58 protein-coding genes and 2 tRNA genes (1 of these 60 running past the window's edge) are annotated in these 55,500 nt (G+C 53.0%); 33 read left to right on the top strand and 27 right to left on the bottom strand.

All coding sequences use genetic code 11. The annotated features are described in order from the left end of the window. From Q399_RS0120195 to rlmC, 4 genes are all read left to right on the top strand, one after another. Window positions 1-76: transfer RNA gene (locus Q399_RS0120195), tRNA-Lys, on the top strand. Window positions 77-170: 94 nt separating this feature from the next. Further along, window positions 171-1,229: a quinolinate synthase NadA gene (gene nadA / locus Q399_RS0120200; RefSeq protein WP_031571784.1), complete on the top strand. Its 1,059-nt coding sequence runs from the start codon at window positions 171-173 to the stop codon at window positions 1,227-1,229. Between the two features lie 118 nt (window positions 1,230-1,347). After that, window positions 1,348-1,437 (top strand) — tRNA-Ser (locus Q399_RS0120205). A gap of 156 nt (window positions 1,438-1,593) precedes the next feature. Beyond that, window positions 1,594-2,712: a 23S rRNA (uracil(747)-C(5))-methyltransferase RlmC gene (rlmC, locus tag Q399_RS0120210; RefSeq protein ID WP_245612947.1), complete on the top strand. Its 1,119-nt coding sequence runs from the start codon at window positions 1,594-1,596 to the stop codon at window positions 2,710-2,712. Window positions 2,713-2,718: 6 nt separating this feature from the next. On the opposite strand, the gene Q399_RS0120215 is transcribed toward rlmC, so the two are convergent. Beyond that, a complete protein-coding gene (locus Q399_RS0120215; RefSeq protein WP_051686202.1) occupies window positions 2,719-3,240 on the bottom strand; it encodes a histidine phosphatase family protein in 522 nt (173 codons plus the stop codon). A 94-nt stretch (window positions 3,241-3,334) separates the two neighbouring features. Between Q399_RS0120215 and Q399_RS0120220 the strand changes: the two genes are divergently transcribed. The 6 genes from Q399_RS0120220 to Q399_RS0120245 all read left to right on the top strand — a co-directional run bounded on the left by Q399_RS0120220 (window position 3,335) and on the right by Q399_RS0120245 (window position 7,754). Then, the gene (locus Q399_RS0120220) at window positions 3,335-4,033 is read left to right on the top strand and encodes an energy transducer TonB (protein WP_051686203.1); all 699 of its coding nucleotides are present in this window, start codon (window positions 3,335-3,337) and stop codon (window positions 4,031-4,033) included. 64 nt (window positions 4,034-4,097) lie between these two features. Then, the gene (locus Q399_RS0120225) at window positions 4,098-4,688 is read left to right on the top strand and encodes a sigma-70 family RNA polymerase sigma factor (RefSeq protein WP_051686204.1); all 591 of its coding nucleotides are present in this window, start codon (window positions 4,098-4,100) and stop codon (window positions 4,686-4,688) included. Continuing rightward, window positions 4,675-5,364: a hypothetical protein gene (locus Q399_RS0120230; protein WP_031571795.1), complete on the top strand. Its 690-nt coding sequence runs from the start codon at window positions 4,675-4,677 to the stop codon at window positions 5,362-5,364. The genes Q399_RS0120225 and Q399_RS0120230 overlap by 14 nt, the downstream gene beginning before the upstream one ends. A gap of 78 nt (window positions 5,365-5,442) precedes the next feature. Then, a complete protein-coding gene (locus Q399_RS0120235; protein WP_245612948.1) occupies window positions 5,443-5,985 on the top strand; it encodes a M48 metallopeptidase family protein in 543 nt (180 codons plus the stop codon). After that, complete coding sequence (locus Q399_RS0120240) at window positions 5,972-6,430, top strand: gamma-glutamylcyclotransferase family protein (protein WP_031571800.1); 459 nt, start codon at window positions 5,972-5,974, stop codon at window positions 6,428-6,430. The genes Q399_RS0120235 and Q399_RS0120240 overlap by 14 nt, the downstream gene beginning before the upstream one ends. Before the next feature lie 70 nt (window positions 6,431-6,500). Next, complete coding sequence (locus Q399_RS0120245) at window positions 6,501-7,754, top strand: serine hydrolase domain-containing protein (protein WP_051686205.1); 1,254 nt, start codon at window positions 6,501-6,503, stop codon at window positions 7,752-7,754. A 79-nt stretch (window positions 7,755-7,833) separates the two neighbouring features. Here Q399_RS0120245 and rlmA read toward each other — a convergent pair whose 3' ends face one another. The 5 genes from rlmA to Q399_RS0120270 all read right to left on the bottom strand — a co-directional run bounded on the left by rlmA (window position 7,834) and on the right by Q399_RS0120270 (window position 11,581). Beyond that, on the bottom strand, window positions 7,834-8,634 hold the full coding sequence (gene rlmA / locus Q399_RS0120250; protein ID WP_031571804.1) for a 23S rRNA (guanine(745)-N(1))-methyltransferase: 801 nt from the start codon (window positions 8,632-8,634) through the stop codon (window positions 7,834-7,836). Between the two features lie 61 nt (window positions 8,635-8,695). Then, window positions 8,696-9,181, bottom strand: coding sequence for an SRPBCC family protein (locus Q399_RS0120255; protein ID WP_031571806.1), 486 nt, complete (start codon window positions 9,179-9,181; stop codon window positions 8,696-8,698). A gap of 124 nt (window positions 9,182-9,305) precedes the next feature. Continuing rightward, window positions 9,306-9,698 carry a VOC family protein gene (locus tag Q399_RS0120260; protein WP_031571807.1) on the bottom strand — a complete coding sequence of 131 codons (393 nt, stop codon included), beginning with the start codon at window positions 9,696-9,698 and terminating at the stop codon, window positions 9,306-9,308. Between the two features lie 21 nt (window positions 9,699-9,719). Next, window positions 9,720-10,355 (bottom strand): response regulator, encoded by a 636-nt coding sequence (locus Q399_RS0120265; RefSeq protein ID WP_031571810.1) that lies wholly within the window; start codon window positions 10,353-10,355, stop codon window positions 9,720-9,722. Continuing rightward, window positions 10,352-11,581 carry a sensor histidine kinase gene (locus tag Q399_RS0120270; protein ID WP_031571812.1) on the bottom strand — a complete coding sequence of 410 codons (1,230 nt, stop codon included), beginning with the start codon at window positions 11,579-11,581 and terminating at the stop codon, window positions 10,352-10,354. The genes Q399_RS0120265 and Q399_RS0120270 overlap by 4 nt, the downstream gene beginning before the upstream one ends. Before the next feature lie 172 nt (window positions 11,582-11,753). Between Q399_RS0120270 and Q399_RS0120275 the strand changes: the two genes are divergently transcribed. From Q399_RS0120275 to Q399_RS21790, 4 genes are all read left to right on the top strand, one after another. Beyond that, on the top strand, window positions 11,754-12,503 hold the full coding sequence (locus tag Q399_RS0120275) for a hypothetical protein (protein WP_031571814.1): 750 nt from the start codon (window positions 11,754-11,756) through the stop codon (window positions 12,501-12,503). Window positions 12,504-12,540: 37 nt separating this feature from the next. Further along, entirely contained in the window at window positions 12,541-12,867 is a 327-nt protein-coding gene (locus tag Q399_RS0120280; RefSeq protein ID WP_031571816.1) for a DUF440 family protein, read from the top strand. Between the two features lie 16 nt (window positions 12,868-12,883). Further along, complete coding sequence (locus Q399_RS21785; RefSeq protein ID WP_051686206.1) at window positions 12,884-13,525, top strand: HutD/Ves family protein; 642 nt, start codon at window positions 12,884-12,886, stop codon at window positions 13,523-13,525. Between the two features lie 192 nt (window positions 13,526-13,717). Continuing rightward, window positions 13,718-14,866 carry a dienelactone hydrolase family protein gene (locus Q399_RS21790; RefSeq protein WP_169739334.1) on the top strand — a complete coding sequence of 383 codons (1,149 nt, stop codon included), beginning with the start codon at window positions 13,718-13,720 and terminating at the stop codon, window positions 14,864-14,866. On the opposite strand, the gene Q399_RS0120295 is transcribed toward Q399_RS21790, so the two are convergent. Continuing rightward, the gene (locus Q399_RS0120295; RefSeq protein WP_031571823.1) at window positions 14,836-15,636 is read right to left on the bottom strand and encodes a S1/P1 nuclease; all 801 of its coding nucleotides are present in this window, start codon (window positions 15,634-15,636) and stop codon (window positions 14,836-14,838) included. The two genes, Q399_RS21790 and Q399_RS0120295, sit on opposite strands and share 31 nt — an antisense overlap. Further along, window positions 15,636-16,472, bottom strand: a complete 837-nt coding sequence (locus Q399_RS0120300) for a 23S rRNA (adenine(2030)-N(6))-methyltransferase RlmJ (RefSeq protein WP_031571825.1) — start codon at window positions 16,470-16,472, stop codon at window positions 15,636-15,638. The genes Q399_RS0120295 and Q399_RS0120300 overlap by 1 nt, the downstream gene beginning before the upstream one ends. A gap of 140 nt (window positions 16,473-16,612) precedes the next feature. Here Q399_RS0120300 and Q399_RS21270 point away from each other — a divergent pair, with 140 nt between their 5' ends. Next, window positions 16,613-17,569, top strand: a complete 957-nt coding sequence (locus Q399_RS21270) for a tRNA/rRNA methyltransferase (protein ID WP_051686208.1) — start codon at window positions 16,613-16,615, stop codon at window positions 17,567-17,569. A 107-nt stretch (window positions 17,570-17,676) separates the two neighbouring features. After that, entirely contained in the window at window positions 17,677-18,204 is a 528-nt protein-coding gene (locus Q399_RS0120310) for a GAF domain-containing protein (protein WP_031571830.1), read from the top strand. Between the two features lie 59 nt (window positions 18,205-18,263). On the opposite strand, the gene Q399_RS0120315 is transcribed toward Q399_RS0120310, so the two are convergent. The 3 genes from Q399_RS0120315 to Q399_RS0120325 form a co-directional block, all read right to left on the bottom strand. After that, on the bottom strand, window positions 18,264-19,031 hold the full coding sequence (locus tag Q399_RS0120315) for a DUF4097 family beta strand repeat-containing protein (protein WP_031571832.1): 768 nt from the start codon (window positions 19,029-19,031) through the stop codon (window positions 18,264-18,266). Window positions 19,032-19,250: 219 nt separating this feature from the next. Further along, window positions 19,251-19,883, bottom strand: coding sequence for a lytic transglycosylase domain-containing protein (locus tag Q399_RS0120320; protein WP_051686209.1), 633 nt, complete (start codon window positions 19,881-19,883; stop codon window positions 19,251-19,253). A 5-nt stretch (window positions 19,884-19,888) separates the two neighbouring features. After that, on the bottom strand, window positions 19,889-20,458 hold the full coding sequence (locus tag Q399_RS0120325; RefSeq protein ID WP_031571835.1) for a YkvA family protein: 570 nt from the start codon (window positions 20,456-20,458) through the stop codon (window positions 19,889-19,891). 180 nt (window positions 20,459-20,638) lie between these two features. Between Q399_RS0120325 and Q399_RS0120330 the strand changes: the two genes are divergently transcribed. Continuing rightward, window positions 20,639-21,313, top strand: coding sequence for a M24 family metallopeptidase (locus tag Q399_RS0120330; protein ID WP_031571836.1), 675 nt, complete (start codon window positions 20,639-20,641; stop codon window positions 21,311-21,313). Here Q399_RS0120330 and Q399_RS0120335 read toward each other — a convergent pair. Beyond that, window positions 21,310-22,872, bottom strand: a complete 1,563-nt coding sequence (locus Q399_RS0120335) for a response regulator (protein WP_031571837.1) — start codon at window positions 22,870-22,872, stop codon at window positions 21,310-21,312. The two genes, Q399_RS0120330 and Q399_RS0120335, sit on opposite strands and share 4 nt — an antisense overlap. Before the next feature lie 365 nt (window positions 22,873-23,237). Here Q399_RS0120335 and ahpC point away from each other — a divergent pair, with 365 nt between their 5' ends. Together ahpC and ahpF are read left to right on the top strand one after the other, a co-directional pair. After that, window positions 23,238-23,801, top strand: coding sequence for an alkyl hydroperoxide reductase subunit C (ahpC, locus tag Q399_RS0120345; RefSeq protein ID WP_031571838.1), 564 nt, complete (start codon window positions 23,238-23,240; stop codon window positions 23,799-23,801). A 235-nt stretch (window positions 23,802-24,036) separates the two neighbouring features. Next, entirely contained in the window at window positions 24,037-25,581 is a 1,545-nt protein-coding gene (ahpF, locus tag Q399_RS0120355) for an alkyl hydroperoxide reductase subunit F (protein ID WP_031571840.1), read from the top strand. A 329-nt stretch (window positions 25,582-25,910) separates the two neighbouring features. On the opposite strand, the gene Q399_RS0120360 is transcribed toward ahpF, so the two are convergent. Continuing rightward, entirely contained in the window at window positions 25,911-26,975 is a 1,065-nt protein-coding gene (locus Q399_RS0120360; RefSeq protein WP_084164566.1) for an MBL fold metallo-hydrolase, read from the bottom strand. A 159-nt stretch (window positions 26,976-27,134) separates the two neighbouring features. Here Q399_RS0120360 and Q399_RS0120365 point away from each other — a divergent pair, with 159 nt between their 5' ends. Further along, the gene (locus Q399_RS0120365; RefSeq protein ID WP_031571858.1) at window positions 27,135-27,740 is read left to right on the top strand and encodes a TetR/AcrR family transcriptional regulator; all 606 of its coding nucleotides are present in this window, start codon (window positions 27,135-27,137) and stop codon (window positions 27,738-27,740) included. Between the two features lie 9 nt (window positions 27,741-27,749). Here Q399_RS0120365 and Q399_RS0120370 read toward each other — a convergent pair whose 3' ends face one another. The 11 genes from Q399_RS0120370 to hisG form a co-directional block, all read right to left on the bottom strand. Then, window positions 27,750-29,657, bottom strand: coding sequence for a hypothetical protein (locus Q399_RS0120370; RefSeq protein WP_031571860.1), 1,908 nt, complete (start codon window positions 29,655-29,657; stop codon window positions 27,750-27,752). Continuing rightward, window positions 29,650-31,347: a hypothetical protein gene (locus tag Q399_RS0120375; protein WP_157836362.1), complete on the bottom strand. Its 1,698-nt coding sequence runs from the start codon at window positions 31,345-31,347 to the stop codon at window positions 29,650-29,652. The genes Q399_RS0120370 and Q399_RS0120375 overlap by 8 nt, the downstream gene beginning before the upstream one ends. A gap of 231 nt (window positions 31,348-31,578) precedes the next feature. Next, on the bottom strand, window positions 31,579-32,193 hold the full coding sequence (locus Q399_RS0120380; protein WP_031571862.1) for a PH domain-containing protein: 615 nt from the start codon (window positions 32,191-32,193) through the stop codon (window positions 31,579-31,581). 198 nt (window positions 32,194-32,391) lie between these two features. Beyond that, window positions 32,392-33,036 (bottom strand): bifunctional phosphoribosyl-AMP cyclohydrolase/phosphoribosyl-ATP diphosphatase HisIE, encoded by a 645-nt coding sequence (hisIE, locus tag Q399_RS0120385; RefSeq protein ID WP_051686210.1) that lies wholly within the window; start codon window positions 33,034-33,036, stop codon window positions 32,392-32,394. Continuing rightward, window positions 33,033-33,806, bottom strand: a complete 774-nt coding sequence (gene hisF / locus Q399_RS0120390) for an imidazole glycerol phosphate synthase subunit HisF (protein WP_031571868.1) — start codon at window positions 33,804-33,806, stop codon at window positions 33,033-33,035. The genes hisIE and hisF overlap by 4 nt, the downstream gene beginning before the upstream one ends. After that, a complete protein-coding gene (locus tag Q399_RS0120395) occupies window positions 33,788-34,540 on the bottom strand; it encodes a 1-(5-phosphoribosyl)-5-[(5-phosphoribosylamino)methylideneamino] imidazole-4-carboxamide isomerase (protein ID WP_031571869.1) in 753 nt (250 codons plus the stop codon). Before Q399_RS0120395 ends, hisF begins: the two co-directional genes overlap by 19 nt. Before the next feature lie 14 nt (window positions 34,541-34,554). Next, entirely contained in the window at window positions 34,555-35,193 is a 639-nt protein-coding gene (hisH, locus tag Q399_RS0120400) for an imidazole glycerol phosphate synthase subunit HisH (RefSeq protein ID WP_031571874.1), read from the bottom strand. Window position 35,194: 1 nt separating this feature from the next. After that, window positions 35,195-36,265 (bottom strand): bifunctional histidinol-phosphatase/imidazoleglycerol-phosphate dehydratase HisB, encoded by a 1,071-nt coding sequence (gene hisB, locus Q399_RS0120405; protein ID WP_031571875.1) that lies wholly within the window; start codon window positions 36,263-36,265, stop codon window positions 35,195-35,197. Next, complete coding sequence (hisC, locus tag Q399_RS0120410; protein ID WP_031571877.1) at window positions 36,265-37,368, bottom strand: histidinol-phosphate transaminase; 1,104 nt, start codon at window positions 37,366-37,368, stop codon at window positions 36,265-36,267. Before hisC ends, hisB begins: the two co-directional genes overlap by 1 nt. Further along, entirely contained in the window at window positions 37,365-38,732 is a 1,368-nt protein-coding gene (gene hisD, locus Q399_RS0120415) for a histidinol dehydrogenase (RefSeq protein ID WP_211253417.1), read from the bottom strand. The genes hisC and hisD overlap by 4 nt, the downstream gene beginning before the upstream one ends. Window positions 38,733-38,735: 3 nt before the next feature. After that, window positions 38,736-39,644: an ATP phosphoribosyltransferase gene (gene hisG / locus Q399_RS0120420; protein ID WP_031571879.1), complete on the bottom strand. Its 909-nt coding sequence runs from the start codon at window positions 39,642-39,644 to the stop codon at window positions 38,736-38,738. Window positions 39,645-40,168: 524 nt separating this feature from the next. Here hisG and Q399_RS0120425 point away from each other — a divergent pair. The 7 genes from Q399_RS0120425 to Q399_RS0120460 all read left to right on the top strand — a co-directional run bounded on the left by Q399_RS0120425 (window position 40,169) and on the right by Q399_RS0120460 (window position 45,738). After that, entirely contained in the window at window positions 40,169-40,480 is a 312-nt protein-coding gene (locus tag Q399_RS0120425; protein ID WP_031571880.1) for a hypothetical protein, read from the top strand. A gap of 151 nt (window positions 40,481-40,631) precedes the next feature. After that, entirely contained in the window at window positions 40,632-42,578 is a 1,947-nt protein-coding gene (locus Q399_RS0120430) for a DNA repair helicase YoaA (RefSeq protein WP_031571881.1), read from the top strand. Window positions 42,579-42,590: 12 nt separating this feature from the next. After that, entirely contained in the window at window positions 42,591-43,286 is a 696-nt protein-coding gene (tsaB, locus tag Q399_RS0120435; protein ID WP_031571882.1) for a tRNA (adenosine(37)-N6)-threonylcarbamoyltransferase complex dimerization subunit type 1 TsaB, read from the top strand. A 171-nt stretch (window positions 43,287-43,457) separates the two neighbouring features. Further along, a complete protein-coding gene (locus tag Q399_RS21275) occupies window positions 43,458-43,784 on the top strand; it encodes a hypothetical protein (RefSeq protein WP_157836363.1) in 327 nt (108 codons plus the stop codon). Between the two features lie 112 nt (window positions 43,785-43,896). Continuing rightward, entirely contained in the window at window positions 43,897-44,679 is a 783-nt protein-coding gene (locus tag Q399_RS0120450) for an SDR family NAD(P)-dependent oxidoreductase (RefSeq protein WP_031571885.1), read from the top strand. After that, window positions 44,676-45,215: a DUF2878 family protein gene (locus Q399_RS21795; protein WP_051686211.1), complete on the top strand. Its 540-nt coding sequence runs from the start codon at window positions 44,676-44,678 to the stop codon at window positions 45,213-45,215. The genes Q399_RS0120450 and Q399_RS21795 overlap by 4 nt, the downstream gene beginning before the upstream one ends. Continuing rightward, complete coding sequence (locus Q399_RS0120460) at window positions 45,202-45,738, top strand: chalcone isomerase family protein (protein ID WP_084164568.1); 537 nt, start codon at window positions 45,202-45,204, stop codon at window positions 45,736-45,738. The genes Q399_RS21795 and Q399_RS0120460 overlap by 14 nt, the downstream gene beginning before the upstream one ends. Window positions 45,739-45,768: 30 nt before the next feature. Here Q399_RS0120460 and Q399_RS0120465 read toward each other — a convergent pair whose 3' ends face one another. After that, window positions 45,769-47,127, bottom strand: coding sequence for an alkaline phosphatase (locus tag Q399_RS0120465; protein WP_031571893.1), 1,359 nt, complete (start codon window positions 47,125-47,127; stop codon window positions 45,769-45,771). 382 nt (window positions 47,128-47,509) lie between these two features. Here Q399_RS0120465 and Q399_RS0120475 point away from each other — a divergent pair, with 382 nt between their 5' ends. From Q399_RS0120475 to Q399_RS0120500, 6 genes are all read left to right on the top strand, one after another. After that, the gene (locus tag Q399_RS0120475) at window positions 47,510-48,103 is read left to right on the top strand and encodes a Slp family lipoprotein (RefSeq protein WP_051686212.1); all 594 of its coding nucleotides are present in this window, start codon (window positions 47,510-47,512) and stop codon (window positions 48,101-48,103) included. Continuing rightward, window positions 48,072-48,926, top strand: a complete 855-nt coding sequence (locus Q399_RS0120480) for a class I SAM-dependent methyltransferase (RefSeq protein WP_037046804.1) — start codon at window positions 48,072-48,074, stop codon at window positions 48,924-48,926. The genes Q399_RS0120475 and Q399_RS0120480 overlap by 32 nt, the downstream gene beginning before the upstream one ends. Window positions 48,927-48,932: 6 nt before the next feature. After that, window positions 48,933-49,808, top strand: coding sequence for an alpha/beta hydrolase (locus Q399_RS0120485; protein WP_051686213.1), 876 nt, complete (start codon window positions 48,933-48,935; stop codon window positions 49,806-49,808). 197 nt (window positions 49,809-50,005) lie between these two features. Further along, window positions 50,006-51,658 carry a long-chain-fatty-acid--CoA ligase FadD gene (fadD, locus tag Q399_RS0120490; RefSeq protein WP_031571902.1) on the top strand — a complete coding sequence of 551 codons (1,653 nt, stop codon included), beginning with the start codon at window positions 50,006-50,008 and terminating at the stop codon, window positions 51,656-51,658. Between the two features lie 111 nt (window positions 51,659-51,769). Beyond that, entirely contained in the window at window positions 51,770-52,915 is a 1,146-nt protein-coding gene (gene rnd, locus Q399_RS0120495; protein WP_031571905.1) for a ribonuclease D, read from the top strand. A gap of 164 nt (window positions 52,916-53,079) precedes the next feature. Then, complete coding sequence (locus Q399_RS0120500; protein ID WP_031571907.1) at window positions 53,080-54,441, top strand: DUF4397 domain-containing protein; 1,362 nt, start codon at window positions 53,080-53,082, stop codon at window positions 54,439-54,441. Window positions 54,442-54,507: 66 nt separating this feature from the next. Here the strand turns inward: Q399_RS0120500 and minE are convergent, their stop codons facing one another. Then, window positions 54,508-54,771 (bottom strand): cell division topological specificity factor MinE, encoded by a 264-nt coding sequence (gene minE, locus Q399_RS0120505; RefSeq protein WP_031571909.1) that lies wholly within the window; start codon window positions 54,769-54,771, stop codon window positions 54,508-54,510. Between the two features lie 2 nt (window positions 54,772-54,773). Then, window positions 54,774-55,500: the 3' portion of a septum site-determining protein MinD gene (gene minD / locus Q399_RS0120510; protein ID WP_031571911.1), read on the bottom strand. It continues 83 nt past the right edge of the window; 727 of the gene's 810 nt are visible here — the last part of the coding sequence; its start codon lies off the right edge, out of view; the stop codon is at window positions 54,774-54,776.

Below are 55,500 nucleotides of genomic sequence, written 5' to 3' on the forward strand. Positions count from 1 at the left end.
GGGTCATTAGCTCAGCTGGTAGAGCAGCGGACTTTTAATCCGTTGGTCGATGGTTCGAATCCATCATGACCCACCAATTCCCGAATATTTCAAACACTTCGCCCTATTATGTCTCTCAGCGACAAAGCTGTGTATAATACGCCACCTTTTTCAGCCCGGAGTTTATCCGCATGAATCAAGCGCTGCATTTTAACGAACTTGACTTCGTCTTCCCGAAAAAGCCTGTGCCATTGTCAACCGATGACAAACAAGCGTACAAGAGCCGGATTAAAGCCTTATTACAGCAAAAAGATGCTGTTCTGGTTGCGCACTATTACACAGACCCGGAAATCCAGGCCTTAGCCGAAGAGACTGGCGGTTGTGTCTCGGATTCCTTAGAGATGGCGCGATTCGGCAACGCCCATCCGGCGAAAACACTGCTCGTCGCTGGCGTGAAATTTATGGGCGAAACCGCCAAAATCCTCAATCCGGAAAAAACTGTCCTGATGCCAACGCTGGAAGCGACCTGTTCACTGGATTTGGGGTGTCCGGCTGATGCGTTTTCTGCTTTTTGTGATGAGCATCCGGACCGAGTAGTAGTGGTGTATGCCAATACCTCTGCTGCGGTAAAAGCCCGTGCGGACTGGGTGGTCACTTCGTCAATTGCTTTAGATGTAGTAGAACATCTGGATAGCGAAGGCAAAAAAATTCTGTGGGGACCGGATCGGCATTTAGGTGCTTATGTGCAGAAGCAAACCGGCGCAGACATGATTTTATGGCAAGGTGCCTGTATCGTGCACGACGAGTTCAAAGCCAAAGCCTTGGTTGAACTGAAAAAACAACATCCGCAAGCCGCTGTGCTGGTGCATCCTGAATCGCCGGCCAGTGTGGTCGACCTTGCTGATGCGGTTGGCTCCACCAGCCAACTGATTAAAGCCAGCCAAACGCTGCCGAATGATACTTTTATCGTCGCCACCGACCGGGGCATCTTTTATAAGATGCAGCAGGCGATGCCGGATAAGACCTTTATCGAAGCCCCGACCGGCGGTAACGGCGCTACTTGTCGTAGCTGTGCACATTGCCCCTGGATGGCGATGAATGGTTTACAGGCGATTGAAGCGGCGCTGATCGATGCGCAGGGCCACGAGATTTTTGTTGATGCCGCCCTGCGTGAACAAGCGTTAGTGCCACTGGACCGGATGCTCGGTTTTGCCAAAACCAATAAGGTCGCAGTCAAAGGCAATGCCTGAACAAAGGAAGTGCTGCTAAACTGCTGAAATTTCCAGCGAATAACGGCGCCCCGGTATTTTCCAGTTGCCAAGGCCACAGAATTTACCTAGTATGTCGGCGCTTGCTGAGGCAAGTCCCGGAGAGATGGCTGAGTGGCTGAAGGCGCACGCCTGGAAAGTGTGTTTAGGTTAACCCCTAACGAGGGTTCGAATCCCTCTCTCTCCGCCATATTCAGTGAAGAGCCCCGCACTAACCTGCGGGGCTTTTTTGTTTCATCAGCTGTCCTGCGCATCGTTATTGGCGCTGGCGATTGCCGGCTGATTATTCGAGCGTGCTGGCATTGCTTTTGTTAAAATAGCGGTCACGTCACATTCTTAGGTATGCATGTTGCATTGCGAGATTTTTGCCAGTGGCAAATGTGGGTCTTGCCCGCATATCCATCAACCTTATCAGCAGCAGCTTGAACGCAAGCAAGCGCAGTTGCAGCAGATTTTGCCGCAGCTGACTCTGGTAGCGCCGCAAGAGAGCGCAATTGCGCAGTTTCGCAATAAAGCCAAAATGGTGGTGATGGGGACCAGTCAGCAGCCAGTACTTGGCATTCTCAATGGCGACGAGCCGGTGGACCTGACGAACTGTCAGCTGTATCCGGCGGGCTTTCAGAGTGCTTTTAACCATCTGATTGAATTTATCCGTCTGGTGCGACTGGAACCTTATCAGTTAGACAGCCGCCGTGGTGAGCTGAAATTTATTCTGCTCAGTTACAGCGACCTGGACGGTTGGTTGCTGCGCTTTGTGTTGCGCTCACAACATCATCTGGCCGCTATCCGCAAACATTTGCCAGCACTGCAGCAACAATGGCCGGAGCTGGCTGTGGTCACAGTGAACTTGCAACCGGAGCATAAAGCCATTCTGGAAGGTGAGCAGGAATTTGTGCTGAGCAGCCAGAACATGCTGCGTCAGCAACTGAATGACGTAGTGCTTTATCTGCAGCCACAGAGCTTTTTTCAGACTAACACCGCGGTTGCCGCCGCTTTGTATCAGACGGCGCGAGACTGGACAGCCTCATTGCAGCCAACGCGGATCTGGGACTTGTTCTGTGGTGTGGGCGGGTTTGCCTTGCATCTGGCTAAACCCGGTGTGCAGGTCACCGGCATTGAAATTTCGGCGCCGGCTATCGATTGTGCCAGTCGCGCCGCACAGGAACGTGGAGTCCAGATAGATTTTCGCGCGCTGGACGCCAGCGCTTTTGCCGACGCAGCACAGCAGGCACCGGATTTACTGGTCGTCAACCCGCCGCGTCGGGGCTTAGGGCCTGCACTTTGTCAGCGCATCGATGCGTTAAAACCCAAAGCGCTGTTGTATTCAAGCTGTAATCCGGCGACGCTGGCGCGCGACCTGCAAAGTTTGCCGGCTTTTCAGCCGCAACGCGCCCAACTCTTTGACATGTTCCCGCATACTGATCACGCGGAAGTTTTAGTGCTGTTGCAGCGCAGTGACATCTAACAGACTTTACCGCTTACACTCCGCCGGTTGTGGCAGTTGCAGGATTTGCAGCGACCACAGTTCAGCGGCGCGGGTCAGCTGATAAATCCGGCCATAATCCTGTTCAGTTAATTCAGGTACTGCCATCTTGCTGAGTAAGGTCGCCAGCTGCGGTGTGGTGTTGCTGTGACCAACCACCAGCGCATTGGTGCCAGTGCTCTGCAACTCTTTCGCTAGAGTCGTCAGGTCTTTCGCATCGTATTGCTGCAGGCTGCGCCCGTCTTTCAGACTGGCGGCAGCGGTTTGTTTGGTGCGCTGATAGCCACTGTGGTATAGCAGTGGTAATGGTACTCCCTGTAATAATGTTGCTAATGCGGCGGCTTGTGCCTGACCACAGGCGGAAAGCTCCGGATCTTTGCTGCTGTCGGCTTTTTCAGCATGGCGGACCAAATACAGCTGTTGGATATCTGCCGCCCGCACGGCTGCCGTCCAACTAGCCCCAAACAACAAGCCTATCGCGATTGTTGTACAAAAATATTTGCCAGCCATGGTCACCCCTTTTTTGTTTCTGCTGCGTCCAATCTCTGAACGTGGTGCAACAAGCACCGTATTTTGCAAATCTACATTTCTCTGGAGACGCATCATGACAAGCATTTTATTATCCGACAATCTGCAACCTGGTGCCGGGCTATTGTACGCGCAGCAAGCCCCCAAAAATCTAAACTGGCTGCCAGCAATGATACGTGGCCTGACGATGGCTGCTGCGGCAGCGCTGATTAGCTTTGCGTTGTTTCAGCTGATGGCGCAGCTGGTGCAGTCAACTGCGCCCATCACAGCCAAAGTTGATACGGTGTTTGATGTCACTCCGCTGGTGCCGCGGGAGGAATCTGCCGCGAAAAAAATCATCCGGCAAATTCCGCAGCCGCCTGTGCCACAGCTAATACCAAAACTGGCAATGCCAACGTCGGCAGAACCTGGCGATATGCTGGATGTCACGTCTGATAGCGGGCGGCCGGTCATTGCACTGACAGGACCGTCTCTGGAAGCGCCGGCCGGCGCAGATAAAGCAGCCACGCCGCTGGTGCGGATTGAACCCAAATATCCGCCTGCAGCGGCCAGAGACGGAATAAACGGCTGGGTACAACTGCGCTTTAACATTGCCGCGGATGGCCGGGTCACAGATGTCCGGGTGCTGGCTGCAGAACCGCGACGGGTGTTTGAGCAGGAAGCCATCCGTGCGCTGAAGAACTGGAAATATCAGCCAAAACTTGAAAATGGTCGCGCTGTTGCGCAAAGTGATCTGGAAGTGCAACTGGACTTCCGGCTGGACCAGCAAGGTTAATTTGTTACTGGTTCATGTGATGTGCGGGTTGCCAGAGGCCGCGTGAAGCGGCAGGGGAGGCAGTATGGGATGGAAATGGTTGGGGCGACTGGCAGGGCCGGTGCAGGTGGAAAGCCGGCTGCTGCTGCAGCAGTATCAGCAGCAAGCAGATCCGGCCCTGTTGCAGCAATTGTTTTTGCGTTATGCCGATGCTTTGTACCATTTTTTACTGCAGCAAAGTGATGCCGAACTGGCGCAGGATTTAAGTCAGCAGGCCTGGATCCAATTGATGCTGCACGCCGGCAGCTATCAGGGCCAAAGCTCGGTCAAAACCTGGCTATTCAGTATTGGCCGGAACCTGCTGATTGATGAATGGCGCCGTCAGCGGTCGCACGCCGCACAGGAGTTGCTGGATGAATTGCCGGATCCGGCGGCAAAGCCGTTACAGCAATTATTGGCTGCAGAACAGTCTGCCAACTTAGATCTGGCGATCCAACGTTTGCCACTGTTGCAGCGTGAAGCTTTATTACTGCAACTGGAGGATTTTTCGCTGGCACAAATCAGCGAAATTACCGGCGTCGGTCAGGAAACCGTGAAAACCCGGCTCAGATATGCCCGTCATCAATTGCAGCTGTGGCTGACAGCCACTGCGGAGCAGACTCATGAACACAGATAAATCAGCCGGTGTCACGCCAGCAGCTAAAGACACAGATGTCGCGCCACAACTTGACGTGGCTTTGCGGCAATGGCATCAGCTTAGTAAACAGCAACATCGGCTGGATAAAGCACAGCGTCAGGCATTACAGCAGCTGGTGTTAAAGGAAAAGCCGCTGCGCCGCAGCCGGGATTGGCAACCCGCAGTACAGCAAGTGATGGCGCTGGCGGCCTGTATTTTAGTACTGGTGGTCTGGCTGTCGCCGCCTGAGTTGATGTATCAGATTGAACAACAGCAACAGGGCTTATACACCATTCAAATTCATCAGCTGGCGCCAGTGGCAACGGCAGAGCAGCAAACCGTGGCTGCCAGCCCGACCCGCGCGCAGCAGCGTCAGCAACAATATCAGCTGGTGTATCAGGATTATCTGCGCAGTCAGCACGAGAGTCAGCAACAGGCCGCCCGCACGGTTGCCGTATGGCGCGAGGCCACGGCAGCTGGCTGGCAGTTACAGAGTTGCGACCGCTTGCAGTTACAGGTTCATACCGATTTGCTGGCTGCGCTCAGACAGCAGCAAGCGGATCAGCAACAATGGCAACAGCTGGAACAAAGCCGGTTTTTACTGCTGACAACGGGCACACAGGGGCAGATTCTGGCACTAAAACCGGGTATTGAAGCACCGCACTGCGCGATTTAGCAGCTGTGTCAGCAGCGGTTGACTTGGTCGGTTGCAAGGCTGCGGTTACAATAGCGCTTTTCGCAACTGCAGTTGCACTTGCAGGCATTAAGAGGCAAAGCGCCGGTGGATTTACCATATTTACGCCAGTATCCGGAATCAATTCAGCAACAAGTACGCGCGCTGGTGCAGGCCGGTACACTCGGCAGCACCTTGAAAAAGCGTTATCCGGACGGCCGCCACGACATTCAATCTGATGCGCGTTTGTATGAATACACTATGGCGCTGAAACAGCAGTTTATGCGCAGTTCAGCCCCCATCAGCAAAATCTGCTTTGACCCTAAGATCCATATCGTTAATAACGCGTTGGGCCTGCACAGCCAGGTCAGCCGGGTGCAGGGTAAGGCGCTGAAAAGTAAAAATGAAATTCGCGTAGCCAGCCTGTTAAAAACCTTGCCATTGCCGTTGCTGCACATGATTGTGGTGCATGAATTAGCCCATTTGCGGGAAAAAGATCATAACAAGGCGTTTTACCAATTGTGTCAGCACATGGAACCCCAGTATCATCAACTGGAACTGGACCTGCGGTTGTTTCTGACCTGGCAGGACCTGGCTGGAGGAGCCGCCGATGCAGACAACTGAGCATATTTTTGTCTACGGTTTATTAATGTTTCCGGAGATTGTCGAAGCCATCACCGGGCAGCGTTACCAGATGCTGGATGCCGTGTTAGCGGACCATCAGCGCCGTGGTCTCAGTCAAAATCCGCTCGATGCGCCGGTACCGGTACTGACCGAAGCACCGGGCCGGGTGCAGCAGGGAAAACTACTGTTAGATGTAGGTCCGGAAGCGGTTCGTGCGCTGGATTTTTTTGAAGAGATAGATTCCGGTCATTATGTGAAAAAAGCCGTGCGGGTGCAGGCCGCAGGGCAGTGGTATTCAGCATTCTGTTATGCGATTGGTCCGGCCTTAACGCCTTATATTTCGGGCGACTGGCAACCGGAGCTGGTCAGTGAGGCGCAAAAAGCGCATTTTATTCAGCAAGTGATCCCGCAGATGTTACAGGCATTGGCTGCGACAAAATCCTGATTTTGTTGTGACTTTGCTCTCCGGCAGGCCTGAGCTGCCCAGCTGTGACCGCGGGACAGGATATTTGTCTATGTGGAAATTTACTGCAGTCGCCGGCCTGGTTTTATGGGCGGGCTCTGTGCTGGCAGCCCCTTCTGTCGATGAGTTCGCTAATCAGTTTCATCGCGAATTTCAGCAAAAAATGGCGAAAAACCGGGTGCCTGGTGCTGTGTATGTCATCGTAAAAAATGACCGGATTGTCCGGGTCGGCGCTTATGGCGTGCGCTCAGTCGGCAGTAAAACGCCGGTCGACGCCAACACCATTTTCCGTTTAGCGTCAGTGTCAAAAACCTTTGCGGCTGGCCTCGCGGCTCAGGTCGAACACGAAGGCCGTTTTGACTGGAACGATCGCGTCACCCGCTATGTGCCTGGTCTGCAGTTCCGCAGTCAGGCGATGACGGCACAGTTAAAAGTTGAACATTTGCTTGGCCAGAATGCCGGCTTAGTCGACAACGCCTTTGATGAACTCATCGAAGCTGGTCAGACACCGGCGCAAATCCTGCCCAAATTTAAAAATATCAACCCGCGGTGTGTGCCGGGTCGTTGTTATGGTTATCAGAACGTGTTGTTCAGCCAGATTGAAACTGTGCTGCTAAAAACGACCGGCCAGCCTTATGAAAAGCTGCTGGAGCAGCGTATTTTTAAACCGCTGCAAATGCATACCGCCAGTGTCGGTTATGCCGGCTTTCTCGCCAGTAAAAACCGCGCTATGCCGCATATCGGTACCCGTAAAGGCTGGGCCGAAACCAAAGTGGTGCCAACTTATTACCGCGTCAATCCGGCAGCAGGCGTTAATGCCAGCGCGATGGATATGGGCAAATGGCTGATTGCGCGGTTAGGCCACAAGCCCCAGGTGCTGTCTGCTGCGGTGTTAAAAGACATTGAAACGCCAAGGGTTAAAACTGCAGACAACCTGCAGGGGCGTACTTATGGCCCTTATGTCACTACGGCGCATTATGGCCTGGGCCTGCGGGTATATCAGTTTGGCAAGAACACTGTGTATCATCATGGTGGCCTGGTGCGTGGTTATCGTACTGATATGTCGTATTCGCCGGACGCCGGTTTAGGCGTGGCGGTGCTTGTGAATGCGCAAACCAATGCTGTAGCTGAACTCGGCAGTTATTTCTGGCATCAGATGCTTGATACGCCGGCCCAGGCTGTGCCGGTGCCGACAAAAAAAGCCGGCAAAAAACCGGTGAAAAAGCTGACGAAAAAAACGCAGAAGCCGCCGGTAAAGAAAAAACCAGCGCCCAAAAAGCCCGCCGCGAAAACGACCAACAGATAATTCAGACAGGCGCCGGCACATTCTGCGGATGACGGCGCCAGACTATCGCTGGACTGCGCCTGCAAAGAGGCCGTCGCAATTAATCCTTCTGATATAAATCGAGATAAAAATCCAGCTGAATAGCCGGCAATTGCTGACACAACAGCTCGCGCATGGTGGCGTTGAGTTTGTAAGCCAGTGGCGTCATCTCAATTAGCTGCAGCATGGTTGCGGCATCAGGCGCCTGCCATAACGATTGCAGGCGTTGGCGCTTCACATGGCTGAACCCCGCTTCTTGTTTGATGGTGTCCGGGTGCAGCCGCACTGTGGCGTAGGCTTGTTGCTTGAACTGCAGTAAATGTTCGGGTGCCGGACTGACCGTCAGCAGATAGCCGCCTGGCCTCAGCACCCGGGCCATCTCATCTGCGTCTGACGGCGCATAGATGCGCAGTAAGCCGGCAAAAACGCCATCTGCAAATGGCAAGGCATAACTGCTGGCAACACAGCAAAGCAGGTTTGTGTAGCGCTTGGCGGCATACCGCACTGCAGTTTTAGAAATATCCAGACCAAAGACGTCAACCCCGGCAAGCGCCGCAGCGACTTTAGCGCTGTAGTAGCCTTCGCCACAGCCCAGATCCAACAGTGCGCCGGCACCTTGAAGGACAGCAGCCAGCTGTTGGCTGATGGCTTCGGCCAGAAACTGATAGTGACCGGCATCAAGAAAGGCGCGGCGAGCCTGGATCATCTCGGCATTGTCACCCGGATCGAGCGACTTCTTGTTCTGCACCGGCAGCAAATTGACATAACCTTCCCGCGCGATATCAAACTGATGACCATTTATGCAGCGCCAGGCATTGTTCTGCTTACTTAATATTTCACGGCAAAGCGGGCAGCGATACATCAGAACTCCGGGACTGTCGGGCAAAGGCCGCGATTATAACCAAGCGGACAGTTGGCCGCACTTAATTCAGGATCTCGCCGGGTTGATACTCCAAATCATTCAGTTCGGCCATCAGGCTGGCAAAAATGTGCGTCCAGCCTTCAATTAATTGCTGGCGATACAAAGCCCATTGCGCGGAGGTCTGGTGGCTCAGTACCAGTTCGCACCCCAACGGGTGCGGCTGAAATTGTAACTGCACCATGTCTGGTTCGGCGAGGCCAGGCGGCGAGCACCTGGCCATCGCGCTGGTGCTGCAACTGAACAGCAGCAAGTGCGGGCGCAGGATTTGATGATACTCGGCAGTATGGATCCACTGATGTCCATTTAACTGTTCGATGACGCGAAATTGCTGATTGGGGGTGAATTCCAGCTGCAGGTGATGCATCCGGCCCTGCGGCGTGGCGAACATCCAGCGACCGGCCTGATGCTCGGCCAGCCAATGGTCAAATACTTGTGTCGGGGGCTGACGAAATAAATGACGAACCTGAATGAGTTCCGACTCAACCATCACACCACTCCTTGTTGGATGCCTGTTGTTGGATGCCTGGCCCGATAGACATCTACCGGATTCAACAGTGTAGGAGCAGGAATATGACGTACCCAAGTCAGCCGGATGATTTGTCAGAAAAATATCAGGTATTTTTCCGTTCGATTAAATCCCACAGGTTGCCATAGAGGTCGGCAAACACGGCAACTGTACCGTAGGGTTCATAGCGCGGCGTTTCTTGAAATTGTACACCAGCGGCGGCCATGCGTTGATAATCGCGTTCAAAATCATCGGTTTGTAAAAACAACCAAACCCGCCCGGCGCCCTGGCGGCCAATCATCGCCTGTTGCTCTGCATCGCTGGCGCGCGCCAGTAACAGTGCTGAACCTGTGTCGCCTTGCGGTGCGATGACGACCCAGCGTTTTTGCCCTTGTGGGGTATCTTCTACCAGCCGGAAGCCTAACTTGTTGCAGTAAAAGTCGATGGCCTCGTCGTAATCGCGCACGAGCAGGCTGACGAGGGCAAGTTGTTGTTGCATAGTTGAATATTCCAAAATGAGTTAATGCAATAAACCAAGATCGATGGCTTTCAGTACCGCCTTGGTTCTGTCGCGCACACCGAGTTTACTTAAAATGGCCGACACCTGATTTTTCACTGTGCCTTCAGACTTAAACACCGCGGTGGCGATTTCCCTGTTACTGAAGCCGGCCGCCAATAATCGCAGCACTTCAACCTCTTTGGGCGACAGTGTTTCAGTGTCCTGCGGCGCGTCAGTGATCTGGCGGGATTGCAGGATACGGTCGGTCAGTGCCGGTTGCAACAAAGAGCCGCCGACGGCAACAGTGCGGATCGCCTGCAGCAGCACATCAAGCGCGACATCTTTTAAAAGATAACCACGGGCACCGGCCAGCATCGCGCTCAGTACCTGCTGATGGTCATCAAAAGTGGTCAGCATCAGCACCGGTACGCGCAGTCCGGCCTGCTGCAATGAATGCAGCGCATCAATACCACTGACCTGCGGCATGCGGATATCCATCAGCAGCAGGTCCGGTTGATATTGCTGCACCAGCGTGACGACTTCACTACCATTGCTGGCCTCTGCCACCACTTCGATCTCTGCATCCAGCTGCAATAAGCTGATAATGCCCTGACGGACTAAGGTTTGGTCGTCGATAACAATGATCCGGATCCTCATGTCGTCACCGCCGGCAATTCAATATCAATCTGCAGCTGTTGCTCCGGGTTTGACAGCAGCAAACGACCGCCGGCTTGCTCAATGCGCTCGCGCATGCCGGTCAGGCCATGACCCTCAATCAGTGGCCAGTGCGGGAGCTGGCCATTGTCGCGAAAGCGATAGTGAATTTGATCTTTGTATTGCCATAATTGCAGTTGGGCGCTGCTGGCGCCGCTGTGGCGTACAGTGTTGGTGATGGCTTCCTGACTGACCCGGTACAGCAGTGCTGTAGACAGCGGATCTGAAGGCAAACCGGGCGGGATTTGCAGGTCCAGCTGCAACTGAGGTACGTTTTGCGCCAGTGCTTTAAGTTGCAACGCCAGTTGTGGCAGCGCAGGTTCACGTAGTTGCGACACAGTGTGCCGTATTTCCTGTAGCAGTTGTTTGGCCAGATCATGGCAATGTTGAATGTGCCCGGTCAGTGCCTGTTGTGCCGTGTCATTGGCGGTATCAGCTGCACTGAGCTGGCTGCTTTGGTAACCGGCAACCTGCAGCTGAATGACTAAAGCGGTCAGATGATGGCCCAGACTGTCGTGTAAATCGCGGGCAATACGCAGCCGTTCGGCATCTGCGGCTTGTATCGCCAGTTGCGAGTGCGCGGCCAATAATGCCTGATGCGTCTGGGCTAAGGCCTCACGCGCCAGCTTTTCTTCGCGCGCTTTGCTCATCGCAAACATGGCAAAAAACTGAAAAGTGCCACAGACCAGAATCATCAGGCCTTCACCAAGACGCAAGCCATCCAGTGACTGCATGATCAGCACTGGCAATAACGCCGGTACGATCATCAGATATAACCAGCGCGCCGGCACGAACCAGGGCAACAGACAGCACCACAACACACCGAGGCCAGCGGCAAAGCCATTCGGTGCCAGCACCGCGGTTGTCGTCAGTGCCGCCCACATCGTGACCAAGCCAACCCATGGGGTGGAATGTTCTTCGCAGGACTGACAATAAAAAAACAACCCGATAAACAGCAATAAACTGACCGCGCACAACAGGCTGAGCGGATGCCAGTTGCCATAGAGCTGCATGGCCGTGCTTTGCTGGATATAAGCAAACACCAGCCAGCTCAGCACTGCCGCCAGATTTTCTTTATGCAGCCAGCGCGCCGGATGCACGCTGGCCGGCGTTGGCGTTGGCGTTGGCGTTGGCGTTGGCGTTGGCAAGGGCGCGACAGAGTCAGTCATCAATTTTTTGCTCAGGTCGGGTCTACAGAAGTCTCGCAGTATGCGCGAGGCCTGCCTGTACCAGCAATAGGCCAGAAGTCATAGTGCCGAAAGTGACTTGTGGCACTGTGCCGGCCCGCGTAAAAGCCGCATGCTGGTTTCAGTTGAGATCGCAACCGCCCGGAGGCTTTTTATGCAAATGTTGCATCAGTTTTTATTAGTTTTACATGTGGTTTGTGGCGCACTGGCGTTGTGCGTGTTCTGGGGGCCAATGCTGGCGAAAAAAGGCAGTCCCTGGCATGTGCGCAGCGGCCATTGGTACAGCACGCTGATGTATCTGATTTGTGGCGCCGGTGTTTTGATGTGTGCACTGGTGCTGTCTGCGCCGCTGGTGGTCAAAGCGGCTGATTTACGTGTCGGCCAAGACCCGCAGGTGTTTGCTGAGCGGGTTAGGCTGATGTCTGGGTTTTTACTATTGCTGTGTTTGCTGGCGCTGATGAATTTACGCCAGGGCTTGTTGGCATTGCAGGCTGGTGCTGCGCGTGTCGCGCTCAAACATTGGTCGCATCAGGCTTTAGTACTAATCACATTTGGCTACGCCATCTGGACTTTATGGCAGGCCGTGCCACGCCAGTTTGTATTGGGGCAAATTTTCGGCGCTATTGCGCTCTTTAGCAGCATCGGGTGTCTGCGGTATATCCACAGAGCCAGCGTGGAACAATCAGCGATACTGAAAGAGCATATCGGCAATATGCTGGCCTCCGGCATCGCCATTTTTACCGCCTTTTTTGCCTTCGGCGGCCGGAAAGTGCTGGATTTCAGCCCTGAGCTGCAACTGGTCAGCTGGGTGCTGCCGTCGGCGTTGGGCATAGCCGCGACCTTCTGGTACAACAAACGTTATGTAAAAGCCCGCGTGGGCCTCAAGACGGCAGCGGCGCGCTGAGATATACTGCGGGCCTCTCAATTTACGGGGACTTGTGATGTCAGACAGCTTAGAACTCTGGTCGATGGATGAACTTTGTGACCATGCATTTGCGATTTTTGAAGAACTGGCCAGTGAGAATCTGAGTGCTGAGGACTACGCGCTTTATCAGCAACATTATGAAAGCCGGGCTTATGTGGATTTAGTACCGGCTGGCGAAGACTGGCTGGAGCTGATTGGTGCTGAGCTCGACTCTGAGCTGCACCTAGAAGCGCTGATTGGTCTTGGCGGCACTGATGGCGCGGCCGACCTTGTGTTAGCGCGTATTTTGCTCAGCAGAGAAAAACACGATGCACTGTGCCATGCCCAGTGGCGCGGGCAGTAAGTGGCGTGGGCAATAAATGGTAAATCTGATTGCTAACTCTAAGCCAGTCTATGTTCAGGTTATCCCGGCATCTGAGCAGCTGGTGACGCAGTGGGCTGGCGGTGAAACCCGGCAACTGGCGATAGCTCCGATTGGCTCGAGCGTCGCCGCGCGGGATTTTCACTGGCGTTTTAGCAGCGCGACCGTGTTGCAATCCGGCCCCTTTACCATCTTTGATGGTTACCAGCGATATCTGGCAATCCGCAGTGGTGCAGGTCTTGAGCTCGCTGTGACTGCGCCAGGGGCACCACAACAGCGTATGCAGCTTTGCAGTGTGCAGCATCAGGCTGGTTTTGCCGGTGCGGCGTCAACTGATGCAACACTGCTCGATGGCCCGGTGCGAGACATCAATTTAATGTTGTCGGCTGGTCTGCAAGGTGGGCTGCGGGCGCTGCGCCTGCAGGCAAATCAACCTGCGTTTTTGCAGACAGTCGCCAGCGGTTGGTGGCTCATTTATGCCGATGGGCTGAGTCAAGGCCAGCAAATCCAAATACAAAGCGGCGCACAGCAGTATCCATTGGCAAGTGGTGATGTGTTGGTGTTGCCAGAAGCCAGCTGCACTTTATTGGCGGCAGTGGATTGCGAGCTGGTGGCTGCCTGGATCGCTGCCACCGCATAAAGTCGGTTGGTTTTGTTGGCGAAAGCAGAATCTGTCTATCGGTGGCAAAATCTTCTGGTGATCGAAAGCAGTTTTTGGCAAGCTCAGCTTTATCTGAGTTTTGATAATGCTGGCATTATGCTGCACCACAAGCTGCGTTCCTGTGATTTATCCGTCTCTCGGTTTATTTTCTTGCCTCGTCAGTATGGGCTGATGTTGTTGATAGCCGTGCTGTCTGCTTTCGCGCCGGTTCAAGCCAACAGCACAGTGAAGGCTGATGTAACATCCAGTTCCGCAGCATTATTAGCGCCTGAGTTGCGCTTGGCTGCGCCGTCAGTAAGCGCTTTCCCGCCCGCTACTGGCAATTTTGCGCTGTGGCAGCAACAGGCGAAAAATCTGCTCCATCATGCCTTGTTACTTCCACCAGCTGATCCGGTCTTGATTGCCGCCGCCACACGGCTTAATCCTGCAAGCATCACCAACCTTGAGCAGTGGCGGTTGCCGCTATGGCAGCCGCTGGATCTGTATCTGTATAAGCCAGCCAAGTTGCGTCAGGGCGCAATCAACGCGGTGATCCTGCTGCATGATCATGGCGCCGAATTTCGCATCGGCAAAGACAAATGGTTACCGCCCGCGCTCAGCGACCAGCCGCAGTTGGTCAGCCAGTGGCAGCAAAAATATTTTGATGGTATGACTATTGCTGAACTGTTGCGGGCACAAGGTTATCTGGTGTTGCTGGCCGATGCGCCGGGTTTTGGTGCGCGCGGGCCGATTCAGTACGCTGAACAGCAGCAACTGGCAGCCAATTTACAGGCGCAGGGTGCCAGTCTTGCCGGCCTGATGGCGCGGGAAGATGAAGCTGCAGCGGCTTTTTTGGCGCGCCAACCCGGCGTGACGGGCATCGCTGCTGTGGGCTTTTCGATGGGCGGATTTCGCGCCTGGCAGCTGGCGGCTATATCGGCAGATGTAAATGCTGCTGTCAGTGTGGGGTGGTTCAATAGCCTTAAGTTTTTGCGGGAACCTGGCAATAACTTCAGCCGCGGCCAGACTGCTTTCTACATGATCCATCCCGGGCTTTACCGTCAGATGGATTTGCCGGATATCGCCGCGCTGGCTGCGCCTAAACCACTGTTATTGCTGCACGGTGAGCAGGACCCTTTAATGCCGCCTGCCGAGGTCAACGAGGCGTTTCAACAGCTGAAAAACCGTTACCAACAATGCGGTGCACCAGCGCCAGAACTCGTGATAGCAAAGGGACAAGGCCATCGCTTTGGCGATGGCTTACAGCAAGAGATGCTGCACTGGCTGGCGCAGCTTCAGTTGGCAGATCTTCAATTGCCAGGGGCCGGTTGTAGCAACTGATCCAGCTGCCAGGCCAGGCGCACTGCCGCCTGCAGCAGACGGGTTTCAATCAGCGGTCCGTCGCGGTCCAGTTCCGGCTGACTGAATAACATGCCAGGTTTGTAGCGCTGATAAACCTTGCGGGTTTGTGTCAGCGATTGCTGTGCCCACACCAGCGGCTGTCCGCTTTGCCACTGTAGGATTGTGGCCGGTGGCAGTGCCGCCAGTTTGCCTGCAGCCAATTGCTGATTGTCGGCATAACCGAGACTTTTCAGCATCGCCGTGTCCCAGATTCCATGCAGATTTGACGGTTTGCCAAAATAATAAACCGCGGTTTTATTGCCGCCTAAATCGTCGGCATAACTAACATGTAGCGGCTGGTGCAAATCAGCAATAAGATGGCTGTAGAACAACAAAGCCTCGGCGCGTTGCCGGTTTTGTCCGGGTTGTTTTAGCAGCGCCGCATAATGCTTCAGTGCGCTGAGTAAACAGCCCCTGGCAGCACAATCTGTGGCTTTTACCTGCGACTGTTGACGCGGCACATTCAGATAGTGGAAAGGGGTGGTGAACTGATAAGCCGGTTCTCGTCGTGCTTCGTCCGGCCAGATGCAGCCCTCGGCGAACTGCTTTTCTGGACCGACAGCAAGTAACAGGTCAATCTGTTGTCTGGTGTCTGGTTTTACCAGCTGATAGGCCAGGCTGCACACTTGTTGATGACCGATACTGCCAAATGCCAGAACTTTGCCGGGCAGCCAACATAACATCAGCCCAAGGAAAAACGCTAAACGCATTATTCCTCCACCAGCTGGCGGACTGTCCATTGCACCGAAGGACCCAGCAAGGGCGCTAACTCGGCCAGCGCATCTTTCATCTCCGCCGCGAGGGTATAAGGTGGGTTGATCACAAGCATGCCGCTGCCGGTCATGCCAAAACCACTGCTGTCAGGCAGCGGGCACAGTTCAATCCGTAGTTGATTGCGGATGCCGGTGCCAACAATCGCATCAATCACCGCTTCAATACTGGCGCGCTCAATCACCGGATACCAGATGGCAAAAGTGCCTTGTGGAAAACGCTGCACGCCTTGCTGCAGACCTTTGACCAGATCCTGGTATTCGGTTTTCAGCTCATATGGCGGGTCAATCAATACCAGACCGCGCTTGTGCAGCGGTGGCAACATGGCGCGCAGACCGGCATAAGCGTCCATTTTTTCAATGCGGCAAAACCGGCGGCCTTCAAACTGGGTTTGTAACAATGGAAAATCCGCAGGATGCAGTTCAGTCGCCTGAATGCTGTCACCATCGCGCAACATCAGCCGGGCAATGCCGGGCGAACCGGGATAAAACTGCAGCTGGCCGTCCGGATTCAGCTCACGTACCAGCTCCAGATAAGTTTGTAATGCCGGGCTACTGGCCTGATAGCCAAACAACTTGCCGATACCGGTCTGATACTCGCTGGTTTTTTGCGCCTGCGCACTGTCGAGACTATATAAACCCGCGCCGGCGTGGGTGTCGTGATAGCAAAATGGCTTATCTTTTTTCTTTAAATACATCAGGATAGCGACTTCTACCAGATGCTTGACCAGGTCGGCGTGATTGCCGGCATGAAAACTGTGACGGTAACTGAGCATAAATATTCCGAAACGGCGCAAATTGGCGCCAGCTTACTGCAGCCGATGACAAACTCAAGTCTTTCTTCGATAGCGCAGGGTTTTGCGGTAAACTGAGCACCTTTTTGGGCTGCAGGCCCGTCAGTGACAGGACCGACATCGTGGCATATCCGCCGAAAAAACCAGCTTCTACCGCCCGCCCACCGCGTTCACGTGACGGCGAGCCGTCGTTACTCGAAAAACCATGGAAAGGCAAAGGCTCAGCATCCGCAGCAAAATCCGGTAAGCCGCGCGCGGATAAACCGGCTGACCAGCCGCAGAACCAGCCGCGTCAGAGCCAATCACGTCAGCACCAGCCTTTGTCTGCAGCGCAACTGAAACAACAAGGCCAGCATGAAAGCCGGGTTTTAGGTGAAAACGCCTGCCGGGTTTGTTTCACGCAACGACCTGACGCTGTGATCAAAATGTACCTGCATGCCGACTATGCGCCGCGTTTTGCCGATGTGATGAAATATCTGGCGGCGCACAAGCGGGCTTATCATATTGTCGATAATGCTGAGCTGGAAAAGATCAGCGGCAGCCAGCACCATGGCGGCGTGATCCTGGTGGTGAAAAAACGCGAGTCGATGTCCATCGCCAGTTATCTGACGCTGCACCGTAAAAAACCACAAGACTGTTTATTGGCGCTCGATGGCGTAGGCAATCCGCATAACCTCGGCGCCATCGCCCGGAGCTGCGCGCATTTTGGCGTCAGTGGTATTATTCTGACTGCACCTGAAGCACTGCAATCCGGCGCTGCTGCACGCACGGCCGAAGGTGGGCTGGAATTTGTTGAAGCGCTGCAAACCGATCATCTGCCTCTGGCACTGAAGCTGTGTAAAGAAGCGGGTTATACCCTCATTACTACTTCGAGCCATGCCGGCGTATCTTTGTATAAAAGCCAGCTGCCGAAAAAGGTGGTGGTGGTGTTTGGTGAAGAAATGCAAGGCGTGTCCAAAGCCGTCGCCAACAGCGCCGAAATTGCTTTGCAGATTCCGGGTACAGGTAAAGTTGAATCGCTGAATGTCAGCGTCGCCGCCAGCCTGATTCTGGGGGAGTGGTATCGGCAACAGCAATAGATTAAGCGGTCTGTCTTTGCGACAAATTGCCTGACAAAGAATTTATCTGCAGCTATAACTGAAACAACTCCGCTGAGCGGCAGCGGAGCTTGTTTGCAGGAGACGTTATGCTCGACCAAACAGCGCTGTTACTGCTGATTAAGGCGTTTAAAGATCAACAAATCACGGCGGAAGCCTTTTACCGCCAGCTGACTGAAACCATCACCAAACAACTGCATTGTTCCCGGGCCAGTTTATGGCTCTATTCTGATTCGCTGCTCAGCGAAATTATTGCCGTGGATTTATACGATAGTAACGAAGATGCGCACTATCAGGGTATTGCGCTGCATGAAGATGATTTTGCACCTTATTTTGAAGCCATGCGCAATGATGGTGGCATCAACGCGGCAGATGCGGCGACGCATCCGGCAACATCCTGTTTTAACGAGGCCTATTTTGAGCCGAACGACATTATGTCCCTGCTCGATGTCGGTATCCGCTACAACGGCCAGTTAGTTGGCGTGTTTTGTTGCGAACAGGTGGGCAACATCATGCAGTGGAATGCCGGTCAAATCGCGTTTCTGGAGCAGGCCGGTAAACTCATCACTTTTGCACTGAAGCCGCTGTTGCAGGAGAAATTCGCAGCCTTGTTCTGAATCGTGGTGGAGCACAAAGTAAAACGGGGCGCTGGCCCCGTTGTGTTTTTGTCTGTGAATTACTCGCGTTGCTTATCATCCGGGACCGAGATCCGGCCTGAGATTTGCTGATAACTGAGTTCACCGGAACCATCATCTTCGACGTTTAGACCACCGGCCTGAGCCACCCGAATATCACCGGAGCCATCTTCAACCTTGACCGTGCCCTTTACCTGGCTGATGTCCGCATCGCCTGAACCATCGGTCAGCGTCAGATCACCAGCTACCTGCGTGACACGGATATCGCCGGAACCATCATCGATACTGACATTACCGCGGGTACCGGACAGCGATAAGTTACCTGAGCCATCTTCGATACTGACCTGGCGGCCACCGGATACGTGCAGGTCGCCTGAGCCATCCGTAATCAGCAGGTCGCCAGTCAACTGCTCAATCCGGGTATCACCGGAGCCATCTTCCAGTTTCAGCGCGAATCGTTCGGGTACCCTGACAACTAAATCAACTGAAGCGTTATTCACATAACCAAAAGACACATTTTCTTTGTTGCGGGCAATCAGTACGGCCGCGTCGCCCTTGGCCTCGAGCGTCAGCTCCAGTTGGCTAATGTCGTCGTAACGAATGCGCGCTTCTACTTCAATCTGTTCGCGGCCTTTTTCACCAATAATTTGCAGATCACCGGCTTCTGTTTCGGCGACCAGTTGTTGCAAGCTATTGGCATTGAGTTGTAGTTGACGGCTTTGCACATTAGCGGGTTCGTCGGCACCGACATGGATCACACAGGCATTTAACAGGGTAAGCGAACAAATAATTGGTACTATTTTTTTCATGATGCGTCCTTATGAGTGAATGTGTTGGCAATTAAGCAAAGCCAATGCCATAAAAATATTGAACAAAATCAGCTATGTAAAAGCGCCGCATTGTAGCGTTCTGCAACATTTCACTAAAAGTTAGTCAAATGTGTGATGCAAAGTTGTGTCTGGTGCACAGGTAGTCGGCATTGACTTTTAATTGGTTTAAACGCGAATCAAAAAATGTGATAAGGCGGATCAGAGCGTGGCGGATTGTTGCTGGTAGCGGCGCAACAGAATATCGACCCGTTGTAGATAGGCTTTGGTCTCGGCATAGGGTGGGATACCGCCATGACGGTTAACAGCACCTGGACCGGCATTGTAGGCGGCCAGCGCCAGCCGTCGGTTGCCATTAAACTGCTGCAGTAAACTTGCCAGATAAGCAGTGCCGGCTCGAATGTTCTGCTGTGGTAGCCAGACATTACCGACGCCAAGCTCTTTGGCTGTCTCTGGCATCAGTTGCATTAACCCCTGCGCCCCGGCTTTAGAGCGGGCTTTCGGATTAAAACCGGATTCAGCATGGATCACAGCCCGGATCAGACTGGGTTCAAGCTGATATTGCTCTGCAGCAGTCAGAATTTCCTGTTGATAGTGCTGCAAAAACAGGGGGGTAGTATTGAAGTTAATAGCGGAACGTACGCCACAGGCAAAACAGTCATAGCGCAGTACTTTAAACGGGCTGTCAGCGGGCGGTTTATCACTGAAGGCCACCACGCCATTTTGTTGAGTGTACTGGTAAACCTTGACCTGCCCGCCAAACAGCGGCGGGCAGAGCAGCAGCGCTAAGCAGGCCAGCGGGCCTGCTATTGCAGCTGTAGGTTTCGCTGTCATCCGGCTTAGCGGCGGAAAGAGAACACAGAGCGGAAACCGCCACCGCCGGTGCTGCTGCGCTTTTCAGCACGACGACGGCGCAGCCAGGAGTGCAGTTCCTGTTTCTTCGTGTCCAGCCAGTCGGCTTTGCTGGTCTGCGCTTCTGCACCGCGACGTTCGATTTCGTTACGGCGGAAGGTACAGAATTCGCTGTAGGCTTCAAAGTCGTCTGCCAGTGATTGCACGACCAGTTCAATCATGATCGCGTCATCAAGGAAACCCAGCACTGGTAAGTGGTCGGCAATTAAATCTTCCGGTTTGCTGAAATAAGCCAGTGCAGATAATACATCCAGTTTTTCTTCTTCAGTTAAATCCCAGTCTTTATCCTCAACCATTGCCACCAGGGTTTCGAGCTGTTTTAACCGGATTGCAACGAATTCTGGTACCTGATTTTGCACTTCGCCAGCCAATGCTTTGGCGGCGCTCAGGATCTCCTCGCTGCTATGATGGCTGACAACCCGTTCAGTTTTTTGCATTAATTGGCGGAAGTAATCTAAATCCTGCTCTTGCAGGTCAAAGCTGATGGTCAAAGCCATGGTCGTTCCCTTGTATTTTTTTAGTCGGAGTTTCAGTATAGAAAGCAGTCTTCGCAGCGACAAGCAAAGTCCTGACGCCTGATTATTGCGCTAAAGATTACATCATTTCAACAAAATAAATACGTGTTGAGCGCTGGCACAGGGTAAGCTGCATGCCAAGAAGTTCATGAAGGGTTTAATATGGAAAATCAACAGCTTGAACAACAGCCGGCACAACGGGTTGGTGCCGGTTTTTCGCTGGCGGCGATGCAACAGGCGCAACAGACTGCGCTGGATTGCCTGCACCAGATTGCCGCGAGGCTTGAGCCTGGCATCCTTGAAGCTGACGCCATTGCTATCGCAAAGGCAGTACTGCAGCAGGCCGGTGCCGAACAGCACTGGCACCCGCCCATCATCCGCTTTGGTCATAACACCGCAAAAATTTACAGTGAGCCCTCAGCACCTGATAGCCGTCTTTGCGAAAACGACATCTTTTTTATCGACTTAGGCCCGGTATTTGCCGGCCATGAAGCGGATGTAGGTGCGACTTTTTGTGTTGGTAACAACCCGGTGCACCAGCACGTACAACAAGCAGCACATCAGGTGTTTGCTCTGGTTGCAGCGCACTGGCGGGCGACCGGCTGTTCGGGTGCCTCGTTGTATCAGGTCGCCGCAGACGCCGCCGCTCAACAAGGTATGGTGCTGAATCATCAAATCAAAGGCCACAGAGTCGGGGACTTTCCGCACAAACTTTACGCGTCGGGGCAACTCGGCGGTTGTGAGGGAGAGGTTCGCAGCGGCATCTGGGTGCTTGAGATCCAGTTACTCGACCCGGCAAGCGGCTATGGCGGTTTTGTCGAGCAAGTGTTGTTTTAGTCGCTGGTTTTTTGTTCCTGTGGCAAATTAACTCCGCGAAAACGTTGGATGCCGAGCTGTTGCATCAATGCATACAGCTGCTGACGTATTGCTGCGTTCTGTGGATCATAGCTACAGGCGCGCCGCAAAGCTTTGGCGGCACTGAGCAAGTCTTGCTTTTGCACGTAACGACTGGCCATCTGCTGATAAGCCTGAGCTTTGTCGGCAGCTGCGGCAAACACCAGATCAAAAGCATGCTGATGCAGGCAACCGCTAAAAATGCGATGACAGTTATCCTGCATCTGCTGCAGCTGGTTGTCCGCATCAAACAACAAGTCGAACGCGGTCTGCTGTTGTTTCAGACTGCTATAAACCAAAGCAGCATGACATAACACACTGACTGATTGTTTAATCCATTCGGTCTGACGCAGCTGGTCCTGTAGCAATTGCAGCGCGCTGTCCGGCCCCTGGGAAAATTGGCGTAAATGGATTTCCAGCAGAGAAACCGAAACACTGAAGTCTGCGGCAGCTTTGTCCTGCCGGATTTGATGCAATAAGGTCTCTGCCTGGCCTTGATACTCGGCCTGCTGCTCAGCACTGCTGTGTTGCAAGCGCCAGATGGCGGCACGTGTCTGGGCGATACTCAGTTGTACATATAATTCGCCACGTACCGCCAGCCGGCGTTTTCTTTCGATAAATTCCTGCGCGCGTTCCACATCGCCGGCCAGAAAATACACCAGGTGCACCAGCCGGACCAGATTACAGGACATACCAGCTGCCGGGATTTTATTGGCCACCTGCAATGCAGTCGGGTAATCCAGTGCCTGCAATGCCAGATAAATCTGCCACAACTCGCGCCGTTGAGCGTAGCGGGCCAGTTCTTCTGAGCTGTCCTGCAAAAATGTCTGGCAGGCCTGCAGGTCGCCGCGTTCATAGCGTACCCGGTAGAGTGCCCACAGTGCCCAGCCTTGCTGTTCGGCGATAGGGGCTTTGAGCAGCGGGATCACCGCATCGAACTTATGTAAATCCAATAACAACTGGACACGCAGACGCTGCAACACCGCATCAAGCCCGGGCGGCATTGGCTGACTTTGGGTATGCAACAGCAGTTTTAATGCATCTGCGTAACGGCCCAATCCGGCCAGCGTCAACAATGGACGCAAAATAGGGCCGAGCATCACCTGTTGTTTCAGTTCCAGGTCTAACGTGACTTTGTTAAATGGCCGCTCCAGATAGCTGATCTGATGGTAGGGGTATTCGATTGCGTATTGTGCCCGCTCATTTTGCTGCGCCATCAGCACCAGACGGGTGCGGTTGGGCAAAATACCGTGTTGTACCAGCCAGTCGACAATCTCGCCGCCGGTCATTTGTGTGTCCACGGCATAATCGAGAAAAACGATGTCGGCGTTGACCGGCGTTTCCCGCGCCATTAAATCGTCGATTTGCCGGGCGGTTTCGATTTTCTTGATCCCCAGATTCAGCAGCATTTGTTTAAACAAATGCAACAAATCAGGGTCTGCTTCAATCAGCAACACCTGCAATTCGAACAATTTACTGAGGTCGAGTTTAAATTGGGTCATGGGCCTGCAAAATTGGTTGAGAGCCGGAAATCTGGCGTTTAATCAAGGTGTAACATTGAAGCAGCTTAGTCGCCAGTCCCTGATGTTGCAATGTATCGGCAGAACGGCTCCATTGGTCGTATTCGGCGATTATTTGCGAAAAAATCTATTGTGTTCTGGCAGTTGCATCCCCATGTCTACATCAGCAGTTCGATTTGCAGTTTCGTGGTGTGGGTAGACAAAAAATATGGTTTTAATCGATAAAATAAATTACATAAATTCATTTTATTCGTTATACGCAATTGTCCTCTTACACTACTATGCTTGCAACGCCATCGCTTTTGTAGACAAAGCATTCACATTAACCACAACATGGAGAACGACAAATGTCGATTATCAATAGCAAAATCAAGCCATTCAGTGCTCAGGCTTTCCATCAGGGTAAATTCATTTCTGTCACTGATCAGGACCTGATCGGCAAATGGTCAGTGGTATGTTTCTACCCGGCTGACTTCACTTTCGTGTGCCCGACTGAATTAGGCGATCTGGCTGATTTCTATCCAAAATTCCAGGAAATCGGTGTGGAAGTGTACTCAGTGTCTACTGACACGCACTTCACTCACAAAGCCTGGCATGACGCTTCTGAAACTATCAAGAAAATCAACTACCCAATGGTGGCTGACCCAACAGGTGCTATCACCCGTAACTTTGATGTGATGATCGAAGAAGAAGGTCTGGCTCTGCGCGGTACTTTCGTGATTAACCCGGAAGGTATCGTGAAAGTTGCTGAGATCCATGACCTGGGCATCGGCCGTTCTGCTGCAGAGCTGTTCCGTAAGGTTCAGGCTGCACAATACGTCGCGAACCACGACGGCGAAGTATGTCCTGCTAAATGGACTCCAGGCGAGAAGACTCTGGCTCCGTCACTGGACCTGGTTGGTAAAATCTAATCCGGCCACATTGATGCTTGAAAGAAAACAGCCGGACTTTGTCCGGCTGTTTTGTTTTTGTCATCAAACAAAATCGTTTTTGAATTTCAATCGATAAAACAAATCAAATGAATCCGTTTAATTCGTTTTATAAGATTGCTTGTTTTGCCTAAGATAGCTTTATCAAACAGAAACATAGTTGCCGCCAGATTAATCAGCTGCAACACCCGGCATTCGTCATGAAGAGGAACTCAGCATGTTAGACAACAACTTAAAATCAGCATTAAAAGGCTACCTGCAAAATCTGAAAACGCCAGTGGAACTGGCACTGGCAGCAGACCAAAGCGAAAAAGGTTTAGAGTTAAAAGCACTGGTGGATGATATCGCCAGCTTGTCTGACCTGATTGTCGTCACGCAAAACGCCACAGCAAGCCGCGTCCCTTCAATGCAGGTACGTTCTCAGGCCAAAGGCACTGTGATGACCTTTGCTGGTGTGCCAATGGGCCATGAATTTACTTCGCTGGTGCTGGCACTGTTACATTCAGGTGGCCATACCATCAAAGAAGAAGCCGCAGTGCTGGAGCAAATTGCAGCGTTGCCAGGGACACTGAATTTTGAAATTTACGTGTCACTGAGCTGCCAGACCTGCCCGGAAGTGGTGCAGGCGCTGAATTTGCTGGCGGCAGTGAACCCAAATATCACCACCACGATGATTGACGGCGCCGTGTTCCCGCAGGAAGTGGCGGATCGGAACATCATGGCCGTACCGACCGTGTACTTAAACGGCGAGCAGTTCTCACAAGGCGCGATTAGCCTTGGCAATATTCTGAACAAAGTGGATGCATCTGCAGCAACGCGTCAGGCCGAAGCGCTGGCAAAAAAAGACAATTTTGATGTATTAGTTGTTGGCGGTGGCCCGGCAGGCTCGGCGGCAGCGATTTATGCCGCGCGTAAAGGCCTGAACACCGGTGTGGTCGCTGAGCGTTTTGGTGGTCAGGTGGCTGATACTGTTGGCATCGAAAACTTCATTTCGGTGAAAGAGACCGAAGGGCCAAAACTGGTGGCGAATTTAGAAGCCCATGTCCGTCACTATGAAGTCGACATCATGCACAGCCAGAAAGCGGTGAAGTTGTCGCAAAACGAATTGTTTGAACTGGAATTGGCCAATGGTGCAGTACTGAAAGCCAAAACCGTCATTCTGTCGACCGGCGCGCGCTGGAGAGAGATGAATGTGCCGGGCGAAAAAGAATACCGCGGTCGTGGCGTCGCCTATTGTCCGCACTGTGACGGCCCGCTGTTTAAAGGCAAACGCGTCGCAGTCATTGGTGGCGGTAACTCTGGGATTGAAGCGGCGATTGACCTGGCCGGTATCGTTGAGCACGTCACTGTACTGGAATTTGACAGCAAACTGCGCGCTGATGCCGTGCTGGTGAAAAAAGCTCAGTCGATGGGCAATATCGACATCATCCTGAACGCGCAAAGCACCGAAGTGCTGGGCGATGGCAGCAAAGTGACTGGTATCAACTACACAGACCGCGTGACAGGCAAAGCCAAACATGTGGCCTTAGCTGGTATCTTCGTGCAAATCGGTTTAGTGCCAAACACTGAATGGCTGCGTGGCACGCTGGAATTGACCAACCGCGGTGAAATCATCGTTGACAGCCATGGCCAGACGTCCATGAAAGGCGTGTTTGCTGCAGGTGATGCGACTAATACGCCGTTTAAGCAAATCATCATTGCGATGGGTTCAGGCGCGACAGCATCTTTGGGTGCTTTTGACTACCTGATCCGTAACTCTTAAGTTGTAAGCACTATCAGCAGCCAGCGTCATCCCTGGCTGCTGAGTTCCCTGCCACCGCAGCATCGCTGCGGTTTTTTTTATGTACAGGATGTACGGTACAGTGAAACCGGGATCTCAATAGGCCAAAAGTTTGGCCTATTGCCGGTTGAACGCCATTCCCTCAGGGAATGGCGAAAATGCAGGTACGTGGTACCCAGTACGTGGTACCCAGAGCTTTTCGGTGATTCGCGCCATCCATGGCGCTCACCTTTCAGGCCAACGCTTTGCGTTGTTAAAAATTGCTACGGGCAATTTCTTTTATGTTCAGGGACGTCAGCGCTTTACAGAGCTTAAGCCGGGATCTGTAAATGGATCTGCTCATTCGCCTGCATCGGCACTAACTCCCGCCACCAGGCGTGGTGCAGGGCAGGGGCAAAGCTCAACTGCGATAAATCAACTGGTGCACCAAACACCGGCGTCACCAGCTGCGCCTGATAAGCTTCTGCAGCCGCCGCTAAGCGTTCTAGCGGTTCGTACCAGGCGTGCATGGCGAGATCAAAACTGCTGTTGTGAATGGGTACCAGATAAGCAGCCTGTAAGTCCAGATGGGCGCGCAGGCTTTGTTCTGGCTGCATATGAATATCGGCCCAGAGTTCGTCGTAAGCGCCGGTTTCGATCATTGCTACATTGATGGGGCCAAAGCGCCGGCCGATTTCGGCAAAGCCACTGAAATAACCACTGTCACCGCTGAAAAACAGCCGCTTCTGGCTGGATTCTATGACAAAAGATGCCCAAAGCGTTTGGTTTTTGTCATTTAAACCGCGGCCAGAGAAATGCTGTGCTGGCGTGGCATGCACGGTTAAGCCGGCAAATGTCGTCTGTTGCCACCAGTCCAGCACAGTGATCATCTCGTTTGGCACGCCAAAACGACGTAAATGCGCGTCGACGCCTAGCGGTACAATAAAACGTTTGGTCTTCGCGATTAACGCGCGCACCGCCTGTTTATCCAGATGATCATAATGATCGTGTGAGATCAATACGGCGGCAAGTTGAGGTAAATCATCCAGTTGCAGTGGCAGGGCATGAAAACGTTTTGGCCCGAGCCACTGCAGTGGTGACGCGCGTTTACTGAACACCGGGTCCAGCAGCAGATATTCACCGTCGAGGCGCAGCAGCACAGAGCTGTGGCTGATTTTCAGCAACATGTCATGGCTGCCGGATAAATCCGCCGCCTGCACCGGAATGGGCTGGCGCGGCGTTTTATCAGCCACTTTTTGCGTCAGATAACGCCAGATGATCTGGCCAAGGGCTGCACTGCCATCTTGTGTCTTTGCAGTGTTGTGAAAGGTGCGGCGCACTGGTTTTGCTGCAGTGTCAGGACGGAATGATACACAAGTTTTATCGGCGATACTCATCAGATGCTCCTGCTGCTGGCGGTTTAGTATTAAAAGTAAACTACACGGTGTAGTTTAGTGGTGAAATAGCAAAAGTAAACTGCTTAGTGTAAAATTTTCTGCAATAGTGTCAGGCGATAGCCAGTTGTAGTCTGGGCAATAGCGTTGAAGAAGAGGGGCATGATGGAACCTGTAGGTCGTTCAGCACAAAAACGTCAGGCGGTAATAAATGCTGCTTTGGCTGAATTTAAAGACAAAGGTTTTGTCGGCGCCAGCATGGACGCCATTGCCGAGCGGGCGCAAGTGTCCAAACGCACTGTTTATAACCACTTTGCCAGCAAAGAGCTGTTGTTCAATGAAGTCACCGGCTCGTTCTGGGTACAAACCAAACAAGCGGCCAGCTTACAGTTTGATGCCAGTCGTCCGGTGCAGGAGCAACTCCTGCAAATCGCCCGCTCGGTCTGGACTGTCTATCAAAGTGAAACCTTGATTGAGCAAGCCCGGATAGTGCTGGCGGAACTGATCCGCCAGCCAGAATTGGTGGAACAAGCCTTAGCGCAGGTTAATGATCAGGAATGTGGTTTATTGCCGTTTTTACACCAGGCGGTGGCGGCTGGTGTTTTACAAATCCCGGATATCAAAATCGCCGAAACCCAGTTCTGGGGCCTGATGAAAAGCTTCGCTTTCTGGCCGGCGGTGTTTCGTTTTCACGATTATTCGGCGCAGGCCGAACAAGTGCTTCACAGCAATGTGCAGATGTTTGTCCGGCAATATTTACCCGGCTGAAAACTGTATTCAGGGTTCCAGGCTCAGCATCGGGTTTGGCGTCGCTGCAGTAAGGTCCGGCAATGTAAACTGGGCCTGCAGCTGTTGAAATAAAGCCGGCCGATATTGTTGCAGCCGCTTGAGTCGTGCCAGATGCGACGGTTCCAGAGCCTCGGTTTCCTGCAGAATATAAAACAGCGCCGGGTGCAGTTGTTGCTGCAGGTAACTGGCATCCAAAGCCAAATCCAGCGCGTCCGGGCCTAGCGGGTTCTGCTGCAGCGGCACTTTGGCGTTAATCAATAAACTCACGGCTTCAGCGCTGTCGGCAAAAGCCTGCGGGTATAAGTTGCGGCCTTTAGTATCGGTGATACCCAGATCAAAACCGTTTTGCTGTAGTTCCTGCCAGTGTTCAATGCCGTCATAAGTGAGCATGTGTTCGAGCTGACTGACCGCCAGGCCAGTTGGCCAGTGCTTCGCCCATGCTGGTCGCGCCGACAATGCAAGCAGTAGGGCCGCAGCTTGCTCTGGAGACGGCCCCGACTCGATGGCTTTGATAAAATCAGTTTCGTTGACGGGTACGTCATAGGACGTCAGCAATGCTGTTTCCTGCTGTTGCCAGTAAAACGCCAAGAGCGCCGGGTCCAGCTGATGCAACAGCAGTGGCAATTCGTTGGGACTATGCTGTTGCTCCAGCCTGTCCAGCTGGTTCACAACTTCGCTTTCCGGCCACAAACCTTGCGCGTTAAGCGCAGCATCCTGCTCGGCCTGACAAGCTGTTTTGATTTGTTGCTGTTGTTGGTCAAGCTGCTGATATTGCTTTAGCAAGTTCCGCAGTGCTTCCAGAGCCGGCAGGCTTTGCAGTTGCAACAGCTGTTGGGCTTTAGCGAGGTTGATCAGGTCTTCGTCGTAGCTGATAAATCTGGGTTCGCCCAAAGCAGAAACCTGCAGAAAAGTCCTGCCGTTTTTCGTCGTGTTGAGTTCCCCATGCAGCGGATAACCAAGATGTTGCAGGAATTGAATAGTCGCCTGTTGGCGTTGCCGGCGCTCACTATCGTCCCAGCCTTTTTTCCGCCATTTACTGCTAAAAGCAAAATCCATGGCACTAAACAGGCCATCCTGGCGACTTGGCAGTACTTGATAACGCGCGAGCAGTGGCAGTAAATCATCTCTGAAATGATAGACCGCCAGATCAGCCAAATTAAACAGGTTGTGCCGGCTTTGCAGTTCATCGGTCTGTTGCAGGAGCTGTTCTAACTGTTGGGCGCTAAGTTGCTCACCAATCAGCCCACTGTAATCTCTGGGTAAAAAACGCAGACCAGTCAAAGCCTTGTCAAATTGCTGCTGATGCAGTGCCATCATCAGCAAGATGGTTTTCGGCTGAAAATCATCCAACCGGCCTGAAGGTTCCAGATATACCAGCTCGATTTCAGGTGCTTGACGTAAGTAGTCGATTTTCTTCGTTGGCGGGATCTGTTTTAGGCCAGCATAAAATTCACTGTAGGCCTTTTGTTGAAAGACATGCTGCTGCAAACTGCCTTGATAATGGCTCAGCGCATCCAGCAATTCAAATTGCAGTTCAGCCTGGCGCTGGCTCAGCGCTTTGTCTTGTGTCGGGCGGTCGCGCAGCATCAGCAATAGCTGCTCAGGACCGTCGCCTTGTTGCAACCGCTCATACAGATATTGCCGGATGGCTTCACGCTCAGGCGTTTTGTGCCAGTCCTGATCTGGCAGCACTTGCTGGCAAACCGGCGTTGTTTTGGCCACTGGCGCGTCGGGTTGAGTAGGGGCTGATACAGTGGTAGCGGGCTGGGCGACGCCTGTGTCGACAGCAGCAGTCTGCTGTTGTGGCTTTGCTGGTTGGTTCACTGGTAACAGCCAGTACAGCCCAATGCCGCCGCAAAGCAGCGCAAGCAGAGCCAAGCTGCGGCTTTTACTCATTCGCCACCGCCAACACCGGGTTGGCTTCATAGCTGCTGAGATCGTCCAGCCAGCCGAGTAACAATGGCTCTTTGGCGAGTGCCTGCTGCAGCGCAGTAAAAACAGCAGGTTGATACTGCTGCAAGCGACGTAGCCTGCTGAGATGCGAGGCTTCCGGCTTACCCATTTTCTGCATCATGTTCACTACCGCCGGATGCAGTTTTTTATCAAGGTAGCTTTGGTCCAGCGCCAAATCTAAAGCGTCTGGTCCGACAGCTGGCTGGTCGACGGCAACATTTTCCTCTAACAGCAAAGCGACCGCATCTGGCCCGGCGGCAAAGGCCTGTGGATATAAATTACGGCCGTAGATGTCCTGCAAGTGCAAAGAAAAACCGTGTTTGCTTAATTCGCGCCACAAAGTGGCGGTATCATTTTGTTTTTGCAGAAAATTCAAATGCAACACTGCTTTGGGTTGCCAATAGACAGCAAGTGCCGGCTGTTGCTGTAAACGACCCAATGCGATGGTAGCCCGAAAAGGGTCCACGTTGATTTGTATCTGCCGAACGATTTCTGCCTGATCCTCTGCCTTGAACTCTGGCAGTTCGATGCTAAAACCTTTTGGCCAGAGTCTGGTAACGAGGCCCGGATCACGTTGATGCAAAATGGTTGCAGCCGCGCTCAATTCACCACTGATTTGTTCCACCCGGCTTACTTCCTGCCGGATTTTCGCCTCGCTCCAAAGTCCTTCAGACTGCAGTTTTAACTGGTTTTGCCTGGCACAGTTTTCATTGGTCTGCTTGTATACCCTGGCTTTGTCTTCCAATGGTTGTAACATTTGCTGCAGTTCAGCATTCGGTTGCATCGGCTGGACTTTTTCCAGTTGCTGAGCAGCTGCAAGTTCCAGTAATAACGGTTGATAAAGGGGGCCATTTTCACCCCCGGCAAAGTTCCAGATTGAATCAATGATCAGAAAGGGCCGGCCTTCGGCGTCAACGCCTTGCTGGCCATGCAGCGGATAACCTTTTCGCTGCAAATACTCGATGGTTTTACGACGATCGCCGAGAGCTTTTTGGCCTATTGTTTTAGCCGGCCATTCCGGCGCGGTAAACGCGAGGTCGAGTGCACTATAGAGCCCTGGCTGCAATGAAGGTCTGAGCTGAAATTCTTCCAGCACAGGCAGTAAATCGGCTCGTAAAAATAACACGGCAAAGTCGGCCAGATTCATCCCTTCCCGCTGAAAGTTGGACAAGCCGCTACTTTTTTGCAGCAGCTGTTGCAAGGTTGCCGCGCTCAGATGATACAAAGATAAGCTGTAATCCGAAGGGCTCAGACTGATACCGTCTAACGCTATGTTCAGCAGCGTCGGATCATCGCCAGCGGCCGTAAGTAACATCGATTTCAGCGAAAACTCGGACAGGCTGCCGTCGTCGTTTTGCCAGGCCGCATGAAACAATGGGGAATTTTTAATGCTCTGAATGGCCTGCGCCCGATCTTTTGCTGCCAACTGTTGTTCCAGCTGGCTTAACTCGGCGATATGGTCGTCCATTTTCAGCAGGTTTTTATATTGACTGCTGGCAAAAAGCCCGGCGGCCATTGCCAGCTCAGACCGGTGTGGTGTGTACATCAGCACGTGCCGAAGTTCAGTGTAGGGCACTCCGACTTTGAGTTGTTGTAACAGGAAGTCCTGCAGACGCTGACGGTCATCTGCCATCGCTTCCTGCTGCTGTGATGCGCTATACACAACACAGTTTGCCGTTTGTTTGGTTAGCCCAGAGTTTGCGCTTTGCAACGCTTCAGCCTGAGGTGTGGTTTGCGCCTTGAATGTTTCCACACTGGGTTGGGGGAGCGTAGGGGTGTCCCGACCGAACCATAAATAAAGGGTCACAGCGACTGTGACCGCGGCCAGCACATTGGTTCTGATCGAAGGCATAAAAAATGCCGGTTAGTTTTTAATAAAAGTTTCAAACACGCCGCTGTAGTCTTTGCGATAAGCCTGCGACATCGCATCGCTTAGCGTGTCGTGATAAAAACTATAAAGTTCGCGGGCTTGCGCGGCGATATTGGCACCTTCACCGCTTTGCCGGGCCAGCGAATTCACCACGTGCGACAGGCTCTTTTCCACCGTCTGTAAATCCCGTTGCTCGGCTTCCATCAGCAAACTGATTTCGGTCAGGGCTTTGTAGATGTCTTTCAGTTGTTCGATATGCTCTTTATGCACGTCGATGGAAAAATCGGTGCTGTGGATGCGGAATTTCAGTTCGACATCGAGATCAATAGTGCCGGCCGTTTCCAATGACACATTGCGGATGTCGGCATTGATATATTCGTAGCGCTTCAGCAGGCGCTTTTTACTGAGCGCGGTGTTGCCGTCCAGATGCAGCAAAGCGAAGTTAGTAAAACAATATTCGTCGGTTTTGCTTTTGATTAAAAAGAAGATTTTTTCGCCGGTTTCGTGCTTGATGTAGTCGTCGGCTTCAACTTTATTGTAGTTTTCCGGGCTGATGACACGACCGATATCACTTAATCCCAATGCTTCTGAGGCAATTTTACCAAACATAACCTGTTCCTTGTCTTTGATATGGAAACGAGAGACTGAGGTTCAGAGCTTACCAAGGGCGTACATGCGCTGCAACACACAAAATGTTAACAACTTTGTCGGGCAATTAGCGCACGGCGCACTGAAGTGAGGCAGGCAAAAGTTGGGAGAGGACAGAGCTTGAGGCAGCTGTTTTTAGGCGAGCTGCCTCATCTGGCGTTACTGCTGATGCCGTGCTTTTAATACATCAATGACATCATTGAGCTGCAAGTCCTGTGAGCGCAACAGCACCAGCAGGTGGAAGATTAAATCCGCTGCTTCGTTTTTCAGCTCTTCACGATCGCCGGCCATCGCAGCTAACGCAGATTCCACGCCTTCTTCACCGACTTTTTGTGCGATGCGTTTGACGCCGCGGGCAAACAAACTGGCGGTGTAGCTGGACTTTGGATCGGCATGCTGGCGAGCGGCGATCACAGTTTCCAAATCGGTTAAAAAGCTCAACGCCGGCGCGTTACGCTGTGCATCATGCCAACAGGTTTCGGTGCCAACATGGCAGGTTGGCCCGTCCGGCAACGCCAGTGCCAGCAAGCTGTCGCGATCGCAGTCGGCGCTTAAACTTTGCAGTTTTAAGAAATGGCCTGAGCTTTCACCTTTGGTCCAGAGCCGGTTTTTACTACGACTGAAAAAGGTGATCCGGCCGCTTTGTAGTGTGGTCGCCACGGCTTCGCTGTTGGCAAACCCCTGCATCAGCACTTTGCCGGACACCGCGTGCTGCACTATCAGCGGCAGTAAGCCGTCGGCCGGCCATTTTAATAGTTCCAGCTGATCAGGCAGCGGCGCATTCGCATCTAATACAAAACTCATGGCCGGATCTCCACGTTGGCAGCGATTAAGGCTGCTTTTAAATCAGCGATGGCAATAATGCCTTTATGAAACACTGAAGCGGCGAGGGCACCGTCGACGTCCGCGTCGCGAAACACGTCAATAAAATGCTGCACCGCGCCGGCGCCGCCGGAGGCAATCAACGGCACCTGGCAATACTGGCGCACTAAAGAGAGCTGCGCTAAATCGTAGCCCTGACGCACACCGTCCTGATTCATGCAGTTCAGTACGATTTCACCGGCACCGCGGCGCTGCACTTCTTCCACCCAATCCAGTAATAACCAGCGGGTTTTTTGGCTGCGTGTTTCATCTCCGGTGTATTGGTACACCTGATACTGGCCGGTGGTGGCGTCAAAATAGCTGTCGATACCCACCACCACACATTGCTGGCCAAAAGCCGCATTCAGTTCACTAATCAGTTCCGGCCGCGCCAGCGCCGGGCTATTGACCGAAATTTTGTCGGCGCCCAGTTCCAGAATTTTACCGGCATCCGCCACCGATTTAATGCCGCCGGCGACACAAAACGGGATATCAATGACTTCAGCAATTTTGCGCACCCAGCTTTTGTCGACGACACGGCCGTCGCTGGAAGCGGTGATATCATAAAACACCAGCTCGTCAGCGCCTTCTTCGGCGTAACGGGCGGCGAGCGGCACTATGTCACCGATGATTTCGTGATTGCGAAATTGCACACCTTTGACGACGACGCCATCACGTACATCCAGACAAGGAATTAATCGTTTTGCCAGCATGCGATCGCCTCCTCAATGGTGAATTTGCCTTCCAGCAGGGCGCGGCCGAGGATCACGCCAGCCACTGGCGACGGTTGACCATTTTGCCCACGCAGGCTGCGAATATGGTCGAGGTCGCCAACACCGCCGGACGCTTGCCAGGCGATGCCGGGATATTTCGCTGCAAGTTCCTGATACAGCGCAACATTTGGCCCCTGTAAAGTGCCATCGCGGCTGATGTCGGTACAAAGCACATGCCGCGCGCCAGCGTCCAGCATGCCATCGAGCACTTGCTCCAGCGTGATGCCGGAGGCTTTGATCCAGCCATGGCTTGGTAAGGTTTTTTCGCCTTGTTCGTTAATGGATACGTCAAGCGCCAGCACGATGCGCTCGCCGCCGTATTGCCGGAGCCACTGTTGCACCAAAGCACTTTCCCGAATCGCCAAAGATCCAATCACCACACGGCTGGCGCCGGCTTCTAACAAAGTGACTAAATCGGCTTCGCTACGCACACCGCCGCCGACCTGTACCGGCAGCGGGCTTTGTTGCATCAGCTCACGCAACAATGCGGTCTGGCGTTTGCTGGCATCTTTGGCGCCGGACAAATCAACCAGATGTAACACGCCGGCACCGGCCGCGGCGTAGCGGTCGCGCAGTTCAAACGGTGTTTGGCTGTAGTGGGTGGTCTGGTCATAACTGCCCTGATAGAGGCGTACGGTCTGACCATCAATTAAATCTATTGCCGGGATTATCATTGTTGTTCCTGTGCTCAGTCGGGCGCGCGCAGCGTTTGCGCGTCCAGCTGTAAGAAATTCTGCAAAAGGCGGGCGCCGACTTTGCCGGAGCGCTCCGGGTGAAATTGCATACCAAGGAAATTGCGCCGGCCAATTACGGCAGCAAAAAGGCTACCGTAGTCACAGCTGGCGAGCATGTAATTTGACGGTTGCACGGCAAAACTATGCACAAAATAGACGTAGTCGGCCGCTGTGACGCCCTGCAGCAACGGGTGCGTTGAGCTTTCAACCTGTAATGTGTTCCAGCCCATATGCGGTAAGCGCAGGCCTTTGGCTTCAAGCGGTGCGACCTGACCCGGAATTAACCCAAGGCACGCCACATCGCCTTCGGCGGAATGTTCAGTGAGTAGTTGCATCCCCAAACAAATGCCGAGCACTGGCTGCGTTAGTTGCTGTAAGGTGCTACGCAGGCCCTTGGCGTCGATATTGGCCATCGCCTGTTTCGCTGTGCCCACACCCGGAATAATCACCTTTTCCGCGGCACTGATCACGGCCGGATCAGCGCTGATCTGCACCTCAGCCCCTAAGCGCTGCAGTGCGCAAAACACTGACGTGATATTGGCGCAGCCGGTGTCGACAATCACTAGCTGCGGTTTGTTTGCTTGCAAAGTCATGTCAGAGCACACCTTTACTGCTTGGCAGCGCATCGCCGGATTTTAAAATCGCCTGACCCAGAGCGCGGCCAAAGGCTTTAAACAACCCTTCGACCATGTGGTGTTTATTGCCTGGCGATACTGACAAATGCAGCGTCATCAACATGGCATCACAGAGGCTTCGGAAAAAGTGCTCAACCATTTCCAGATTCAGCTCACCAACTTTACCTTCGCCGAGCGCAGCATCGAATTTCAGCAGCGGCCGGCCGGATAAATCCAGCACGGCTTCAGCGCGGCATTCGTCCATCGGCAACACAAAACCAAAACGGTTAATACCGCGTTTGTCGCCAATGGCTTGTTTCAGTGCCTGACCCAGCGCCAGTGCGGCATCTTCCACACTGTGGTGGTCGTCGATGTGTAAATCGCCGGTCACGGACAGCTGCAGTGAAAACCCGCCATGGGTGGCAATTTGGTCGAGCATATGGTCGAAAAAGCCAATGCCGGTGCTGATTTGATTACCGCCTTTGCGGTCCAGATCCAATTGTACGCTGATATCGGTTTCACGCGTGGTACGGCGCACTGAACCCACCCGGCCACGGCTTAACAGCTGGCGGGTGATTTCGGCCCAGCCCAGTGTGGTGCGGTCGTAGCGAAACGCTGGCAAGCCCATATTTTCGGCGAGTTGTACGTCGGTCAGACGGTCGCCGATGACATAAGAGCGGGTGAAATCAACACGGCCTTGTTGCAGGTAATCTTTGACCAGGCCGAGTTTTGGTTTGCGGCAGCTGCAGTTGTCGCGCTCAAAGTGCGGGCAAATCAGCACGTCGTCAAAGCGGATACCTTGTGACTCTAACAGCTGCATCATCTTATCGTGCGGCGCATCAAAAGTGTGGCGCGGAAAACTGTCTGTCCCCAGGCCATCCTGATTAGTCACCATCACCAGGCGAAAACCGGCGTCCTGTAATTTCAGTAAAGCGGGGACCAAACCTGGCTCGTATGCCAATTTTTCTAGGGAATCCAGTTGCTTATCAATTGGTGGCTCTTCCACCATTGTGCCGTCACGGTCGATAAATAAAATAGGCTGTCCGGCCATTATTGTTCCCCTGCGATGCCTGCGCTTTGCTGCGCACAAAAAGTGGTGATTGCTTGTTCCAGCAGCGCCATTTCTGCCGGGCTGCCGATCGATACCCGCACAACCTGTGAGCATCCTAAGCGCTCTAAACCAAGCTGACTGGATTGGTTGCGGATCAAAATCCCTTGCGAGGCGATACCGCTGACCCAAGCGGCGGCATCTTCGACGCCCAGCAGCACATAGTTGGCGTTGGAATTAAACACCCGGCGTACCTGCGGCAACTCGCTGGCAAAATGGCAAAAAGCGGCACGCAGCTCGTTGATGGTTTGAACGCTTTGGCGCATCCGCTGCTGGCCGTCATTTGACAACGCCTGAGTGGCAATCTCCGCAACAGGCGCGGCGATAGGATAGGGCGCAATCATTTTTTTCAGGGCGCCAATGACTTCCGGTGCCGCCAGTGTAAAACCACAGCGTAAACCAGCCAGCGCAAAGGCTTTGGATAAAGTGCGTAAGATCACTAAATTTGGATATTGTGCCAGTAAATCGACAGTGGACGCTTGTGGCACAAATTCGATATAGGCTTCGTCTACCACCACCAAAGCGCTGTCCCGATAGAATTCCAGCAGCTCGACGATTTGGTTGCGTGGGATTAAGTCGCCAGTTGGATTATTTGGGCTGCAGATAAACACCAGTTTGGTACTGGCACTTTGTTTGATGGCCGGTAAGTCCAGCGTCAGCTCTGCGGTTAAAGGCACCACAGTGCGGCCGACCTGATTGCTTTGCGCGCTGATGGCATACATGCCATAGGTCGGCGGGCAAATGACAATGTTGTCATGGCCCGGTTCACAGAAGCTGCGAATAAGCAGCTCAATGCCTTCATCGGCACCGCGGCTGACCAGCACCTGCTCAGCTGCCACACCAGCATAGCTTGCGTACGCGGCAATCAACGCTGGCGGCTGACAATCCGGATACCGGTTAAAACTGCCGGTTAACTGATATTCCGGGGCTAAGGCGTTTTCGTTGGCGTTCAGCCAAACTGAGCCACCGGACATCGACAATCGCGCTGAGGCATAAGGCACCAGCGCTTTGACGCTGTCGCGGGCTAAATTACTGATACTGCTCATTTAGTTTTCTCTTGCGGAATAGGAGCGAATTCATCTTGCTGCTGCATTTTTTTACTCAGGCTTTTCAGGCGCAAACTGACGGCATTGGCGTGAGCGTTTAAGCTCTCCGCTGTCGCGAGTGTCACAATGGCCGGGCCAATCGCCTGTAGGCCTTTGCTACTCAGTGTCTGCACTGTGTAACGACGATAAAAATCCAGTAACGACAAGCTGCTGTGATTGCGACTGTAGCCATAAGTTGGCAGCACATGGTTGGTGCCGCTGGCGTAGTCACCGGCCGATTCCGGCGTCCAGGGGCCAACAAAAATGCTGGCGGCATTTTTCAGTTGCGGCAGTAACTTATCGTCCTGAGCGGTCTGAATAATTAAATGCTCAGGGGCATATTGATTTGAAACCAAAGCGGCCTGCGCTAAATCTTCCACCAGAATAAACCGGCTGTGATCCAGCGCTTTTTTCGCGATGATGGCGCGCGGCAGGGCCAGCAACTGGTCTTCGAGGCGGGCCATCGTATCTTTCAGCAGCTTTTCACTGGGGCTGATCAGCACCACTTGCGAGTCCATGCCGTGCTCGGCTTGCGACAATAAATCGGCAGCAACAAAGGCCGGATCCGCAGTTTCATCAGCGATCACCAGCACTTCAGAAGGACCGGCCGGCATATCGATAGCCGCGCCCTGCGCGTCGCGCGCCACTTGTTGTTTGGCTTCAGTGACAAAACGATTACCCGGGCCAAAAATTTTATCGACTTTGGCGATAGTCGCGGTGCCATAAGCCAGTGCGGCAATCGCCTGCGCGCCACCGACGGTGTAAATCTCACGGATGCCGCAAAGCTGCGCGGCGTAGACGATTTCCGGTGCAATATCAGACGCAAGCGGTGCGCCCGGCGGGGTGACCAGCACTACACGGCGGCAACCGGCTAATTGCGCCGGTACACCCAGCATCAGCACTGTGGAAGGCAGCGGCGCACTGCCACCCGGGATATATAAACCGACTGCGTCCATTGGCGCATGTTTCAGTTCACATACTACTCCCGGCGTGGTTTCGACCACTAAATCCTGTGGTTTTTGCGCAGCGTGGAATTTACGGATATTGCTATAGGCCAGCTCAATCGCCGCACGGCGCTCATCGCTGAGTTTACCGAGCAACAATTGCTGCTGCACCAGGCTAAGTTCCAACGGATTGTTATCAATGCTGTCAAACTTCTGGCTGTAAAACTTCAGTGCTTTGTCGCCAGTATTGCGCACCGCTTTAATGATGGTGGTGACTTGTTCTGGCAGCTCTTCTGCATTTTTCAATTTGGGCCGGTTCAATACCCGGCTTTTACCGGCATCGTCCAGTTCGGCCCAACGGCTGATACGGATCTCGAGCATGATTTACTCCATCATTTTTTCGATCGGTAATACCAGTATAGAACTTGCACCCAGTGCTTTGAGCTGTTCCATCGTTTCCCAGAATAAAGTCTCACTGCTGACTACGTGTAAAGCGACTAAGTCTTCGTTACCTGCTAACGGCAATAAAGTTGGATTTTCGGCGCCGGGCAACAGCGCAATCACATCGGCCAGACGGGCGCGTGGCGCGTGCAGCATGATGTATTTGCTTTCATTAGCCTGCATCACACCCTGAATACGCGGCATTAGTTTGGAGATGAGTTTTAGTTGTTTGTCGTCATTGAGGTCCCGGCGCTGAATAAGCACCGCTTTAGAGCGGTAAATCACTTCGACTTCTTTCAGACCGTTGGCTTCGAGTGTTGCGCCAGTTGACACCAAATCACAAATTGCGTCGGCAAGACCGGCGCGTGGTGCCACTTCCACTGAACCTTTTAAATTGACGATGCGGCAATTCACACCATTTTGTTTCAGGTAGCGGTTCAGCAATCGCGGGTAAGTAGTCGCGATAGTGCGGCCCTGTAAATCCTGAATCGACTGGTAATTTTCTTCCTGAGGTACAGCAATTGACAGGCGGCAGCCACCGAAATCCAGCCGGGCTAACACGGTGTAATCGTAGCTTTCGTTGTCGAGCTGGCGTTGCAGCGACATTTCTTCCAGCACGTTTTCACCGACAATGCCCAAATCACAGACGCCATCCATCACCAGACCCGGGATGTCGTCGTCACGTACACGCAGTAAATCGATGTCCATATTCTCGACATGCGCAATCAGCCGTTGTTCGCGCAGATTGATTTTCAGGCCGCAGCTGGTCAGCAGGGCCTGGGTGTCCTGTGACAGACGACCGGATTTTTGCATGGCGATACGCAGTTTTTTGCTTTCGATTAACGCGGACATCGGTATTTCCTCTGATTTAAACTCTAAAAACAACAACCCCGGATCTCTCCGGGGCTGTTGTTGAACACTATGCACACCGGAGCTATCAGTCATAGCCACCGGCCTCTCAGGCATGGCTAGGAGAGTGGATGATGATGGTGATGCAGTGTGGTCATAAATAACATAATGTAAAAGTTCCGGCTGCAGACAAGGTCGTCTGGTGGCGTTTGGTTGTATACAAGTTAAAGGTTTTCTTTTGCAGCTGCAAGCACAGAACCAAAGAAAATATTGCTGGCTTGAAAATTGTATTATCAATTAAAACAGTAACTTAAGTGTGTTATCCGTATCTTTTGCAATTCTCTGCGGATAAGTTTTTTCATTTTTAGGTCGAATAGAGATAGATAAAGCGATTAAAAAATAATCAAGATGTATAGTTTTTTTGGTTGATCAATAGTTTGGTCGCAGTAGGTGAAGTCACGCAGTAAACAGCCGATAGCAATAAAAGTAGCCGGCTTTTTGCCGCTTATACCCGAAGAGGACAGTTGATGGACGCGATTTTTCCTTACCTGGTGCGCCGCACGCCGGCGGCGGAGCCGTCGCAACGTTTAATTGAACCTGTGACAAAGTACACCCGCTTTAGTCCGGACGAACACGGCCATCACCACGAAATCTGGCAATACCGTATCAGCGGGCGCCAGGAACAATCGCGGCAACAGCAACAATCACAACAGCAATCTGAGCAACAGCCGCAGCAAACAAAGCCGGGCGAACCTCAGTACTTACCCACCAGCCACGCGGTCACACCGGAAGCTGACCAACATGCCGATGCCGATGGTCATCTGGATATTTACGTTTAATCGACCAGACACATAGCGAAGTGTTTGGACCCCATCCACCGGCTTTGGCATAATGCCGCTTTTGCCCGAAGCCGCGGAGTCAGCTTGTTGACTGCTTTGTTATTGCCATGTTTCGCTTTTGCGCTGACCTATTCGGTACACGGAGCCGCTGATGCAGGCTGAAGTCAAAGCAGCCTTTGGACCAGGTGGCGCGCTGGAAAAAGCCATTATCGGCTTTCGCTCGCGTGATGCGCAGCTCGAAATGGCAAGTGCTGTTTGCGACAGCATTCGCGATGGCAAAGCTTTAGTGGTCGAAGCGGGCACCGGCACCGGAAAAACGTACGCTTATCTGGTGCCGGCACTGCTCAGCGGTAAAAAAGTCATTTTGTCGACCGGAACCAAAAATCTACAGGAACAGCTGTATTTACGTGACTTACCACGAATTCAGTCCGCCTTGGCGCAGCCGGTGGCGACTGCACTGTTGAAAGGCCGCAGCAACTATTTATGCACGTTTCGCCTGACCCAGCATTATCAGCATGTACCGGTGCAGGATGCAGCGCTGATTCAGGACCTGAGCCTGATTAAAAAATGGTCGAATGAGACCCAGAGCGGCGACATCGGCGAACTGACCTATATCGCCGAAGACTCCAAAGCGTTGCCTTATGTCACCAGCACCACCGACAATTGCCTCGGCAAAGATTGTCCGGATTACGAAGAATGTTATTTACTCAAGGCGCGCAAAAAAGCGATGAATGCCGATTTGGTCGTGGTGAACCATCATTTGTTTTTCGCCGACATGGCATTAAAAGACACCGGTTTTGGCGAATTGCTGCCGAGCATGGACGTGGTGATTTTTGACGAAGCGCACCAAATTCCTGATATCGCCAGCGATTATTTTGGTGAAACTTTTTCCAGTTCGGTGCTGTTGGATTTGTGCCGTGATATTGAAATCGCCTGTAAAACTGAGCTGCGCGACCATCCGCAGCTGGCGAAAACCGCAGAAAAGCTGGCCAGCCTGACCAAAGACTGGCGTTTGCTGTTGCCGGAAGACCCACAAAAAGGCAACTGGCGTGATCTGTTCCAGAAGGCTGAACAAAAAGTAGCACTGAGCCGCATCAGCGACGTGATGCAGATGCTCTATCAGGTACTCAAAGGCAGCCTGGGCCGCTCGGATTTAGTCGACAGTTGTTATGAGCGGCTGGCACTGCTGCGCAACCGGCTGGAAAAATTACTTGATGTCGATAAAACCGGCATCAGTTTCTGGTTTGATACCAGTAAACGCCATATCAGCCTGCATTATACGCCGTTGTCGATCGCCGATAAGTTTCAGGAATTAGTGTTTGACCAGCCGCGCTGCTGGGTTTTTACCTCAGCGACTTTGTCGGTCGATGGTGGTTTTGACCATTTCACCCGCCAGATGGGTTTAGGCGCGGCGCGCACGTTGCAGCTCGACAGCCCATTTGATTATCCGAATCAGGCGATGTTACTGGTGCCACGTTATCTGCCGGAACCAACAGATGCAAAAATGGCACAGGCGCTGTTACAACTGGCAGTGCCGCTGATTGAAGCCAACGAAGGCCGGTGTTTTTTCCTCTTTACCAGCCACCGGATGTTGCAGTGGATGGCGCAGCAGCTGCCGGACTATATCCGCCTGCCGGTCCTGGTGCAGGGCAGTACCAGCAAACGCGTATTGCTGGAGCAGTTTGTCCAGCTCAAACACGCAGTGTTACTCGGCACCGGCTCGTTCTGGGAAGGCGTGGACGTGCGCGGTGACACTTTAAGTTTGGTTATTATCGATAAATTGCCTTTTGCCTCGCCGGATGAACCGCTGCTGCAGGCTCGCAGTGAAGATGCGCGCCTGGCCGGGCAAGACCCTTTTGCCGTGGTGCAGTTGCCGCAGGCGGTCATTACGTTAAAACAAGGCGTCGGCCGATTGATTCGTGACGTGTCCGACCGCGGTGTGCTGGTGATTGCCGACAACCGGCTGGTCAGCCGGCCTTATGGCGAAGTATTTTTAAAATCGCTGCCGCCGATGCGCCGCAGCCGCAGCCCGCAGGCTGCAATCGAATTTTTAACGGCGATCCACGCTAAAAGTGGCTCTGAGCCGTCCAAAGCATAACAGGAGCTTGATGTGAAATTACTGGCGCTGGATACCTCCACCGAAGCCTGTTCGGTGGCGCTGCAATATGACGGCCAAAAGCTGACGCTGGATGAAGTTTGTCCGCAGCAACACAGCAAACGCATTTTACCGATGGTGCAGCAGCTGCTCGCCGAATCAGGCCTTGGGCTAAATCAGCTCGACGGTATTGTGTTTGGCCGGGGCCCCGGCAGTTTTACCGGGGTGCGGATTGGCGTCGGCGTGACCCAGGGCCTGGCCTTTGGCGCAGATTTACCGGTGTTTGGCGTTTCGACCTTACAGGCCATGGCGCAGGCTGCGGTCCGCTTGCATCAGGCGAAGCAAGTCATTGCAGCCATTGATGCCAGGATGGCGGAAGTGTATCTGGCGCTTTATCAGCAAAGCGCCGATGGTCTGATGCAACCGGTGTGCGAGGAACTGGCGCGCAAACCAGCTGAGTTGCCGCCGCTGACTTTAGCTGGCGAAATCTGCGCGGTTGGCACTGGTCTTGTCACCTATCGCGACGTTTTTTTGCAGTGGGCTTCTGATACGCAGCTTAAGATCAGTGACCAAGTGTTGTTGCCGTCGGCGCAGGATATGCTGACGCTGGCGGTCCCGGCCTGGCAGCAGCAGTTATTTGTCGCCGCTGAACTGGCTGAACCTGTCTATGTGCGTGATGAAGTGACCTGGCAAAAACTGCCGGGGCGTTAAGCGGGTTTCGTGTTGCCAAAACGATAAAAAGCGGCAACTTTTTGCCGCTTTTTATCGGGCTGTAAGCCCTGCTGCACAAGGGATGTAGCCATTTTTAACTAGTGCTTGGCAACTCCGGTTTTCTGGTTATAATGCCAAAAAATAGTGCTGGTTTTTCAGTCGGAATTTGCTATGGCAGTGACCTTCAGTCAGGATCTCAATCGCACCAATGGCCTGCGTCAGGTCAATGGCGGCGTTGGGCCGCGCGCACTGAAAGACGCCACGCAAAGTCCGTCGCAAAGTTCTGCCCAAAATACGCCAAACGCCACGCCGCAAGGGCAGGGTGTCAAAAGCTCTGCCGAAGTGATGGCGCTGCTCGACACTGAGCAATTAAATCGCGCCAGTTACGACGCACCGGACCAGCGTCAGCAAAAAGCCATCTCCGCCTATCAATCTTTCGCCAGTCAGGATAAACGCGAGCAACTGCAGCAAATGTTTGCAGTTGATGTTTACGCCTGATCACCGGCTGATTTTTCCATTTTTCTGTGTGTCAGCGGTTTTTCACCGCCTGATCAATCCAACTGTCGCCATTTGTCGTAACTGATCACAACAACCACTCACGGGATTTGTGATGCAGACCCAATCTGTTTGTTTAATTACCGGTGCAAGTTCTGGCCTTGGCCGGGCGCTGGCGTTGCAGTTTGCCCGTAGCGGCTGGCAGGTCGTCGCCCTGGCGCGCAGCCAGGTGTTGCTGGAGCAGCTGCGACATGAACATGCCGGGATTGATATCTTGCCGGTGGATTTAACCGACAGTGCGCAGCTCGCTGGCGCGACTGCCGAGTTATCTGCCCGTTACGGCCGGCTTGATCAGGTGATCCTGAATGCAGGCACCTGCGAATATGTCGAAGCCGAAGATTTAAATCTCGGCTCATTCGAACGCACATTTAATCTCAACGTTTTGGCCGTAGTGGCCTGCACCAAAGCCTGGTTACCTTTGTTGCTGCGCAGCAGCACTCCGAGACTCGCCATCGTCGGCAGTCTGGCGCACTTATTTCCATTTGGCCGGGCCGAAGCTTATGGCGCCAGTAAAGCTGCCATTAGCTATTTCACCGACAGTTTGCGCGTCGATTTGGCGCACACGCCCATTCAGGTTTGTTTAATTGAACCCGGTTTTGTCGACACGCCACTGACGCAAAAAAATGATTTCCCGATGCCGTTTTTATTGAGCAGTGCTGACGCGGCCAGCCGGATCTATCGTGCATTAGCACTTGGCCGCGTGCGACTGCAGTTCCCGCGCCGGCTGACCTGGAGCCTGAAGCTGCTGAATTTGCTGCCATATCGGCTGCGACAACAGCTGGCGGCGCGGATGGCGCGCCAGGCGCAAACTCATGCACGCGCTGGGTCTCCATCATGAACAGCGTTTTACAGCCATGGTTCAGACCGGAACAACCGGGCTGGCGCCAGTTGCTGCTGTTTAAAGCCGGCTGGCTTGGTTTAGTACTGCAGCCGATGCATAGCGCAACACTAGTGCTGTTTTTGCTGATCTGGTGGTTGTGGCAGCTCAAACCGGCGCAGCGTCTGACGGTATTCACGCTGTGGGGCTCGGGATTGCTGCTCGATACGCTGCTGCTGGCGGGCGGCGTATTTCAGTTTGATTCAGTCTGGCTGCCATTTTGGCTGGTGCTTCTGTGGGGCTGGTTCAGTCTGTTCTGGTCGCTGGTGTTTTCGCCGTTTTTACAGCGGCCACTGGCTGTAGCTTTATTCGGTTTGCTGGGTGGCCCGCTGGCGTATTGGGGCGGCGCACAACTGAGTAACAGTTTACAGATCATGACAGAGGCCTGGTTCTGGCTGATTATGGCGCCAGCCTGGGCCGCTTTGTTGTTGTGGGCACGTCACGCCGAGCTTTGGTGGTGGCAACGGCTCAAAGGAGGTCTTGATGCGCAAATCTAGTTTGATCGCAGCGGGCGTGCTGTTTGCTTTGTTGTCTTTACCATCGCAGGCGGACGAAGCGCCGTCCGTCACAGCCCTCAAAACCGTCGGCGAAGGCCAGTTCAGTTATTTGTTCTGGGACCTGTATCAGGCGAGGTTGGCAACCAGCGACGGCCAGTTTTTCAGCTATCAGCAGAACAAACCACTGTTGCTGGAGCTGACCTACCAACGTGACATCAGCAAAGCCGATTTTGTCGAAGCGACTCTGGATCAATGGAAAGCACAACAAGGTAGCCTGCAGCAACGCCATCGCGACTGGGCGGCGCAATTGGATAAGCTGTGGCGCGACGTGAAAAAAGGCGACAGGCTGGCCTGCTTATTACGCGCCGATGGCTTGGTGGAGTTCAGTTTTAACGGCCAGCCACTTGGTCTGGTTGAAGATCCGGCCTTCGGGGCAGAATTTCTCGATATCTGGCTCGGAGAAAAAACCACGGCACCGAAGCTACGCATTGCACTGCTTGGTCGAAACAAAAACGGCAGCTGATGCTGCCGTTTTGTTTTAAGTGCATGCCTGTTATTTTTTCTCAATAAAATTTAGCAGCTTGCTGGCAATCGCTGTGTTGTCCTGGAAGCCGGCAAATTGCTGTGCGTCTTTGCCATAGGCCAGCACCGGCACGTCGATGGCGGTATGGGCGCCGCTGGTCCAGCCGGTGTTAGAGTATTTATCAATGAGCTTTTTCGCTTGCTTCGCTAAAGGCTCGAGTAAATCTGCTTCAGCTTCCAGCACATCCACTTCTTTGCTCCAGTCTTTGTTTGCATAAACCGGCGCCAATTGGTTGATTTGCTGGCTCAGCGCCTGCCATTCGATATCAGTTAACTTTAAACCGGTTTGCGCCAGCCAGACTTGTTGTTGCTCGGCCGTTTTGGCTTTGACCAGTGATTTGGCCAGTACCGGGCCCGTTTGTTTCACTGCTTTAATTACATCCCGGTTCCAGGCGTAAATGCCGTTAGCGCCGAGTGACAGCCCGCCGGTTTCGTGGTCGGCGGTGATCACTAACAAGGTATCCGGATTGGCGTCAACAAAGGCTTTGGCTGCTTTGATGGCATTGCCAAAATCATGCATTTCTGCCATCGCACAGGCGACATCGTTGGCATGACCGCACCAGTCAATCTGACTGCCTTCGATCATCACGACAAAGCCTTTTTCTGAACTGCTGAGCAACTTCAGCGCTTTTTCCGTCATCTGTACCAGCGGCTGTTGCACCGGATTGTCCAGTGTACTTGGGAAACCTACCGGGGCTAATAAAGCCAGCGCAGGCAAGGCTTTGATGTTGTTAAAGTCCTGCCAGCTGTTGGCATATTGATAACCGGCCTGTTTGAACTGTTTGGCCAGGTTGCGATCTTTACGCTCAAAATAGCTGGCCCCGCCACCAAACATTAAATCTGCGACAAATTTGCCATCGACTTTATTGTCAAAATAATCGTTGGCAATTTCGTCATAGGCTTTGCGGGTTTTGTTGTGGGCAATAAATGCTGCCGGCGTGGCGTGGTTGATTTGCGCCGTGGCGACAACGCCGGTTAATTTGCCTTGGTGTTTGGCAATTTCCAGCATAGTGGTGAGTTTGTTGTGGTCGTGGTCGACGGAAATGGCGCCGTTGTAGCTCTTGTGACGGGTCGACAACGCGGTCGCGCCAGCGGCAGAATCGGTGACAATTGTATCGTCATCCGGATAAGTGGTGGCGACACCGACCCACAGCTCGTCAAAAATGGTTGCTTCCACTGCTTTGGTCGCCGGGTCATCCATGTAATAGCGATAGGCAGACAAATACGCCGGGCCCATGCCGTCGCCAATCATATAAATGATGTTTTTCGGAGCAGCCATTGCAGAAGCAGGCAACAGAGCGGCCAGCACCGCCAGTGAAGTTTTTGTCATATCAGTCCGCCAGAAGTTGGGAGATTCATATCAGCAATTGCTGAAGCTTCGCTATTGTAGGGGCGCAGCACAGGTTCAGACAACAACTGCGATTAGTGTGAGTCTGGCTGCGGCAGATGACAAATTCATGACCCGCAAGAACTTTATCGCTGCTCTTGCGTGCGGCAAGGCTCTGACATATTGTGCTATGACAAAAATATTTGCTGCAGTGCAACTTTGCAGGCGGACGCTGGGTCGAATCAAGGCCGGTTCCTGCAAATGGTCCAACAGTCAAGTGGCGCAATCGTTTGCAAAAGCGGCAATAGAGGTGCTCAGCGCGCACTGAGCAGTGGTAGCAGTGTACTGCAGCATATTGCAGTGTCTTCACAGGGTCTGACGTCGTATGAAACTAATCCCGATCCTTTTCAGTTCATTATTGGTGCTGGGGGGCTGTGCCAGTTACCCGGAACCCGTGCGGGTAGCCGATGAAACCACGCTGGTCAGTTTTCCGGCCACAGTCAAAGCAGGCCTGACCCAGGGCCCGGCACGCTGGAGCGGTGTGATTGCCAAAGTGCAAAATAATAGCCAGAACACCCGGCTTGAGATTGTTTATTTCCCCAGCGGTTCGCATGGCCGGCCGCAGACTGATAAAGATACCGAAGGCCGGTTTGTCGCTTATGCCAAAGGCTTTTTGGACCCGGTGGTGTATCAACCCGGCAAGCAAGTTACAGTCCTTGGTCAGCTTAGTCCTTTTGAAGCCGGTAAAGTTGACCAGTTTCAATATAGTTACCCGGTGATCCAGGCGTCAGCGGTGTATTTATGGCCAAAACAACAGGAAACTACCCGGGTAGAAGTTGAACCCTGGCCGTTGTGGCGTGGACCTTATCCGTATTGGGGTTATGGCCCCGGCATGCGGATCAGAACAACAATTCCAACAGGTGCAACTCCAACACAAGGCCCGGCAGATGTACAACAGCCCAGTTCGCAACAGCGTTAAATCAGTTTTATTTGTGTTGTGCTGCGCGGTTGCGCAGGCCCAAGCGGCAGTGCCGGCTGGCTTACAGCAGTGGATTGATGCGCCACAACGCAGTGCAGAGAACAAAGCCCGGGATCAATACCGTCATCCGGCGGAAACTCTGGGTTTTTTTGGTCTGCAGCCAGAGATGAAAGTGTTGGAAATATGGCCGGCGCGTGGCTGGTATACCGAAATTCTGGCGCCGTATCTCAAAGAGCGCGGCGAACTGACCATTGCCAATTTCCGTCGTAACGATGGCACGCTGGAAGATGATAAGAAAATCTTCTGGGCCAAGCTTTCCGCGCGGCTTGACGCGGACATCCGCAAAAAACCGCAGCATTTTGGCACAGTGAAATCACTGGAGTTTGACCCGCCGGCGATGATGCAGCTGGGGCAGGTCAATTATTACGACATGGTGCTGAGTTTTCGCAATTCGCACGTCTGGAATGAAGCAGGTTATCTGCTCGATGTGTACCGTGCTTTGTTTGATGCATTAAAACCCGGCGGTACTTTGGGCTTGGTTGAACATCGTTCCAGCCGGCTGTCTGAGATCTCCAGCCGGGCTGGTGAGGGGTATCTCGATGAATATTATGTGATTTCGGTTGCGCAACAGGCTGGCTTCGTACTGGCCGAGCGGTCTGAAATCAACGCTAATCCGCTGGATACCAAAAACTACCCGAAAGGGGTTTATGCACTGCCACCGACGCTGGCGATGGGCGAACAAGACAAAGCGCGTTATCTGGCAATAGGCGAAAGCGACCGCATGACGCTGCGTTTTGTTAAACCTGTACCTGCAGCACAGTGACACAAATTGGCTTTGACCGCGCCTGTTGCTGTTGAATTTAAGCTGCCATCCGGCCTGACGTTGGCTGGATGGCGCGCTGCCCCTCAGTTGGAGTTACCTTCGCAACCGGTGTTGTGCCTACACGGCTGGCTTGACAATGCCAATTCGTTTTTGCCGCTTGCTAGCGCCTTGCCAGAACTGCCACTGTTAGCGCTGGATTTGGCCGGGCATGGCCACAGCAGCCACCGCAGTGCCGACGCCCATTATTATCTTTTTGATTATGTTGCAGATATTGCGACTTTATGTCGGCAGCAAGGCTGGCAGCAGCTCATTATCATCGGCCACTCTATGGGCGGCATGATTGCGACTGTATTGGCGGCGAGTTTTCCGGAGCTGGTCAGCAAGCTGGTGCTGGTTGATAGTTTAGGCCTGATGACCACAACGCCGGCCGAGACAGCGATACAGCTGCGCAAAGCCGTCATTTCCCGTCTGCAAAGTCATCAAAAGCAAAAGCCGCAATACGCCACGCAGGCTGAGGCTGCAACTGCGCGGCAGCAACAAAGTGATTTTGACCTTGCTACGGCCATGCTGCTGACTGAGCGTGGCTGTGAACCGACTGCGGCCGGCTTTAGCTGGCGTGCCGATGTGAAATTACGCGAAGTGTCGGCATTTCGTATGTCTGACGCACAGGCGCGGGCGGTGATCCGCAATCTGCAATGTCCGGTACTGGCATTGATGTCAGCGCAAAGCCCCAGCGAGATCCTCCATGCAACTCAGCAATTTCAGGTCGATTATCCGCAGCTTAAGCTGGTGCAGTGCCCGGGTGGTCATCATTTGCATATGACAGATGCTGTTTTTTGCGCCAATGAAATTCGTCGGTTTGTGTCAGCACAGCTGGTATAAATCGATATATTGACTGTGTAGATTGTCGACAATGCACGGACTGCGGGCGCATTGTATATCAGAAAAAATTGTGGGATGATTGAGGATTAGAGTAAAAACTCAGAAGTCGCTGCCGGATGTAAATATGCTGCTGTTTATTTGCATAACGCGGTGAACGTACCTATAAAAACAAATAGAAAAATGACGAGGAGACGAAGGTGGAGAAAGTCTGGTTAAAGCGTTACCCGCCTGGCGTACCGGCAGAAATCAATGCCGATCACTACAGTTCGTTAGTGGATATCTTTGAACAATCCATTGCCACTTATGCCGACCGTATTGCTTATATCAATATGGGCAAATCTATCACCTATCGGGAGCTGGACCAGCACAGTCAGGCTTTCGCTGCTTATCTGCAAAAACTGGGGCTGAAAAAAGGCGATGCGGTCGCCATTATGATGCCAAACCTGCTGCAATACCCGGTGGCGTTATTAGGGGTTTTGCGTGCCGGTTGTACCGTTGTCAACGTCAATCCACTTTATACACCGCGGGAATTGCAGCATCAGCTCAATGACTCGCAGGCCAAAGCCATTGTTATTGTAGAAAACTTTGCCCACACGCTGGCTGAAGTGCGCGCCAATGTGAAGCTTGACCACATTATTTTGACCAAAATGGGCGATATGCTGGGCCTGCTCAAAGGCAGCATCGTCAATTTTGTTGTTAAACACGTCAAAAAAATGATCCCAGCTTATCAGCTGCCCGGCGCTATCCATTACAAGCAACTGATGGCGGACGCACAGGGGCTGGCATATCACAAACCTGAAGTAGTAGGTGAAGACCTGGCGTTTCTGCAATACACCGGCGGTACCACCGGCGTGTCCAAAGGCGCCATGCTGACCCATCGCAATATGGTGGCGAACCTGGAACAGGTGGCCGGTTGTATCGGGCCTATTTTAAATCCCGGCAAAGAGTTTATTGTCACCGCGCTGCCGCTGTATCACATCTTTGCGCTGACCGCGAACTGCCTGACATTTATGAAGTATGGCGGTACTAATCTGCTCATCACCAACCCACGTGACATGCCCAATTTTGTCAAAGAATTGGGTAAATATCCGTTCACGGCTATTACCGGCGTCAACACGTTATTTAACGGTTTGCTGAACTGTCCGGGTTTTGCTGAGCTTGATTTCAGCAAGCTTAAATTGTCATTAGGCGGTGGCATGGCGGTGCAAAAACCGGTGGCTGAGCGCTGGCAGAAAGTCACCAAAACTCGCTTGGTTGAAGGCTATGGTTTAACCGAATGCGCACCGCTGGTGACTGTCAGCCCCTTTGATTTGGATGGCTTTAACGGCAGTATCGGTTTGCCGGCCCCGTCTACTCACATCAAATTAATTGATGATAACGGGGCTGAAGTGGCGCCGGGCGAAGCCGGTGAAATGCTGGTGCAAGGGCCGCAGGTGATGCGTGGTTATCTGAACCGGCCCGATGAAACCGACAAAGTACTGAAAGACGGCTGGCTCTATACCGGTGACATCGCGCGGATGGACGAGCAGGGCTTCTTCTATATCGTCGACCGGAAAAAGGACATGATCCTGGTATCGGGCTTTAACGTCTATCCAAACGAAATCGAAGAAGTCGTGGCGATGAACGACAAAGTGCTGGAAGTGGCCGCTGTTGGCGTGCCCAACGAAGCCACCGGCGAAGCAGTGAAAATTTTTGTCGTGAAAAAAGACCAAAGTTTGACCGATCAGGAACTGATCGCTCACTGCAAAGAACGTTTAACAGGTTATAAAGTACCGAAGCTGGTAGAATTCCGCACAGAGTTGCCCAAAACCAACGTGGGTAAAATCTTGCGCCGGGAATTAAAAGGCTGATCATCAGCCGAAAAAGACCGCCGTCAGGCGGTTTTTTTTTGCAACAATGCATGCGTTTCTGTATTGATGACGTGCTGTCGATGATGCGCTGCTGTATAGAAGGATTAAACCATGAATTATCAAATGCTGACTGAGGATGCTGCGCTCGCGGCTTATTGCAGCAAAGCAGCGCAAGCCCCTTATCTGGCGCTTGATACTGAGTTTATCCGCACCAATACCTTATTGCCGAAACTCGGCCTTATCCAGCTCAACGACGGCAACAGTGTCGTGTTGGTTGACCCTTTATGCATCAAAGACTGGCAGCCACTGATTGTGTTGTTAGCCAATCCGGCGGTGCTGAAGCTGGTGCATTCCTGTACTGAAGATTTAGAAGCGCTGGCTTCGGTCGGCATTGAACAAATCACGCCGCTGTTGGATACACAGCTTGCAGCGGAAATCATCGGCTGGGGCGGCAGTATGGGTTATGCCCGGCTGGTTGAGCAGATGCTGGGCGTCGTGGTCGACAAAACCGAATCCCGCACTGACTGGCTGGCCCGGCCATTGGCTGAGACGCAGTTACAGTACGCTGCCAACGATGTGGTGTATTTACTGCAGCTCACGCCGGCCTTATTAGCCGCGTTACCCAGTGCGCGCGCCCGTGACATTCTGCTGGCAGAAGGCCGTTCGCTCATCGAACGGCGTCAACGCGAGATGCCGCCGACACTAAAATATCTGGAATTAAAAAACAGCTGGCAGTTTGGCCCGCGTGAGTTGGCGATACTTCGCACTTTCTGCGCCTGGCGCAGTCAGTATGCCGTTGAGAAAGATTTAGCCTTATCGCTGGTGATAAAAGACGCGGTGTTATACGAGCTGGCACGGCGTAAGCCACAAAGCATGGAAACATTAAGCCAGATTGAAGGTATGCAGGGCAGGGAATTGCGCCGCCACGGCCAGCTCTGGTTGCAGTTTATCCGCGAAGCCAAAGCGCTGGCGCCGGTTGAGCTGCCACAGACTTTTTATCATCTGGACATTTTCCCCGGCTACAAGCAAGTGCAGCAGCAACTCAGTGACGCGATAAAGGCCGCAGCGGTTGCTGCCGGTATCCCGGCGGAAATTTTGTCGGTGAAACGCCAGCTCAATGAATATCTGAACTGGTGCTGGCGCGTCACTGAAGAAGAGCGTCAACTATTGCCGCTGCCGGAATTTTTAGGTGGCTGGCGACGCGAGATTTTATTGCCTTATTTGCCGGTGCCGCCGCAAGTACAGGCACTGATTTAACATAGGTTGATCCGGCTAAAAAGCGCTGCGTATACGCGGCGTTTTTTATTTTGGTTCAGCGCATTTTTTCGACTAAACCCTTCATTTAATTGCATTCATTTTATTGATCTCTGGATGTTTGTCGCTGCGTATGCAGTCTGGTTTTCACAATAGAGGATCAGAACATGCAATGGAAAAACTCTTTAACCGTCTTAGCTTTAGGCGCGGTACTGGGGCTCAGTGGTTGTGGCAGTAGCGACAACGACGATGCTGCACCGGTTGTTGCTACGCCAACAGTCAGCCTGAAACTGGTGCATGCCGCGGTCGATGCGCCAGCGGTCAATGCCACATCCGGCGATGCTTTTAATGTCAGTAATGTTGCTTTTGGCAAAGCCAGCAGTGCAGTCAAAGTACCGGCGACAGGTCTCGGCCTTGCCGTCAGCGCGATTCTACCGGATAACAGCACCACGCCGGTTTTGACGCCTTCGTTAACTTTTATGGCCGGTCAGACTTATAGTGCTTATGCGGTTGGCAAAGTCGCCGATGGTAGCCTCAGTGCTTTGCTAGTCAATGCGCCGGACAGCGCACCGACCGCCGGCAACGCCTTATTGCAAGTCGTGCATGCTGCTGCTGGTGCGCCGACTGTGGATGTGCATCTGACCGCGCCAACCGCCGCACTGAGCAGCAGTACAGTGACCGCTACTTTGCCGTTTAAGCAGTTCACCGGTGCAGTATCTGTGCCCGCCGGGGACTATCGCATCCGGATCACACCAGCCGGTGCGCCGGCAACAGTCGTGTTTGATTCCGGCACTGTGGCTATTCCGGCCGGCGCCAATTTGCAGGTGGCCGCTATTGATAACCGCTTCGCTGGCTCTTCACCAGTATCGTTATTAACGGTCGACCCAACCGGTGCTACCGGCGATATCAAAGACATCAACAGCACTTCTGCAGTCAGAGTGGTGCATGCAGTAGCGGATGCTCCCGCCGTGGATGTGCTGCTGAACAACAACAAAGCCATCACAGCGCTGAAGTTTCCTGATTTCACCGGCTATGCGCAGCTGACACCAGGCAACTATAACGTCAAAGTTGCTGCCAATGCTGACAACTCTGTCGTGGTTATTAACGCGGATTTGAATTTAGCAGCTGGTAATTTTGCAACCGTGTTGGCGACCGGTTCTTTAGCTGCAAACAGCATCAAGCCCTGGGTGTTGGCTGACACGCCGCGCCGCGTCGCCACATCGGCACAAGTGCGGATAGCGCATGCCTCGACTGTTGCCGGTAAGGTCGACATTTATGTCACTGCCAGCCGTGACATCAGCAACAGTACGCCAGCCTTTAAAGACGTGCCTTTTATGGCTGAGACTGGTTATGTCAATTTAAAACCGGGCAGCTATGTGGTCACCGTCACACCAACCGGCAGCAAAACCGCAGCGATTGGGCCGGTCCAGCTGGAACTGGCGGGCAATAAAATTTATACCGCTGTGGCGAGGGACGGTATTGCCGGCGCTGCACCTGGTCTGATTCTGCTGGATGATTTTAACCCTTAAGCAGCACTTGCCTGCAGAAAAAACAAAGGGCAGCCAAAGCTGCCCTTTTGTATGTTGCAAAACCGATTAACCGCGTTTGTCTTCCGGGAAAGTCACGTTTAATTCCAGCACCGACAGCTCATCCGAGCTTTTCTCCAAGGTCACTGAGACCTGATCATCCGCGATATCAACATATTTGCGGATCACTTCCAGAATGTCGCGCTCCAGCTGTGGTAAATAATCCGGGCTGGTGCGGCGGCGACGTTCGTGCGCCACGATGATCTGCAGCCGCTCTTTCGCGGTTGACGCTGTGTTTTTCTTTGAGGAACGGAAATAATCGAGTAACGACATGATTAACCTCCGAAGATCCGTTTCAGCAGACCTTTTTTCTCCACGTTCAGGAAGCGGAACGCAACGTCCTCACCTAACAAACGGGACACTGTGTCGAGGTATGCCTGACCGGCGTCACTGTCAGCATCGAGGATCACCGGCTGACCCGAGTTCGATGCGTTCAGCACGGCCTGAGATTCCGGGATCACGCCTAATAATTTAATCGCCAGAATGTCATTGACGTCATCGACGCTTAGCATCTCACCTTTTTGCACGCGCTCCGGGTTGTAACGCGTCAACAATAAATGTTCTTTGATACCCGGCAGGCCTTGTTCGGCACGGCGGGATTTGCTGGATAACATGCCCAGAATACGGTCTGAATCGCGCACTGAAGACACTTCAGGGTTAGTCACCACAATAGCTTCATCGGCGAAATACAGCGCCATCATGGCACCGGATTCAATACCGGCTGGTGAATCACAGATAATAAAATCGAATTCGTCAGACAGTTCATTCAGCACGCGCTCGACGCCTTCTTTATGCAGCGCGTCTTTATCACGGGTTTGTGAGGCCGGCAGAATAAACAGATTTTCTAAACGTTTGTCTTTAATCAGCGCCTGTTTCAGGTTGGCTTCACCGTTGATCACGTTGACGAAATCGAAAACAACGCGACGTTCACAGCCCATAATCAGGTCCAGATTACGCAAGCCGATATCAAAATCGACGATGACGGTTTTGTGACCTTTCAGA

The organism is Rheinheimera texasensis DSM 17496 (genome assembly GCF_000711985.1).
GTDB classification, from domain to species: Bacteria; Pseudomonadota; Gammaproteobacteria; order Enterobacterales; family Alteromonadaceae; genus Pararheinheimera; species Pararheinheimera texasensis.

Excerpts from the sequence above, each read along its gene's own strand:
- Q399_RS0120280 (WP_031571816.1), top strand. The coding sequence starts at position 12,541 with ATGTCAGACAGCTTAGAACTCTGGTCGATGGATGAACTTTGTGACCAT.
- nadA (WP_031571784.1), top strand. The coding sequence starts at position 171 with ATGAATCAAGCGCTGCATTTTAACGAACTTGACTTCGTCTTCCCGAAA.
- Q399_RS21275 (WP_157836363.1), top strand. The coding sequence starts at position 43,458 with ATGGCAGTGACCTTCAGTCAGGATCTCAATCGCACCAATGGCCTGCGT.
- Q399_RS0120430 (WP_031571881.1), top strand. The coding sequence starts at position 40,632 with ATGCAGGCTGAAGTCAAAGCAGCCTTTGGACCAGGTGGCGCGCTGGAA.
- Q399_RS0120240 (WP_031571800.1), top strand. The coding sequence starts at position 5,972 with ATGCAGACAACTGAGCATATTTTTGTCTACGGTTTATTAATGTTTCCG.
- Q399_RS0120295 (WP_031571823.1), bottom strand. The coding sequence starts at position 15,636 with ATGCGTTTAGCGTTTTTCCTTGGGCTGATGTTATGTTGGCTGCCCGGC.
- Q399_RS0120245 (WP_051686205.1), top strand. The coding sequence starts at position 6,501 with ATGTGGAAATTTACTGCAGTCGCCGGCCTGGTTTTATGGGCGGGCTCT.
- hisD (WP_211253417.1), bottom strand. The coding sequence starts at position 38,732 with ATGCTCGAGATCCGTATCAGCCGTTGGGCCGAACTGGACGATGCCGGT.
- Q399_RS0120310 (WP_031571830.1), top strand. The coding sequence starts at position 17,677 with ATGCTCGACCAAACAGCGCTGTTACTGCTGATTAAGGCGTTTAAAGAT.
- Q399_RS0120375 (WP_157836362.1), bottom strand. The coding sequence starts at position 31,347 with ATGGCAGATGACCGTCAGCGTCTGCAGGACTTCCTGTTACAACAACTC.
- Q399_RS21785 (WP_051686206.1), top strand. The coding sequence starts at position 12,884 with ATGGTAAATCTGATTGCTAACTCTAAGCCAGTCTATGTTCAGGTTATC.
- Q399_RS0120425 (WP_031571880.1), top strand. The coding sequence starts at position 40,169 with ATGGACGCGATTTTTCCTTACCTGGTGCGCCGCACGCCGGCGGCGGAG.
- hisB (WP_031571875.1), bottom strand. The coding sequence starts at position 36,265 with ATGGCCGGACAGCCTATTTTATTTATCGACCGTGACGGCACAATGGTG.
- rlmA (WP_031571804.1), bottom strand. The coding sequence starts at position 8,634 with ATGTATCGCTGCCCGCTTTGCCGTGAAATATTAAGTAAGCAGAACAAT.
- Q399_RS0120335 (WP_031571837.1), bottom strand. The coding sequence starts at position 22,872 with ATGACCCAATTTAAACTCGACCTCAGTAAATTGTTCGAATTGCAGGTG.
- Q399_RS0120220 (WP_051686203.1), top strand. The coding sequence starts at position 3,335 with ATGACAAGCATTTTATTATCCGACAATCTGCAACCTGGTGCCGGGCTA.
- rnd (WP_031571905.1), top strand. The coding sequence starts at position 51,770 with ATGAATTATCAAATGCTGACTGAGGATGCTGCGCTCGCGGCTTATTGC.
- Q399_RS0120225 (WP_051686204.1), top strand. The coding sequence starts at position 4,098 with ATGGGATGGAAATGGTTGGGGCGACTGGCAGGGCCGGTGCAGGTGGAA.
- Q399_RS0120260 (WP_031571807.1), bottom strand. The coding sequence starts at position 9,698 with ATGCAACAACAACTTGCCCTCGTCAGCCTGCTCGTGCGCGATTACGAC.
- Q399_RS0120380 (WP_031571862.1), bottom strand. The coding sequence starts at position 32,193 with ATGTTTGGTAAAATTGCCTCAGAAGCATTGGGATTAAGTGATATCGGT.
- Q399_RS0120395 (WP_031571869.1), bottom strand. The coding sequence starts at position 34,540 with ATGATAATCCCGGCAATAGATTTAATTGATGGTCAGACCGTACGCCTC.
- Q399_RS0120465 (WP_031571893.1), bottom strand. The coding sequence starts at position 47,127 with ATGACAAAAACTTCACTGGCGGTGCTGGCCGCTCTGTTGCCTGCTTCT.
- Q399_RS0120450 (WP_031571885.1), top strand. The coding sequence starts at position 43,897 with ATGCAGACCCAATCTGTTTGTTTAATTACCGGTGCAAGTTCTGGCCTT.
- Q399_RS0120480 (WP_037046804.1), top strand. The coding sequence starts at position 48,072 with ATGTACAACAGCCCAGTTCGCAACAGCGTTAAATCAGTTTTATTTGTG.
- ahpF (WP_031571840.1), top strand. The coding sequence starts at position 24,037 with ATGTTAGACAACAACTTAAAATCAGCATTAAAAGGCTACCTGCAAAAT.
- Q399_RS0120330 (WP_031571836.1), top strand. The coding sequence starts at position 20,639 with ATGGAAAATCAACAGCTTGAACAACAGCCGGCACAACGGGTTGGTGCC.
- Q399_RS0120230 (WP_031571795.1), top strand. The coding sequence starts at position 4,675 with ATGAACACAGATAAATCAGCCGGTGTCACGCCAGCAGCTAAAGACACA.
- Q399_RS0120315 (WP_031571832.1), bottom strand. The coding sequence starts at position 19,031 with ATGAAAAAAATAGTACCAATTATTTGTTCGCTTACCCTGTTAAATGCC.
- Q399_RS0120500 (WP_031571907.1), top strand. The coding sequence starts at position 53,080 with ATGCAATGGAAAAACTCTTTAACCGTCTTAGCTTTAGGCGCGGTACTG.
- Q399_RS0120325 (WP_031571835.1), bottom strand. The coding sequence starts at position 20,458 with ATGGCTTTGACCATCAGCTTTGACCTGCAAGAGCAGGATTTAGATTAC.
- Q399_RS0120475 (WP_051686212.1), top strand. The coding sequence starts at position 47,510 with ATGAAACTAATCCCGATCCTTTTCAGTTCATTATTGGTGCTGGGGGGC.
- hisG (WP_031571879.1), bottom strand. The coding sequence starts at position 39,644 with ATGTCCGCGTTAATCGAAAGCAAAAAACTGCGTATCGCCATGCAAAAA.
- minE (WP_031571909.1), bottom strand. The coding sequence starts at position 54,771 with ATGTCGTTACTCGATTATTTCCGTTCCTCAAAGAAAAACACAGCGTCA.
- rlmC (WP_245612947.1), top strand. The coding sequence starts at position 1,594 with ATGTTGCATTGCGAGATTTTTGCCAGTGGCAAATGTGGGTCTTGCCCG.
- Q399_RS0120215 (WP_051686202.1), bottom strand. The coding sequence starts at position 3,240 with ATGGCTGGCAAATATTTTTGTACAACAATCGCGATAGGCTTGTTGTTT.
- hisIE (WP_051686210.1), bottom strand. The coding sequence starts at position 33,036 with ATGAGTTTTGTATTAGATGCGAATGCGCCGCTGCCTGATCAGCTGGAA.
- hisH (WP_031571874.1), bottom strand. The coding sequence starts at position 35,193 with ATGACTTTGCAAGCAAACAAACCGCAGCTAGTGATTGTCGACACCGGC.
- Q399_RS21795 (WP_051686211.1), top strand. The coding sequence starts at position 44,676 with ATGAACAGCGTTTTACAGCCATGGTTCAGACCGGAACAACCGGGCTGG.
- Q399_RS21790 (WP_169739334.1), top strand. The coding sequence starts at position 13,718 with ATGTTGTTGATAGCCGTGCTGTCTGCTTTCGCGCCGGTTCAAGCCAAC.
- Q399_RS0120365 (WP_031571858.1), top strand. The coding sequence starts at position 27,135 with ATGATGGAACCTGTAGGTCGTTCAGCACAAAAACGTCAGGCGGTAATA.
- Q399_RS0120270 (WP_031571812.1), bottom strand. The coding sequence starts at position 11,581 with ATGACTGACTCTGTCGCGCCCTTGCCAACGCCAACGCCAACGCCAACG.
- hisF (WP_031571868.1), bottom strand. The coding sequence starts at position 33,806 with ATGCTGGCAAAACGATTAATTCCTTGTCTGGATGTACGTGATGGCGTC.
- Q399_RS0120360 (WP_084164566.1), bottom strand. The coding sequence starts at position 26,975 with ATGAGTATCGCCGATAAAACTTGTGTATCATTCCGTCCTGACACTGCA.
- Q399_RS0120255 (WP_031571806.1), bottom strand. The coding sequence starts at position 9,181 with ATGGTTGAGTCGGAACTCATTCAGGTTCGTCATTTATTTCGTCAGCCC.
- Q399_RS0120460 (WP_084164568.1), top strand. The coding sequence starts at position 45,202 with ATGCGCAAATCTAGTTTGATCGCAGCGGGCGTGCTGTTTGCTTTGTTG.
- Q399_RS0120275 (WP_031571814.1), top strand. The coding sequence starts at position 11,754 with ATGCAAATGTTGCATCAGTTTTTATTAGTTTTACATGTGGTTTGTGGC.
- Q399_RS0120265 (WP_031571810.1), bottom strand. The coding sequence starts at position 10,355 with ATGAGGATCCGGATCATTGTTATCGACGACCAAACCTTAGTCCGTCAG.
- Q399_RS0120300 (WP_031571825.1), bottom strand. The coding sequence starts at position 16,472 with ATGCTCAGTTACCGTCACAGTTTTCATGCCGGCAATCACGCCGACCTG.
- Q399_RS0120320 (WP_051686209.1), bottom strand. The coding sequence starts at position 19,883 with ATGACAGCGAAACCTACAGCTGCAATAGCAGGCCCGCTGGCCTGCTTA.
- Q399_RS0120370 (WP_031571860.1), bottom strand. The coding sequence starts at position 29,657 with ATGAGTAAAAGCCGCAGCTTGGCTCTGCTTGCGCTGCTTTGCGGCGGC.
- hisC (WP_031571877.1), bottom strand. The coding sequence starts at position 37,368 with ATGAGCAGTATCAGTAATTTAGCCCGCGACAGCGTCAAAGCGCTGGTG.
- ahpC (WP_031571838.1), top strand. The coding sequence starts at position 23,238 with ATGTCGATTATCAATAGCAAAATCAAGCCATTCAGTGCTCAGGCTTTC.